We start from the raw sequence: 57671 nt of genomic DNA on the forward strand, positions 1-57671 counted from the left end.
GGGTAATGGGTAATGGGTAATGGGTAATGGGTAATGGGTAATACTTCGACTTCGCTCAGTAACAGGGTAATGGGAAAAATATAAGTTTGATCTGTCAACTCTTTAACTGATGACTGATGACTGATGACTGAATTAACCGATTATTTTAAATCTAATAATCCACTGGTTTTTAATTTGGGATTAAAGCGAATTTCTTCTTGTAATCCTCTGGCTTTGAGTTCGGATAAAATCTGTTCTTCTACACGACGGGCGACTTGTTTTAATAGTTTTTCTTGACCGATATCATCGTTTTTTTTATACTGATTTTGTTCTTCTGGAGTCATTAAGGGTTTAACTTGAATTGGATGATTCCAAAGGGGTTCATCTTCCCCATTGCCGGGAGGAATTGAACCATTTTCAGTAATCCAAGCCTGTTGAATCCCTTCTAAAATAGTTCGACTGGGACGTTCAATGGTTTGTAATTTTAACCAGTAGCAGCCTTGATTTTTACGAATAAAATGCTGTTTTAAACTCAAATATATATCTCGGGAATAGCCTACATATTGTAAAATTTTATCTTGATTAAAAATAGCATAAACCCCGATTTGACCTTGGAGGGATTCAGGGATTTTGCCATGTTCATCGAGATAGGGGATATAGTCTAAGGAATTAAGCAGAGGAATTTCAGTGGGAGTAGTCATTGATCTAAAAAATACTTTTCCCCTGATTGTAAAGGGATAGGTGTCAATTTCCGACTCCGGTAGGCTAAATTTTTGTGAAGCCCAGCTCTATTTTTGGGTAAGGTTTGCCGTAGGAATTTTTGAACCAGTTTAATGATTATTCTGGAATTTGAGTTAGCATAACTCTAGGATTGTATTTATTCAGCCACAACCATGCAGAATAGCGAAGATTCATTAAAACCGTCACCCAACTCGGTTAATGGGTGGAAGTTGGCCGAGTATGCTTCTATTGCGGGGACAGCAGTGGGAACCCTCGTTGCTGCATGGTATCAGCCGATTATATTTGCGGGAACTCCCCTAACCTTAGCCTTGATCTTAAACGTGGTGAATCGCCAACGGTTTGAACAGGATATGCGTCAAACTATGGATGCGGCGATTACGGATGTTCGGACGGTGGTGGAATCGCTACATCAACAAATTCAACTGCTACCCTCCGAGTCCAATGAACTTGATCCGATTACGGATGTGTTGACGGAGTTACAACGGGTGACTCAAGGGTTAGAAAAAAATGCCCTGCGACAAGATGATTGGGAAGTCATGAATGTGCGCTTTAAGTTAATGCAAGAAACCATTGATGAATTAAAGACATCCCGGGAGACTGAACCCTTGCATTTGGAAGGGAATGATCAGGAATCTTTAACAAAAGTTTTAGAGGGATTTGTTAGTCAGTCGGTGACAGATTCACAAGGGATACAAACACAAATTGATCAGCTTTCTGAACAGGTTAACGCCCTAAAAACAGAACAACAAACGATAATTAAACCTTATCTGAAACGCTTAGTTAATGCGGTGAAGGAGTTACAAAATCGTTAATTTTTAAGATTATCCCCCCTTTTTTTAGGGAGTTATGGGGATCGATTTATCGATATTCGTCACCACAATCGCCGATTATTTGCATCAGATCTTGGGATTGGGAAAGCACGGCATTAATGCTTTGATAATCTTCGGGGTCGAGGCTAAATTCAAAGACTTTAGCGTTATTTGAGCTATGGTCAGAAATCCCTAATCTTGTCCCCACCATGGTTCCAGCAACGGTAGGTTGTTCTAGGATATAACGAATCGCAATATTAGGAATGGTTACTTGATGTTTTTGGGCGATCGCATTTAAAGTTTTTAAGAGAGTTTGAAATAAATTCCATCCCCCCCAAGCATCAATCATATTTTTATATTTTTTCAAGCTGACGGTTTCTAAACTAAAGGTTTTGGGTTCAGGTTTTCCTAGATATTTTTCCGATAAAAAACCGCCACAAACCACACCATAGGGAAGTAATTTAATATTATGATCTTGACAAAATCCGGTCATTTTAGCTAAAGGACGGCGATCAACTAAAGAAAACTGGACTTGATTAGATACAATTTTAATTCCATTTTCCACAATGATTTTTAAGTGTTCCGTATCAAAATTAGTTAATGCTAAATGTTTAATTTTACCCTCGGTTTGCAGTTGCGCTAGATAATTTAAAGCCTCTAAATAATTTTGATCCCGATAATCCCACCAATGAAATTGCAGTAAATCCAGACAATCGACTCCCATGCGTTGACGGGAAATATCAATATTTTTTTCCACCAGAGTTTTTGTCATTTTACCCGGGCGCGGAACCCATTTTGTAAAGGCTTGAACCCCGGATAAAGCCTCCTGTCCACAAGTAGCGAGCAATTGTTTCCTAAATTCCCCAATAAAATCCTCGGCCGGGCCATAATGATCTGCTAGATCCCAAGTGGTATATCCAGCGTCTAGGTATTTAAACATACTTTCGATGGCAAGGGTGGGGTTAATCCGACCATGGGCACCGGAGACTTGCCACATTCCGTTTAAAATTCGGCAAATATTCAAGTCTTCTGTAAATTGAAAACGACTAGAATCGGGGAGTTTCATGGTTTATTTCTTGTAGACTAAATGCTAATTAATATAACATAAATAACAGAACATGAATCCCTAAAGATCTATAATATAGTATGACAATTTGATAAATTTAAGCCACAATAGAAGTTTTAAGAGTGTCTTTAGTCACAATCCCTAAAAAAGTAGTTACAGAAGATTAAATTAATGATTATGGTTTGGATGAAAAAACTGTTTCAGACAAGTATGAAATCTCGTTTATTATCGGAAGCAGAACTGCGGTCTGTTTTTGCAGCTATGTCGGATTTAGTATTAACTTTAGATGATCAAGGACGTTATCTAAATGTGATTACAAATCAACCTCAACTTTTGTATAAACCCATAGATCAAGTTTTAGGTAAAACCCTGGATGAAGTTTTTCCTGAAGCCCTGGCTGATTATATCTTGCAAATGATTCAAACTGCCCTGAAAACCCAAACAACAATTCCCCTAGAATATTCTTTAGAAATTGAAGGGAAAAATATTTGGTTTTCTGCTAATATTTCGCCTTTGTCGGAAAATTCTGTGGTGGTGGTAATTCGAGATATTAGCGATCGCAAACAAGTAGAAAGCTCCTTACAAGAAACAAATTTAGCCCTGGCAGAAGCTCAAAAATTAGCTCATTTAGGGAGTTGGTCTTATGATTTGATTAATCAACAAATTCACTGGTCAGAGGAAGCCTTTGCCATTCATGGATTAAGTTCCGATCAACAGATTCCCAGTTATGAGGAATTACTGCAAGTTTTTACCCATCCTGATGACAGAGAAATAATTCGTCATCGGATGGAAAAAGCCATGGATAATGGCGAACAATTTAATCAGGAAGTTCGGATTTTTCACCCCGATTGCTCCCTACATTATATTTTAATAAAATGCCAAGGAGTTAGTAATCAACAAGGCAAAATTATTAAACTATTTGGAACTATTTTAGATATTACTGAACGAAAACAAATTGAAGAAACCCTGCGCCAACTCCTGAAACGGGAACGAGTAATTACGGAAATTACCCAACGGATTCGTCAGTCATTAAACTTAGAAGAAATATTAAATACGACGGTCATAGAAATTCGTAAGTTATTACAAACTGATCGGGTTTTAATTTATCGATTGGAACCCAATCAAAGTGCTAAAGTCATTGTACAATCTGTGGGTGTAGAATATATATCGCCGTTGGGCGAGCAAATTCCTACTACCTATTTAACTCAAGGACAATGTATTATTCCCTTTAGTCAAGGATGTCTTCATAATATTTCTGATATTTATGCTGCTAAGTTTAAATCAGAACATTTAGAGTGGTTTGAACGGTATCAAGTTAGAGCTTTATTGGGAGTTCCAATTATTAAAGGCGAAATGCTTTGGGGATTTTTAATGGTTCATCATTGTGCTTCTCCTCGATCTTGGGCCTATTGGGAATTAGACTTACTTGAACAAATTGCAGCCCAAGTTTCTATTGCTATCCATCAAAGCCAATTGTATGAACAAACTCAAGCTCAAGCCCGATGGGAAAGAGGATTAAGACGAGTTATTCAAGCCATTAGTCAGTCCCTAGAGCTAACCACTATTTTCTCCACTGCAACCTTTGAAATTTGTCAATTATTAGGAGTAGATCGGGTTTCTATTGCCCAATATTTACCGGACGAAAACGATTGGTTGGTTGTAGCAAGTACGCCGGAAAGTCCCGATATTCCTGATACAATTTCCAGGGAAATTTTTGATAAAAATAATTTGATTTTGACCCAACTTAAACAGCAAAAAGTGATTCGGATTTCCGATTTTCAACAGGAGCTAAGTCGTCCTGTAAATCAAGATTTAGCTGATAATAATCCTGGTTCTTTATTGATTGTACCGTTATGGATAGGTTCCTCAATTTGGGGAAGTTTAAGTTTATATCGTCATCACCAAACTTGGATTTGGCAAGATACAGAAGTCGAATTAGCTTGTACCTTAGTTGAACAATTGCAAGTGGCAATTAAACAGTCACAACTCTATGAACAATTACAAATTGCTAATCAACATTTACAAAGGTTAGTGATGATAGATGGACTGACTCAGGTGGCAAATCGACGTCGATTTGATGAATATTTTTTGCAAGAATGGAAGCGTGCTGCCCAAGAACAGCAACCTTTAGGATTAATTCTTTGTGATGTTGATTACTTTAAGAACTATAACGATACCTATGGTCATTTAGCCGGGGATGAATCCTTAATTAAAGTGGCTCAAGTCCTCTGTGAAACCGTGTGTCGTCCTGGGGATTTAGTCGCTCGCTATGGGGGAGAAGAATTTGCCATTATTTTACCTCAAACCTCGGTTAAGCAAGCCATTCAAGTCGCTGATATGATTATTCAAAACCTAGAATCTCTGGAAATTCCCCATCAAACCTCCTTAATTAGTTCAAACCTGACTGTTAGCATAGGAATTGCGAGTTTGATTCCTTCGGTGGACTCTCCTTTTCAAGTTTTGATTGAGGCGACCGACCAAGCTCTCTATCAAGCTAAAGCCGAGGGCAGAAATCGTTATATTGTATATAATGGGGAATAGAATATTAGTAATACCATGGCTTGATAAAAAGCCTTAGTTCTGTATAATTAAAGTTATATTAAGTTATGTTTTAGTGTTGGTTTTTAGTTCATTTGGGTTCGTTAGTTATTCCCATAATTCTCCATTTTCGCGAGTTTAAATCAATGTTTTAAATAGTTCAAAGCTCCTCCCAGATGGGAGGACAACTTCAAAATCAACTAACTCGCAACCGGATTAGACACCGAGGGACGACGGTTAATCACTTGATCAATTAAACCGTACTGCATGGATTCTTCCGCCGACATAAAGAAATCCCGTTCTGTGTCGTCTTCAATGCGGGATAGGGGTTGACCCGTGTGGTCGGCTAAATGTTGATTCAGGCGTTTTTTCAGATACAAAATTTCCCTGGCCTGAATCTCAATATCCGTCGCCTGTCCTTGGGCTCCCCCTAACGGTTGGTGGATCATAATCCGAGAATGGGGAAGACTCATCCGTTTACCCTTGGCCCCCGCACTCAACAGAAACGCCCCCATACTAGCCGCCAACCCCAGACAAATGGTGGAAACGTCGGGGCGGATGTGGTTCATGGTGTCAAAAATCCCTAAACCCGCCGACACCGAACCTCCTGGGGAGTTGATGTAGAGGTAAATATCTTTTTCTGGGTCTTCAGCATCAAGGAACAGCATCTGGGCCACAATTAAGTTGGCTAAATCGGCTGTTACCTGTTGTCCGAGAAAGATAATGCGATCGCGTAATAGCCGAGAATAGATATCAAAGGCTCTTTCGCCACGACCCGATTGTTCAATAACGGTTGGGATCATAACACTCTGCTGCTAATGGTCATTCTCTGCCATTGTAGCGATTTCGGGTTTCAAACTTTCACAAACCATTCTTGGCGATACATCAAATAGGATACCAGCCACCAAAATAGCAGGGTAGCGATCGCAAATACTAGAGATCCATTCATCGCCCCAAACACCGACTGGAATAGGGTTTCATACAACCAAGTTTTAGCACTGGGGGCTTGGGGGGAATCGCCGATTTTAATTAAATTCAGAATTCTCGCCACAAAACCAGAAGCCACAAATATTGTTAGGGCGTTTAATCCCATAACTTTAAAGGGAAATCCCCATTTTGTCCATCCTCGGACTTCGATGGTTTCATAACAAAATGCCAGAAGTAGTAATGACCAACCCGCCGTTACAATCACAAAGGAACTTGTCCACAGGGATTTATTCAGGGGAAATAATTCTCCCCATAAATAACCAATCACAAAACAACTAATTCCAAATACGACTAAACTCGCACTGGTATCGCTTCTAATCGGTTGTTTTCTGATCCAATTTCCGGTTAAATATCCACCTAAAACCGTAACAACGGCGGGGAAGGTACTAAAAAGTCCTTCGGGATCATAAAATCCCCCTTTCCACAAATGGGATTGACCTAAAATTAGGCGATCAATATAGGCGGCAAAATTTCCTTCCGGGCTGAGGTCTCCGATTCCATAACCCGGAACCCAAACGAATTGCATGAGGAGATAATATCCTAATAAAATCCCCCCACCAAGTAGCCATAATCCTTTTCTGGAGAGGTTAAAAATGGCGATCGCTGCTAAAAAATAAGCTATTCCAATCCGTTGTAAAACCCCCATAATTCTAATTTCGGCGAGGTTATAACTGGGGAAGCCATTCAGGAGTAATCCTAATAAAAATAATATCCCAGACCGCCGAGCAATTTGTAGATAAATCGATTTAGGAAGAATGGTTTCCGGTGCTCGATATTCTTCGGTATATTTATACAAAGAAAAAGCCATGGCTACCCCGACAATAAATAGGAAAAACGGAAATACCAAATCCGTCGGAGTACAACCATTCCATTGGGCATGAGCCAGCCAAGGATAGACATAATTCCAGCTACCCGGATTATTGACTAATATCATACTGGCGATCGCAATTCCCCGAAATACATCCAAAGCCTGTAGCCGCATAAGTGCATCCTAAACCTTGGAATTTATTATTTCATGAAACCAATAAAAATTCGGGTCAATAATCTCCTTACCCTAAATATCAACTTTTACAAAGTATCAACTAGGGTGAAAAAGGGATTAACCCGATAGGCTATGATTAAAAATAGTAGTAGTCTATTGAGGAAAATAAAAGATGCACCTGATGGCAAGATTCCCTAACTGATCAACTCCCCTGATGGCTTTCGTGTGAACCCCTGATGGGTTAGTTGGACAAACATGGACACTACGGACAAGTCACGTTTGAGTTATTGATCAATCGAGATATGCGAGTCTATGTTGATTATGGCAGGCAGATTTCAAAGATTTCAAGAGGTCTTTTGCAATCACCCACTTTTCTGTGAAAACGACTTAGATTTATAACAAATTCAAGAACAGTTTCAGATTTTGGGTTAAGCTGCTGTGTAGATTGATCGTTCGGCGTGTTAACTAAAATTCTCTCTCGAATCAAAAGGGTGTGGGCTGCGATAGATTCCTATTTGACTTGACACCCTCACCCCATTGAGTTTGAATGTCATCAAGTCCATACCGTTTGTCTACAACCCCATCCGTGAGTCTGGGGATGCTTGTAGCCCGTGATTTACGGAAAATGGGGCTTCTTACACATCAAAAGTCATCTAACTACCTGAGTTGAGTTGAAATTTTATCCCTTGTAATGGGCTGGTAGACAAATGGAAACGGAAACCAAAAGGCAACGGGCAGCAACCAATACGATCGTTCGGCGACAGGCAACACCCAAAGAACGAGAATTAATTCATCTGTTAGCGAATTTAGGCTGTTCTCAAGCGAAATATGGGTTGAGACACGCCACGAGCAAACAGTTAATTAGTGCTGAAGAACGCTTAAGATTAGCGGAATGGCATTACCTTCGTTTACAACAAATTCGTCGAGTTGAACGCAGTTTAGACCCGGTTGCAACCCTCAAGCGAGTCTATTTCAAAAGTAAGTTAAGTCCCCGCAATTTAGAATCTTTAAAACTATTGTGGGTTGAAGATGAAAAAACCCGGGTTAAACGGGTCGATCCCGAACTCGATGATCTGCTCTGTGATGCTTTGGATAAAGGAGACACCCTGAAGCAAATTTTTCGGATTATTGAGGTGAAGGAAAGACAATTTGCGCGCACTCCTGAACCGGGAAAAATTCCCCTCTGGGTACAAGAATGGGAAAATTCTAATTATGAAATCAACTACTTTCCCCCATCTTTCCCTGACTGGGCGCAAATCGTTGATGATTAATTAAAAATGCAGCTTGTCCTAGGGCTAGTCCTCCATCATTAGGAGGATTTTTTTGTGACCAATAAACCTGAAATTCTTCTTGACAAAGCCGGGATATTGTGCGTTCAATTAAATATTTATTCTGAAAACATCCCCCACTTAAAGTTATGGTTTTTTCGCCTAATTTCTTCCCAATTTGTACCACTGCTTCCACTAAACTATTATGAAATTTAGCTGAAATTAAATTAATCGGTTTTTGGTTAATTATATCCTCTAATATCCCTTTAATTATTAGTTCCCAATTCAAAGTATACCTACAATTATAAATCATATTATCCATATTCTCCCCCCTTTTTAATGCTATGTCCTGAGCTTGCCGAAGGGGGGAATCAAACCATTCAAACTGATAATATTCATCGGTTTCTAAATCATCAATGGCAAATTCTAACGCCATAGCCGCTTCCCCTTCAAAACTCACTGTTTGACATATTCCTAATAAACTCGCCACTCCATCAAATAACCGTCCCACACTGGAAGTTAAAGGAGTATTTAACTGGCGGTTTAACATCGTTTGCATAATTTTTAATTCTTGAGGTTTGAAAGATTCCATAAACTCTAAATTTATCCCAGAATTAAATAGATCATTTCCCAATAATTCATATAATAATCCTAAAGCAATTCGTCGAGGTTCAAATACTGCTTTATCTCCCCCAGGAAGGGGAAAAGGGCGAAAAGAAGCAATCCGTTGAATTTGGGTTTCTGTAACTTGAAAAAACTCTCCACCCCAGATCGTACCATCGAGTCCATATCCAGTTCCATCCCAAGCAATTCCTAGTAGGGGAGGTTGTAAATTATGTTCAGCAATGACAGCAAAAACATGGGCGAGATGATGTTGAACTCGGACTATTGGATATTGATTTTGTTGAGATAAATTTTCTGCAAATTGGGTGGAATAATAGTCGGGGTGAGCGTCACAAACAATAATATTCGGTTGAAAATCATAGATATTACTTAGACTATTAATCACTTCTTGAAATGCGGCTAAAGCTAGGGGGTTTTCTAATTCCCCAATATGTTGACTTAAGAAGGCTTTTTGATTAAATGCGATTGCAATTGTACTCTTTAAATGCCCTCCCACGGCTAAAATTTTTAGGGGGGTTTCTATTGACAAATCCGAAGATTGTGCTAAACTAAAGTTAGTTTGATATAATGCGGATCTGTTTGCGCCTATAGGGTTAGGGAGAGAAATCGGTAACGGAGCGTAACCCCTCGCCCGACGCAACACCATTTCTTGATTAGCAATAATTCTCACAATTGAATCATCAATCGGTCGAACAATTGGGCGGTTATGAACTAAGAAGAAATCCGCGATAGTATTTAGACGAGTCACGACTTCCGCTTCATCAATACAAATGGGTTCACTAGCAAAATTTCCACTGGTGGCAACGATAGGAAAGTTCAATTCTGCCAATAATAAATGATGGATGGGTGTATAGGGTAACATCACCCCTAAATAGGGATTGTTTGGCGCAACAGACTTTAATTGATCATAAATCCGACGTAACAAAACAATCGGAGCAGCAGCAGAAGATAATAATTTTTCTTCCAATTCCGAAACCCAACAATCCTGTTTTACCTGTTCTAAATTAGGATACATTACCGCCAAAGGTTTAGCGGGGCGGCGTTTGCGTTGACGTAAATTTTGCACGGCGGTTTCATTCCTTGCATCAACAATTAAATGAAATCCACCTAATCCTTTTAACGCTAAAATTTGCCCCGAACTAATAATATCCGCAGCTTGTTTGAGAGCTTGATTTAAACTAGCAATAACCTTACCGTTTTTATCCCATAATTCTAATTGTGGCCCACAAACAGGACAAGCATTAGGTTGGGCGTGAAATCGACGATTTAAAGGATAATTATATTCATTTTGACAATCGAAACACATTGTAAATATTGCCATTGTGGTATGATTTCGATCATAGGGTAAATCCCGAATAATCGAATAACGCGGCCCACAGTTGGTACAATTAGTAAAAGGGTATTGATAACGGCGATTTTCAGGATCTAAAATGTCTTGTAAACAGTCCGAACAGGTGGATAAATCGGGTAAAACAATAGCAGATTTTTTTTTGTGATTTGTAGGTTCAGAAGCATGGATTTCAAATTGAGAATAACCTACCGTTGGTAACCAAACAGCGTCTAAGGTTTCAATTTCAGATTGAGGCGGTTTTTCCTTTAAAATGCGGTATTGAAATTGTTCTAAAACGTCTCGAAAACCTTCGACTTCAATCAAAACACCCTGAACCGAATTATTGACCCATCCGGTTAAGTTTAACTCCGTTGCGAGGCGATAAATAAACGGACGAAACCCAACGCCTTGAATAGTTCCTTGAAGGGTCAGATGTAGGCGATATTGTAAAGAATTGAGATCAGAAGAATCGTGTGACATAGATCAGACTCAGAACAATTTTATTATAGCTATATTGGCAACCGATGACACAAATTCTATTCATTTAGGGTGAAATTATGGTTCTCATTTCCGACCCATCAGGACAACAACGTTTAGTCGCAACGAATCAACCTGACTCTATTTTACTATCCTCTGGACAGTTAACGAATTATCCATTAGGAGTGGCGTTATTAGAGGGGAATGATACTCTACAAGGGTCGAATGATTCTGAAGAAGTTAATGGCAATTCTGGGGGTGATATATTAATTGGATTTGGGGGGAATGATTTATTACTTGGTGGACAGGGAGACGATTATTTAGTGGGAAATGATGGCAATGATACGTTAGTCGGAAATAAAGGAAAAGATTTGATTTCAGGAGGGACGGGAAATGATATTTTACTCGGTGGTAATGGAGGAACAATTGATATAATTCGTGATCAGATTACTACCGTACAATATTTAACCGGAGGAGATGGAAATGATACATTAATTGCCGGAATTGGTGTGAGTGGATTAATTGGAGGAGCAGGAGAGGATTTATTTATTTTACAACCCGATTTTGTTTTAGGAATTGACCGAGAAACTACCGCATTTCTTCTGGGTATTAATCGTTTTGAACCTAAGATTGATAAAATTGGTTTAACCGGAGGATATACCGAAGATGATATTCTTTTAGAAGAAAGTATCTATATTCCCGATAAAGAATTCCCCAATCCCCGTTTAGTTATTCCTGAAAATCTTAAACCCTTTTTCCCTGAACAACAAGCTTCTGATTTAATTGCTGTTACTAATCCTCAAGCAGAGGGAATCTCGACTACTATTTATCTCAAAACCAATGAAGGAAATATTTTAATTGGGAGTGTTAGTGATGTAACTCCGGCTCAAATTCGAGATAGTTTTATCACAGTAACAGAAGGTTTTGTCTTTTAAAAATAACCTGTAGGGGTAATATTAAATTATCCTTACAGAAACGATGTTTTTTAGGAGATTGGTTGAGCTAAAAATCTGAAAGATATAAAAATTTATCCGGGTTTGTAGATTGACCCCCTCCTCATCGGTAAAAAATTATGGTATGAAAGTTAAGACATGATTGTCATCTCTCAAACCCGAAAGGGTAGAATCATTAGAAAAAATGCTAGAACCAAACTCCAAAGAACGCTTTGACCAGCAAAAAGCCTTACCAGGGTTAAAATCACCGGATTTAGCAACAGAATCAAAATCTTCCTCTAAACCGGGGAAAACTGTTATTAATATCGTTTTGGCAGTTGTAGCGGTTTTGAGTACATTAATCACCATTTGGATTTGGGTCGAAAATAGTCGCCTCAGTCAACGCTTGAAGACAGAAACTTCTAATTTAACAACATCATCGGCAAAAAAACAACCCCCAAACCCTCAAGAAACTCTGTTAAAAATAAAGAAATGCCCTGAATGTAATTTGAGTAAAGCTAATTTGAAAAAAGCCAATTTAAGAGAAGCCTATTTGTGGAAAGCTAACTTAGACAATGCCGATTTGAATGATGCAAATTTAGAGTTAGCTGATTTACGCGGTGCGACTTTAGCCGGGGCTGATTTACGAAATAGTCAACTAGCAAGCGCTAATTTAGGATATGCTAATTTAACAGGAGCAAACCTGAGTAATGCTGATTTACAGCAGGCTAATTTATGGCAAGCTAACTTAAAAAATGCCCAACTGAATAATGCTATCCTTAGACAAACTGATTTACGTCAATCTAATTTAGAATCGGCTAATTTAAAATCAGCTAATTTATTAACTGCTAATTTATCAACTGCTAATCTTAAACAAGCTCAATTAGAGAGTGCTAATTTGAATGGGGCTAATTTAGAAAACACTAATTTAGAAAAAGCTAATTTACAAAATGCCATTTTAATTGAAGCCAATTTAACCAAAGCTAATTTAGGAAATGCGATTCTAAATGGGGCTGATTTAACCAATGCTAATTTATCTGAAGCCGTGTTATGGTTAGCCAAATTAGAATCGGCCAATTTAGAAAAAGCTAATTTAGAAAAAGCTAAGTTAGGTTATGCTAAACTGAATAAAGCTAACTTGAATCAAGTTCAATTAATTGATGCGGTATTAGAAGGAGCCAGTTTAGAAGATACGGATTTACAAAAAGCCAATTTAAAAGGAGCTAAATTAGAACGGGCTAATTTATTAGGAGCTTATTTAGAACGGGCTAATTTACAGGAAGCCAATTTAGCCGCGGCAGATTTACGCGGAGCAAATTTAAGTAAAGCTAACCTCAAAAATGCCTATTTACAAGGGGCAAATTTACGCGGTGCTAACTTAAAAGGTGCGGATTTAGAGGGAGCAAATCTGCGGGATGTACAGTTAAAAGGGGCAACAATGCCGAATGGAAAGATGTATATTGATAAGGAAGAATAATATTAGTTAAATCAGGAGGAAGTCGCTTTTAAACCGATTAAGGAAACTACTAATAAAGCCACGAAAAATAACCGCCCAAAACTAACAGGATCTTTGAAAAAGATAATTCCCACCATTATCGTTCCTAATGCTCCAATTCCTGTCCAAACAGCGTAAGCAGTACCGATGGGAATGGTTTCCATAGCCTTGCTTAAGAACCCAAAACTTAACGCCCCAAAACCAATAAATGCCAAAATTGCCGGGAGTTTTGTCAGTCCTTCTGAGAGTTTCAGAAAACTAGAAAATCCTAATTCAAATAACCCCGCTAAAATCAAATAAATCCAATCCATTTTAGATAAAATTTTCCAAGAGTCGTTGTTGCGCTTTAGCGCTCCTTATTAGGGCTAGATTAAAGAAAACAAATCATTTTTTCTATTTTACTATAAGTGTGCAATCGCTTCCTGAAATCTGTTGTTCTAAAAATTGATACCATTCCTTCATTCCCACCCCAGTTTTAGCAGAAACCTCAAAAATTCGAGCTTGGGGAACAATTTTTTTAATGTTATTTAAGGCTAATTCTCGGTCAAAACCCACGACTTCCGCAATATCAATTTTATTAATAATTACCACATCAGCCGTTTTAAATAATGTTGGATATTTTAAGGGTTTGTCTTCTCCTTCGGTGACAGAAAGTAACGCCACCCGTTGATTTTCTCCTAAATCATAAGCCGCCGGACAGACTAAATTTCCGACATTTTCAATAATTAATAATTTTACCTGATCTAAGTTGATTTCAAAAATAGCTTTAGCGACCATATCCGCTTCCAAATGGCAAACATTTCCGGTGGTAATTTGAACCACTTGCGCCCCCGACCGTCTGAGTCTTTGAGCATCATTATCCGTGGCTAAATCTCCCACAATTACCGCCCCAGGAAGATAGGAATTAACATCAGTTAAGGTGCGTTCAATAAAGGCAGTTTTTCCCGAACCGGGAGAGGATAAAACATTTAAAACAAAGAGTCCTTTCCCCCAAAAAAAGCCCCGATTTCGTTCGGCTAATCGTTCATTTTTAGATAGAATTGCTTCATGAATAGTTAAGGTTTGATGGGTATGAGCATGATGGTCATGGTCATGGTCATGGTCATGGGTGTGAGGATGGTCATGATCATCATGACTATGGATTTCAATTGTTCCAGGGGTAACAGCACAACCGCAATTTGTACACATAATTAAGAAACCTCTAAAGATGTTAATTCTAACTCTTTTCCCTGAAGAATATCAAGGCTATATTCATGACAGTGGGGACATTCATAAACATAATCATCCGGTTGAAATTCCACCTGACAATGATGACAATAACAGCGAACGGGAATCGAATCTATTTCAAAAATAGCGGTTTCTGCTATTGTTCCTTTCGCCACCACATCAAAGGCAAATTCTAACGCCTCTGGGATAACTCCTGATAATTCCCCTACTTTCATTTTAATCCAATGAATTTGAGTTGCCCCTTGTTGTTTAGCATGGTTTAAGGCAATCTCTAGGGTCTGTTCCATAATACTAACTTCGTGCATAATTTGTAGTAACTCCTTTAGGGGTTTGATTGAGTCCTAAAGGACTAACTACCGTAGTAACCCCTAAAGGGGTTTCTTTTTAGTCCTAAAGGACTCATTACGATTAATTATAATTGATTTGGGGTTTTATTAACAATATTTTTAATAATTTTTAAAGCCTCTTGAATGCCATTTAGTGCTTTTTGAGATAGGGTTTCACAGAGTTCAAAATTTTCTCCTGGGATCGCAATTAACCAGGCTTGGGGTTGTTTCTGGTAGAGAAATTGGGTTAAAGATAAAAGCGATCGCGGATTTAAAGAATGTCCCCAATTAAATAAATTTGAGGGTAAAGCTTCCAAGGAAATAATATTAACCGTATCTCCTTCTAAAGCCGCATCCACAAAAATAACCGTATCAACTTCAGCCATTTCTGCGGCAACTTCGGGGGTGAGTTGATGGAGAGAAAGTGATCGCACATTTGTGAAATTCCACTGTTCAACTTCTGTTATTACCGCTTGACCAACACCATCATCTCCTCGAATTGGATTGCCATATCCGACAATTAAAATCATATCATTTTATATATTTATAATTAACAATATTCTATCAGAACTTCCTTTTGTTGACTACGAAGTAACTGAACTAAATCTTCTATTAAATTGCGACGAATTGAAATATTTTTAGGTAATAAAGGGTTTTGATAAAACTCATTAATTTGTTGACCCACTAAAAAATAAATAGAATCACCTTCGATAATTTCCCGCGCCAATAAAACCGCGCCATTATTATCAGAAGCTAACCGGGCAATATCCCCCTTACATTTTCTCAAGATTTCCGTAGCTTTAGAAATCGTTAAAATTCCTTCTGTGACTAAATCCACTTCTTTTAATTTACCAATGGGCGGTAAATCTTTTCGCATGGTTGCAATATCCATGTCAATAGTTTCTCCCATATAATTAGCCACTAAATTTCCTGTTGTTCCGCCACAAATTACTTTTCTACCGGGGAAATTTAATAATCTATCGGCATACAATTCATCCTGAGTAATATCTAAAGGCGGGCCAGTAAAAATCATGACTGGGTTAGGTTTTCTAACATAAACCCCCACAAAAGTTGCATCATCTCCAATTTTTTCCCGATATAAAGAACGGGTTTCAGACATTACTTGCTCAATAATTGTTCGAGAATTAGTCGCTTGACTAATAAAAATTCTCTCCATGTATTTCGCAATATTATCCCAACCCCAGCCAAAATTCATCGTATCCCCTAACCCAGCATAAAGGATACCATCACTAATCGCCCCGAGAAAATCCCCCCGTTCTAATGTTCCTTCTGAATATTGAATTTTTTTTCCTAAAATCTGATCAATTTTGGTTTCTAATTTAACAATGCGACCTTTTTTAAAATAAAGAATGGGAGGATTATCAAAATTAATCACTTTAAATTCATTGGTTAAATGATTAATAGAAATAATCGTAAAGGTTGCATACGCAATTTTTCTCACCTGACAGATGGGTAAGGTTCCAATCACGGTTTTAATCACTTCCTCTAAAGGAACATCCGCATTTAACATGGTGATTAAAATTTCCGTGGTCAAGGTGGCTAAAATACTCGCTTTTACCCCACTTCCTAAACCATCGGATAAAACAATGGTGCTTTTAGTTCCGGTTTTGGTAAATTTAACTTGGTCACCACAAAGTTCTTCGCCTTTTTTATTTAGACTCAGGTGACAAATATCAAAAAAGTTATCTTGATTCATATTAATTTTATTAAAATATAGGGAATAGATAGAAACCCGATTTCTAATGGTCTACTGATTCACCATTTCAATAATTTTGAGTAAACTAATTTTAGTTTCGGCGGTGGTTTCTCCTAATAACCCGGCAATTTCTTGAGCGACTTTCATTTGATTATCAACCACTTCATTCACTTTTTTAACGGTTTCTGCCTTGATTATATCCGTTTCTTTTTTGCGTTCCATTTCGGCGGTAATATCGCTCATAATACAGCCAATAATATTTTCTTCTTTAATGGGAAAGATAAACTCTCGAATATACAAATGATATTTAGGATATTCCGTTTCCCGTCCCCGAATTACCTGATTAGTTTCCCAAACAGTTTTAAAATGATCTACTGTTCCTAAAATTTCGGTTACGGGTTGACCAATAATTTGACTCGCTTCAACATTGAACAGTTTACAAAAAGCCGGATTAACAACTTTAATCATCAAGTCTGAATCTACGGCAATTAAACCGTTAGGATCATATTCCCATAAAAGTTGCCAGAGATGATTCTGAGTTGTTTCTAACATAGTTTTTATCTCAATTCTGATCTTTAATGGCGGGAAGAATTTCTTGCAAAAATCTATCTTCAATATTTTGAGGACTAATATTAATAAAATGTAAGTCCTTAAATTTCATTACAATTCCTGAACTACAAGTTTCTAAACAAAATGAGCCTTTTAGCTCAACTTTGTGATCAATATTATATTCACTCATCAAGGCTTGCAATTTCGGTAACACTTCATACACTCCAAGCTGATGACAAGCGGAACCCATACATAAATATAAGTTTTCCTTTGGCATTATTTTGCCTCCTAATATCATAAATCCGTTGTTGGGCTTTAGCCCTTAAGATTGCGCTGAAGCGCAACAACGGGATTGAAAAATGTTGTTGGGCTTGAGATCTTAAGATTGCGCTGAAGCGCAACAACGGCGCAACAACGGTGGGATTAATGGCGGTATTTTTCTTGAATAATTGTTCCGTCCTTTTGAATTAATTGGATGTGTAAAGGCATTTGACCGACGGCGTGGGTGGAACAACTTAAACAAGGATCATAAGCCCGAATTCCGGCTTCCACTCGGTTTAACATTCCCTCGGGAATATCATTTCCATGAATATAATGTTGGGCAATTTGAGTCACGGTTTTATTCATGGCTAAATTGTTTTGTCCGGTGGCAATAATTAAGTTAACTTTCTTAATTAATCCGTTATCATCGACTTGATAATGATGGAATAAAGTGCCGCGAGGAGCTTCACTAACGCCCACCCCTTCTAAACAGTTAATACCTGCTTCTGAACGCACCCGTTTTGAGATGATATCCGGGTCATCAACTAACTGTTCAATGGCTTCAATACAAGCCAGAATTTCTACTAAACGAGCATAATGATAGAAGAAGGAAGAAGTGGCGACTCGTCCCCCCGCCCGATGACGAAATTCAATTAATTCTCGGTCGGCATCTTCCGTACCAATACAGTCACAAACATTCAATCTTGCTAAGGGCCCCACCCGATAAATTCCATCGGGATATCCCAGGGGTTTGTAATAGGGAAACTTGAGATAAGACCAATTTTCAACGGCTTCTCCGAGGAAGTCTTGATAGTTATCTTCGCTTAAACCATCAGCGACAATTTCTCCATTACTATCAATAAATCTTAGGTGTCCGCCGTAGTGTTCCCAAGTACCATCGGGGGCAACTAATCCCATAAATAATGAGGGGAATTTGCCAAAAACATCGATTTCGGTTTTTAATTCCGTATCTAATAAACGTTTAAAGATACTAATAGCTAATTCCGTGGTTTGTCGAGCTTCAGGTAAGCGGTCAATAATCCATTCTCGCCCTTCATCGGAAAGGGGAGAACGCACGCCACCGGGCACCGCCCAAGCCGCATGAATTTTTTTCGCGCCTAATATTTCAATGATCGTTTGTCCGAACTGACGCAAGCGAATTCCTGCCCGGGCTAAATCGGGATCAGCGGCCATCAAACCAAAGACATTTCGTTTAGCTGGATCACTATCCCAACCTAATAGAAAATCAGGACTACTGAGGTGGAAAAAACTTAACGCATGGGATTGAGTTAATTGGGCTAAATTCATCATCCGGCGCAGTTTTTCCCCGGCTGGAGGGACTTGTACTGCGAGGATTTTATCGCCAGTTTTGGCTGAAGCTAGGAGGTGACTCACGGGGCAAATTCCGCAAATTCGGGCGGTAATTCCAGCCATTTCAAACATCGGTCGTCCTTCGCAGAATTTTTCAAAACCGCGAAATTCTACGACGTGAAACCGGGCATTTTCGACTTCTCCCGCATCATCTAAATAGACAGATATTTTAGCATGACCTTCGATCCGAGTCACGGGATCAATAATAACGGTTTTAGACATATTTTTAACCTCTGTAGTTTGTTATTTAGCTTGAACTTTTCTATCCCGTTGTTGCGCTTCAGCGCATCTTTTTAGATTTGAGGATGGAAATTAAGGGTTGGAATTTGAATCCTCGGGTGCGCTTAAGCGCAACAACGGTTAACCAAATTTGATCATTTCCCGTCCTTCCATCACGGGTTTTTTCCCTTCTAATAAAGGAGCGATCGCGGCTTTAATTCTATCGGAAGATGGAGGACATCCGGGTAAAAAGATGTCAATATCAACTAATTCATGAATCGGACGCACTCGCTCTAAGAGTTCAGGCACAATACCCGGTTCATTCGGTAATTGAGCCCCGATATCACTGAGTTCCAAATAACAGCGTTTTAAGACAGGTTCCGTACTACCTAACATATTTCTCATGGCAGGAACGTTAGCTGTTACCGCACAATCTCCAAAGGAAATTAAGAGTTTAGTCCGTTTTCTAACTTGATACAATAACTCTAAATTTTCTTCGTTAGCCACGGCTCCTTCCACTAAACAAACATCCACATTTTCAGGATATTCTTTGATGTCACAACCCACCGGACTAAAGACAACATCGACTTTTTCCGCGAGATCAAATAGCCATTCATCTAAGTCTAAAAACGACATATGGCAACCGGAACATCCCGCCAACCAAACCGTAGCAAATTTTATCTTGTCCATTGATGTTTCCCTCTTGCATCTGCTAAGAATTCTAGTTTTTCACTATCCCGTTGCATTTCTGCCGTAGTGGTGCCTTTTTTAAAGATTGAACCCGTGGGACAAGCATCCACACACTTACCACAGGAGGTACAAGCATCTACATCCCCCCAGGGTTGATTTAAACCACTAATAATTTTAGCTGCGGCTCCCCGATATCCGACATCCCAGACGTGGGCTCCTTCAATTTCAGCACAAACTCTGACACACCGAGTGCACATAATACAACGGTTATGATCGATGCCGAATTTACTATGAGAAATGTCTACTTCTCGCTCAGGAAAGCGATAGGGAAAACGGCTATGATCCATGCCCACTTCAATCGCAACGTCCTGTAATTCACAGTTACCATTGGCAACACAAACGGCGCAAACATGATTTCCTTCTGCGAATAATAACTCAACGGTCATGCGTCGATATTCTTGCAGTTGGGGGGTTTGGGTACAGACTTCCATACCTTCTGCAACTTCGGTAACACAAGCCGGTAATAAACGATTAATTCCTTTAATTTCTACTAGGCATAACCGACAAGCTCCCACATCGGAAACCCCGTCTAAATGACAGAGTTTAGGAATTTTTACCCCGGCTTCTTCGGCGGCTTTGAGTACGGATGTTCCTTCTTCAACGGCAACATCAATTCCATCAATAACTAGGGTTTTTACGGACATAATTCTTTATCTCCTCTCAGGTTTAAATATCAAATTTAATCCTTTAACTTTAAGATGTATCTGGTTTCATTGTAGCAGTTTTTTCTAATATTTTCTACGGATTTTTTTGGGGTAAAGGTGGGCAAACGCCCACCCAATATTTAAGCTAAACAAGCGGCTAAATCTTCATCGGGGGTTGAAATTGCTTTCAGATGATAGGTGTCCGATAGTAATTGGAACACATTCGGAGAAATAAAAGCAGGTAAAGTGGGGCCTAAGCGAATGTCTTGAATCCCTAAATATAACAGGGTTAATAACACCGCCACGGCTTTTTGTTCATACCATGACAAAATCATGGACAGGGGTAATTCATTCACACCAATATCAAAAGCTTTGGCTAATCCTAAAGCAATTTGGATGGCAGAATAAGCATCATTACATTGTCCCACATCCATCAATCGAGGAATGTTACCAATCTCACCTAATTCTTTATCAAAAAAGCGGAATTTTCCACAAGCTAAGGTGAGGACAACACAATCTTGGGGAACTTTTTCCACAAATTCTGTATAGTAACTCCGTCCAGGTTTGGCCCCATCACAACCGCCAACTAAAAAGAAGTGACGAATTTTGCCAGCTTTAACCGCTTCAACGACGTGATCAGCTACACTTAAAACCGCATTATGGGCAAATCCGGTTTTCACTTCCCGGGGGGTTTCATCATCCAAAAAGCCGGGGAGTTCTAGCGCTTCTTGAATCACTGGAGTAAAATCAGGAATCCCATCAGCATCGGAGGGTAAATAGCCTAACCCTGGATAGCCCACTGGCCCAAGAGTAAACAATTTTTTATCATAGGTTTCATGGGGCGGCATTAAACAATTTGTTGTCACCACAATTGCCCCGGGAAACTTAGCAAAATCTTTGGTTTGATTCTGCCATGCTGTGCCAAAATGTCCGAACAAATGGGGATATTTTTGTTTTAAAATCGGATATCCATGGGCGGGTAATAATTCCCCATGAGTATAAACCGTAATCCCCGTATCTAAGGTTTGTTGTAACAGGGCTTCTAACTGTTTAATATCATGTCCCGAGACTAAAATCGCCTTACCTTGACGATGATTTAAGGGAACCGTTGTCGGGGTTGGATGTCCATAATGTCCGGTATGTCCGGCGTCTAATAATTCCATCGCCCGGAGGTTCATTTCTCCCACTTTTAAGGCTAAACCGACCCAGGCATTTAAGTCCAAATCCTGCCGATCTAAAGCAATTAAGGCTTCATAGATGAACTGATAAATTTTTTCATCCTCTTGACCCAGTTCATAGGCGTGGAAGGCGTAGGAGGCTAATCCTTTGATGCCATAAATGGTGGTTAATTGCAGGGAATAGATATCAATATTCCCACTGGCTTTTTGAATTAAATCTAAGGCAAACTGTTGTCCCTGTTCCGATAAATTCTCCTCAAAATCCGGCTGATAATTACAAATTTCCGGCCAGGAAATTGGGGTAGGACTTTTACTTTCCACCGCTTGTTTTAAGGTTTCCCGAAATTGTAAAGCCTGTTGAGCCGAGTCAGCAAATCGCTTGGTACTAAAGTTAACATTAGTCATCGTAGAAAACATCGATTCACAGGTGAAACGATCAATTTCTCGATTTGGAATCCCTAGCTCATAGGCTTTTAAAGCAATGGGGGCAATACTGCGTAAGCAATAGACTAATAAATCTTGGATTGAATTAACTTCTGGACTTTTACCACAGGCCCCCCATTGATGACAGCCATTTCCACTGGCGGTTTGTTCACATTGTTCGCAAAACATTTTTTATGATCCTTACTTGAAAGTATGGGATACAAGGGGTGAATTTTATCTGTGTTGACCACAATATCGTCACCCATTGCAGATATAGCAATCCTATTCGAGTTGTGTTCAAAATTCCTGAGCAAAAGGGAATACTTCGACTTCGCTCAGTAACAAGGGAATAGGGAATAGGGATCACACTTCTGACTGTTTCATATCAGTATTGAAATGTTACAACCTCGGCACGGATTGCTATAGAAACCGCCTCATGTTCACCGAAGGTTAAGACCCCGAAACCCGTCCGCTTTCTTCGGGTTGCAACAATGCCTCATATTCCTCTGGGAAATAACGTAACGTACTCAAGACCGGATTGGGGGCCGTTTGTCCGAGTCCGCATAAACTGGTGGCTTTGACCATTTCCGATAACAGTTTCATTTTCTCAATATCTGCGGTGGTGGCTTGTTTATTGAGAATTTTGGTTAACATTTGATACAGTTGAACCGTTCCAGTGCGGCAGGGAACACATTTTCCACAGGTTTCCCCCCGACAGAATTCCATATAGAATTGGGCAACTTGCACCATACTGGTGTTTTCGTCGAGCACCACCATGCCCCCTGAACCCATCATAGATCCTAATTGGGCCAAGGATTCATAATCTACTGGGGTATCTAAATGTTCGGCGGGAATACAACCGCCCGATGGCCCTCCAGTTTGCACGGCTTTCACCTTCACCCCGCCGGGAATACCGCCGCCCATGTCCTCGATAATTTTGCGTAAACTAATCCCCATGGGGACTTCAATTAAACCAGTATTGCGAATTTTGCCCGTGAGGGAGAAAATTTTAGTCCCCTTGCTTTTTTCTGTCCCAATGCCGGAAAACCAGTCGCTGCCTTTTTTAATAATCGGGGCAATATTGGCCAGGGTTTCGACGTTATTAATTAGGGTGGGCTCCCCCCATAAACCGGAAACGGCGGGATAGGGTGGGCGAGGGCGAGGAGTGCCGCGTCCCCCATCAATGGAAGCAATCAGGGCGGTTTCTTCCCCACAGACAAAGGCACCCGCCCCTACCCGGATATCGATGCGAAAATCTATTCCCGACCCAAAGACTTGACTACCTAAAATTCCCTGACGTTTGGCCTGTTGGATGGCTTTTTGTAGACGGGAGATGGCCAGGGGATATTCAGCCCGGACATAAATATAGCCTTGGGTCGCACCGACGGCATACCCGGCGATCGCCATGCCTTCTAAAATCCGATGGGGGTCACTTTCCAACACACTCCGATCCATGAAAGCACCGGGATCTCCTTCATCGGCGTTGCAGATCACATATTTCTGTCCCGGGGGCATTTTGGCAACGGTGGCCCATTTTAATCCGGTGGGATATCCGGCCCCGCCCCGGCCCCGTAGCCCGGATTTGGTAATTTCCGCCACCACCTCGGCCGGACTCATTTCATAAACGGCATGATGCAGGGCTTGGTATCCACCCACGGCGATATATTCGCCAATTTTTTCCGGGTCAATTTTACCGCTATTTTCTCGAACAATTAGCAGTTGACCACTAAAAAAGGGATGGTTGCGATCGCCGAGGACGGGTTTGGCTTCTCCCCCATTCAGGGCTTCAATAATAGATGGGGCTTCTTCGGGGGTGACTTTCTCGTATTGCAGTCCGGCGGGTTCGACTTCAACGATTGGCCCCCGGCCACAAAATCCCATACAACCCACCCCGACCACTTGCACCCTCTCCTCCAGTCCAGCGGCTTTCACTGCCGCATCCATTTGGTCTTTGACACCCAAGGAATTTGAGGCCACACATCCGGTTGAGGTACAACAATGAACCCGGATCGGTTTTTGGGATTTTTGTTCCTTCTCAGCCAATTCTAATAATTCGCTATATTCCATAATTTCTGTTTTCCTCTATATCGTAGGTTTTGGGTAATGGGTTATGGGTTATGGGTAATAGGTAATGGGTAATGGGTAATGGGTAATAGGTAATGGGTAATGGGTTATGGGTTATGGGTTATGGGTTATGGGTTTAGGATGCGAAGGTAATGGGTTATGGGTTATGGGGTTTCCCCATGCTCCCCCTGCTCCCCATGCTCCCCCTGCTCCCCATGCTCCCCCTGCTCCCCCTGCTCCCCCTGCCTCCCCTTCCCCTACTCCCCTACTTCCTCTGATTCCCATGCCGCCATCCGCTCACAAGCCATTTCCGGTGTCTGTTGGGCGGCGACTTTGCCATCAAAAACCACGGCTGGAGCAATACCACAGGCTCCAATACAACGGGCGGTCATAATCGAAATTTGACCATCGGCGGTGGTTTCCCCAGCTTTAATTCCGGTTCGAGCTTCTAAGGCGGTTAAGACATCCCCGCCCCCCTTAACGTAACAAGCTGTTCCTAAACAAACTACACAGGTATGGGCGCCATTGGGTTTGAGGGAGAATAAATGATAGAAGGTGGCGACTCCATAGACATAACTGAGGGGAAGTTTCAGATTTCTGGCCACATAAATTAGAACATCTTCTTCTAAAAAGCCAAAGGATTCTTGGGCTTTATGTAGCACTTCAATTAAAGCGTCCTGACGATATTGGTTGCGCTTCATGGTCATATCGAGGACTTTAAACCGTTTATCGCCTCCTTTTGTGGCTTCAGCTTTGGCTTTATCAGTTTTTGCAGTATTTACCGTAGAAGATTGCATAGTTCTGTTCTCTACTAATGATGTGGGTGTCACTCATTTTGTAATCAAAGATACCTTCAGAAAAGTTGGGTTCAGTTCACCAAAAAAGGGTCGCAAATTTAATCATGAACCTTGGGGGACTCAAGGATTATAGACTAGGTTGAGAGTTCTATAAACAACGATTGTGTTGTTTATCTCGATGATTCTTGGTTGGGTTCCAACTTCTCACCTAAATTGTAAGTCTACTGCTAATTTAGGGAAAAAAGTATTAAGATAAAGCAAAGAATTAATCAACCTGGGTTAATAATGGATGTAGCATGGATCGGACTGAAATAGTGGGACAATCCCCGCTCGAATAAATTCCCTGGATGTTCCATCAGTTTTCTGTCCTTGCTTCAATAAATGTAACATTTTTAGGTGTACTGATGTGTTTAGCGATTCCAGGTCAATTATTGAGTATTTCCGGGGATGACCCCTTGGAAAAAGTCGGCAAAGTTAGCTTTGGTGGAATGGTCAAAGAGATCAACTTGGCCTATGTTCCAGAGGTTCAAGTCGGTGACTATGTGATTGTTCATGTGGGTTTTGCTTTGAGTATTGTGGATGAACAAGCCGCGCAACAAACCTTAACAGACTTAGAACAAATGGCGGTAATAAGTTAAAAAACGTTAAGCTGTGATCCACTTTCTGCCATTTTTATTAGATGATCTAAAGCAATAACTCAAGGAACGTAGACCTCAAAAATTCTTAATCAAAACTTAAGGAGGTTTTAATCTCGATTAGGATTTAACCTGAGAAATTCTCAATTCAACAACGACGGAGATCATTAGAGAAAGCTGAATTAATTGTTAAGGAAAATTCTGTCCGTTTAACTACAGAACTACAATTATTGTAAATTCAAACTCAACATCAGCAAGGATGAATTCCGGCGCGTAAATTACCACAATAATTCTGTAGAAAAGCGGGCGATCGCATCAAATTTTTATTAAAGAGAGGAATTTCAAGAATGAATACAAAAAATTATGCCACCCTCGATGGGAACGAAGCCGTTGCCCGTGTTGCCTATTGTTTGAGTGAGGTGATCGCCATTTATCCGATCACCCCCTCCTCACCCATGGGAGAATGGGCCGATGCCTGGGCTTCCGTGGGGGATAAAAACCTCTGGGGAACCGTCCCGGCCGTGGTGGAAATGCAAAGTGAAGGGGGAGCAGCCGGGGCCGTACACGGAGCCCTACAAGCGGGTTCCTTGACCACCACTTTTACAGCATCCCAAGGGTTGATGTTAATGCTCCCCAACCTCTACAAAATTGCCGGAGAGTTAACCTGTGCGGTGATCCAAGTGGCCGCCCGTTCCTTAGCCGCCCAAGGGTTATCGATTTTTGGCGACCATAGTGATGTCATGGCCGCTAGGGCCACGGGGTTCGCCCTTCTGTGTTCCGCTTCGGTGCAGGAGGCTCAGGATATGGCCTTAATTGCCCAAGCAGCCACCCTAGAATCTCGGATTCCGTTTATTCACTTTTTTGACGGATTTCGTACCTCCCATGAAGTGCAAAAAATTGAACTTTTAGAGGATAGTGATATCCGAGAACTAATCGATGATAAATACGTTTATGAACACCGGAACCGCGCCTTAACTCCCGACCGTCCCGTCCTGCGAGGAACGGCCCAAAACCCCGATGTTTATTTCCAAGGCCGAGAAACCGTTAACGTTTTTTATGATAAAACCCCCGAAATTGTGCAACGGGCGATGGATAAATTGGGGCAGTTGACGGGACGTAATTATAAACTATTTGAATATCACGGTGCCCCCGATGCAGAACGGGTGATTATTCTCATGGGTTCAGGTTGTGAAACCGTCCATGAAACCGTGGATTATTTGAATGCCCAAGGAGAAAAATTAGGGGTATTAAAAGTTCGATTATATCGACCTTGGGATGGGGAACAATTAATTGCTGCCCTGCCCGAAACAGTAAAAGCGATCACGGTTTTAGATCGCACAAAAGAACCCGGTTCTAGTGGGGAACCCCTCTATTTAGATGTGGTTACGGCCGTTCAAGAGGTGATGTTAGGAGATAACGATACCCTTAAAGCTAAGATTAAAAATCTTAAAGCCTTAGTAGGTGGACGTTATGGGTTATCTTCTAAAGAATTTAACCCCGCCATGGTTAAGAGTATTTTTGAGAATTTAGCCCAAACTAAACCCAAAAATCACTTTACCATTGGCATTAATGATGATGTTAGCCACACCTCCTTAGAATACGATCCGAATTTCTCCACCGAAGCCGATAGCGTGGTGCGGGCAATGTTCTATGGGTTGGGGGCCGATGGTACTGTAGGGGCTAATAAAAACTCGATCAAAATTATTGGGGAAGAAACCGATAATTATGCCCAAGGTTATTTCGTTTATGACTCCAAAAAATCCGGGGCGGTGACCGTCTCCCACCTGCGTTTTGGCCCCGAACCGATCCGGTCGATTTATTTAATTAGTAAAGCTAATTTTATCGGCTGCCATCAATGGACATTTATCGAAAGATTAGACGTTCTCCAATGTGCCACCGAAGGTTCAACCTTCCTCTTAAATAGTCCCTACGGCCCCGATGAAATTTGGAACTATCTGCCCTTAGAAATTCAAGAAGAAATTGTCAGAAAAAATATCAAGTTTTATGTAATTAATGCCAACCAAGTCGCCCGGGATAGTGGGATGGGGAACCGCATTAATACCATTATGCAGGTGTGTTTCTTTGCTTTAGCCAAAGTATTACCTCGGGAAGAAGCGATCGCCAAAATTAAAAAAGCGATCGAAAAAACCTATGGCAAGAAAGGAGCAGAAATTGTTCGCTTAAACTTAAAGGCCGTTGACGATACCCTCGAACACCTATATGAAGTCAACGTTGCCCAGGCCAACAGTGCCCTACGGCGGGCCGAACCCGTAGCCGTCGGAGCCCCAACCTTTGTTAAAGAAGTTGAAGGCATGATGATCGCCGGACGGGGGGATGATTTACCCGTCAGTAAACTACCCTGTGATGGTACTTATCCCACCGGAACCTCCAAATGGGAAAAACGCAACGTCGCCCAGGATATCCCCGTCTGGGATGCGGATGTCTGTATCCAGTGCGGTAAATGCGTCATGGTTTGTCCCCATGCCACCATTCGGGGTAAAGCCTACGATGAGGCAGTCTTAGAAAGCGCCCCCACCAGTTTCAAATTTACCGACGTCAAGGATAAAACCTTTACCGGGGAAAAATTCACAATTCAAGTCGCCCCGGAAGACTGTACCGGATGTGGCATCTGTGTGGATGTTTGCCCCGCCAAAAATAAATCCATGCCGTCGAGAAAAGCGATCAACATGGAACCCCAGTTACCCCTGCGGGAACAAGAAGCGACGAATTGGGACTTTTTCCTCGGCATTCCCAACCCCGATCGCCTAAAATTACGGCCAGACATGATCCGGCAACAACAATGGCAAGAGCCGTTATTTGAGTTCTCCGGCGCCTGTGGTGGCTGTGGCGAAACCCCCTATATCAAGTTAGCCAGTCAGTTATTTGGCGATCGGATGATCGTCGCCAACGCCACCGGATGTTCCTCTATTTATGGCGGCAACCTACCCACCACGCCCTGGACAACCAACGCCGAAGGTCGTGGCCCCGCCTGGTCTAACAGCTTATTTGAAGATAACGCCGAATTCGGTTTAGGGTTCCGAATGTCCATTGACAAACACGCCGGGTTTGCCCTGGAATTGTTACACAAACTGGGCGGTGAGGTTGGGGATAATTTAGTTACCCAAATTACCGATAACGCCCAAAAATCCGAGGCCGATATTTGGGAACAACGGCAACGGGTTGTTCAACTCAAAGAAAAACTTCAAGGACTTAATTCCCCCGACGCCCAACAGTTACTCAGTTTGGCCGACTATTTAGTGAAAAAATCCGTTTGGATTATTGGGGGAGATGGTTGGGCCTATGATATTGGTTACGGAGGCCTAGATCATGTGATTGCCACGGGCCGTAACGTCAATATTCTAGTTCTGGATACGGAGGTTTATTCCAATACTGGCGGTCAGTCCTCTAAAGCTACCCCCCGGGGGGCCGTTGCTAAGTTTGCGGCTGGTGGTAAACCCTCGGCTAAGAAAGACCTGGGCCTGATTGCCATGACCTACGGGAACGTTTATGTGGCAAGTGTGGCGATGGGGGCCAAGGATGAACATACCCTGAAAGCGTTCTTGGAAGCGGAAGCCTATGACGGCCCATCATTGATTATTGCCTATTCCCACTGTATTGCCCACGGAATTAACATGGAAACGGCCATGAGTCATCAAAAACAACTGGTGGAAAGCGGTCGTTGGTTACTGTATCGCTATAACCCAGATTTGAAGGAAGCAGGCAAAAACCCGTTAATTTTGGATTCTAAATCACCCAAGAAACCCGTTGAGGCGTCGATGTATGCGGAGAACCGTTTCAAAATGTTGACCAAGAGCAAACCCGCCGACGCCAAACGGTTATTACAAGAAGCGCAACAGGACGTGAGCACGCGGTGGAAAATGTATGAATACATGGCCGCGCGTCCGTTAGAAACTAAGGGTGGTAATGGGCATTCTGAGACGAAACCTGCCCCAACTTCGGAAGGGACACCACCGGAAACCACCTCTGTATAAACAAGAGCAAAAACTAGAAACCTGGTTTCTAACTACTAAACCAGAAACACCAGAAACCGGGTTTCTAACTAACTGTTAGTTATGATCATAATCTAGGAAAAGAAACCCGGTTTCTAGCCCCCCAATACCATTTGCAAACCTAGGACTAAAAACAATGGATTTAACCACAACTTATCTAGGATTAAATTTACGCACCCCGATTGTTCCTTCGGCTGCTGCACCGCTATCGGAGGATATTGATAATATTAAACGTTTGGAAGATGCCGGGGCGGCGGCGGTGGTTTTGCATTCCTTATTTGAGGAACAATTACTGCGGGATAAATTTGAATTGCATCATCATTTAGAATACGGAACTAATAGCTTTGCAGAAGCGTTAAGTTATTTTCCCGAACCCGATGAATACCACGTCGGGCCAGAACTTTATTTAGAACATATTCGTCAGGCCAGAGAATCAACCAATATCCCGATTATTGCTAGTTTAAATGGTTTTTCTCCGGGGGGTTGGGTGGAATATGCTCGACTGATGGAACAGGCGGGAGCAAATGCCATTGAATTAAATATTTATTATGTGCCGACGGACTTTAATTTAACTGGAGAACAAATCGAACAAAACTATCTAAATACCATTAGAGATGTTAAGGCAGAAGTTACCATTCCTCTGGCTTTAAAACTGAGTCCCTATTTCAGCAATATGGCGAATATGGCTAAACAATGTTGTGATGCGGGGGCCGATGGTTTGGTTTTATTTAATCGTTTTCTGCAACCAGATATTAACCCCGAGGAATTAATTGTTGAACCGGGAACGATTTTAAGTAGTCCCCATGACCTGCGTTTACCGATGCGTTGGATTGCAATTTTATATGGTCGAATTAATGCGGATTTAGCCTGTACCAGTGGCGTTCAAAGGGGTCATGATGCGATTAAAGTATTGATGGCGGGGGCAAAAATTACCCAGGTTTGTTCTACCTTATTACGCCATGGTTTTAATTATATTAAAGTCATGGAGGAGGATATGAAAAACTGGATGGAAGAACACGAATATGATTCTATTAAACAAATGCAGGGTTCTATGTCGCAACTCCATTGTGAGGATGAATCAGCTTATGAACGCGCCCAATATATGAAGACAATTACATCCTATCAACCCGATCATAGTTTAGTTTAGACCCCACCCCAGTCCTCCCTTTCGTCAGGGGAGGATTTTTTATGGCGATTTGGCTAAATTTTGGTACAATGACAGTTTGGCTAAAAATTTTTCAGTGTTTTACTCTAAGCAAAAGAAACCTCATGGAAATTATAATTGAAGGTCAAAAACGACCAGAAGGCTCTAAACCCAATGCTTTGCGTCGTCAAGGATTAATTCCGGCGGTGCTGTATGGCCATCAAGGGGCAGAATCCATTAGTATTACGATTCCGGCGAAAACCGTAGAAAACCTACTCAAAAAGAACGTTGTTAACCAGGCTCTAATTCAACTGAATATTCCTGATATCTCTTGGAGTGGCAAAACCCTACTGCGGGAAGTGCAAAAACATTCTTGGAAAGGATTTCCCTATCACCTGAGCTTCTTTTCTGTGGCTCAACAAGAGAGTTTAACCGTTTCTGTTCGTCTGCATTTCGTGGGCGAATCTGTTGGGGTTAAATTTGAAGGCGGTCTGTTAGATGTCGTCCTCTCTGAATTGGAAATTGAGTGCGAACCGGGTAATATTCCGGCCCGTATTGATGTCGATGTGACAGAATTACATCAAGGTCAAGCCCTACACATTAGAGAAATTAACTTACCTGATGGAGTTAAAGCCACGGGTGATGGCGAACAAGTTGTTGTTAGCATCATTCATCCTGAGCGGGGTGAGGAAGGCGACGCCGAGGCTTAATTTTAGGGAGGCAGGGGGAGCAGGGGGAGCAGGGGAGGCAGGGGGAGCAGGGGAGGCAGGGGAGGCAGGGGAGGCAGGGGAATAAATGTCCTCGCTTGTGAATAACCCCGAACTCTGAACTTTGAACTCTGAACTCTGGACTCTGAACCCTGAACTCTCACCCCAGAGCCTAATTAATAATTTCCTTTAATTTCTCCTGTTGAGATTCGGGTAGGCGGGGGCCATGAATTTGCACGATTTGGGAACCGAGATAATTTCCCCAACGGGCGGCTTGGGTGGTGGTTAAACCGTTGGTGAGCCCATATAATACCCCACCTGCAAAGGCATCTCCCGCCCCAACAGTATCCACGGGTTTCACCGGGAACCCCGGGACGTGAATTAGGGTTTGGTTTTCCACCACTAAACAGCCTTTATCACTATTCGTAATAAAAACAAAATTAACCTTTTCTCCTAACTGACGGGCGCAAACCTCTAAATCTTCGCTACCGCAGAAGTGGCGCACCTCATCCGCATTACAAAACAACACATCACAATATTCAGTTAAAACACTGCGAAAATCATCCCCAAACCGTCCCACTAAAAACATATCGGAAAAGGTAAACGCCACTTTTACCCCTAGGCGTTTGGACTGTTCCATGGTTTCAATACTAGCCTTGCGAGGTTCGGGTGCATCCCACAAATAGCCTTCAATATAACTGTATTGACACTGACTCAAATGATCAATATTAATATCCGTCACGGATAAAGTTGTAGAAACCCCCAAATTAGTACACATGGTGCGTTCTGCGTCGGGGGTAGTTAATACCAAACAGGTTCCCGTTGGCCCGTGGCTACTGTCGGTGGGTTCAATTTCAAACCCAATTCCGGCGGCGACCATATCCTGTTGATAAAATTCGCCATTGGTGTCCGTACTCACTTTACCCGAATAAATGCCCGTACCGCCACTTTGGGCGATCGCAATCATGGTATTTGCAGCCGAACCCCCACAGCGTAATTCTAGGGAATGGTTTTCTAATTGTTGTAATAATTTCCCCTGTTTGACGGTATCCATCAGGGTCATGGCGCCTCGGTTGAGGTCATGGCTTTGAATAAAATTATCCTCAACTAATGCCAAAATATCGAGGAGGGCATTTCCCACACCAAAGACATTAAAGGATTTGGGTTCTGTCATTGACTATTTCTGTAAAACGGTTTGAACAATTCAATGATTGATCATAGCAAATTTTCTGTAACTTTTATTTTCAAATCCTGAGAATTTGGTTTTTTCCAGAGATAATAAAAATAAGACTCAACTAATTAGCCTTTCTCCCGCAAAATTCAATTCATTTTTATCTTTTTTAAATATGACTGACTCTGAACTTCCTCGCCTGATTCAACAAATGTTAGAACCGGATTTTTATTCTCATCCGGTACAGGAACCGATTGAACTTTTACAAACTCATATTTCATTTATTCTGTTAACGGGAGAATATGCTTATAAAATCAAAAAAACCGTTGATTTTGGATTTTTAGATTATTCGACCTTAGAGAAACGACGCTATTTTTGCGAACAAGAATTGCAACTGAATCAACAACAGGCACCCGAATTATATTTAGAAGTTTTACCGATCATAGAAATAGGCGATCGCTTTCAATTTGATAATAATCAAAATCATGCCGTTGAATATGCTTTAAAAATGCGCCAATTTCCTCAAGACAACTTATTCATTAATTTATTTACTCAGGATAAATTAACAAAACAAGAAATGGAGGATTTAGGAAACGTCGTGGCTGATTTTCATTTCAATTGTCCAACCAATGATCATATTTTAAAATTTGGAGAAATTGCTCAAGTTCGTCATTCCATTGATGGAAACTATCTAAAAACAGAAAAATATATTGGCTGTTGTCAAACCCAAGACCAATATGAACAAACTAAAGAATATACAGATAGATTTTTTGAAACCCATCAACTTGTGTTTGAAAGTCGGATTCAAAATCGATGGATTCGAGAATGTCATGGGGATTTACATTTAAAAAATATCTGTATTTATCAAGAGAAAATATTACTATTTGATCGAATAGAATTTAATCAAGAATTTCGCTTTGTTGATGTAATTTATGATGTGGCTTTTGTGGTTATGGACTTAGAAGCACGGGGACGGGCTGATTTAGGAAATCGCTTTTTAAATACTTATATCGAACAAACTGGAGACTGGGAAGGATTACAATTATTACCCTTTTATTTAACCCGTCAAGCCTATGTCAGAGCTAAAGTTAATTCCTTAATATTAGATGATTCAGCCATTAGTGAAGAACAAAAAGAAATAGCCAAGCAAGAAGCAATTCAATATTATAAATTAGCTTGGCAATATACTCGCAGATCTTCAGGGGGAATGGTGATGATGTCGGGGTTATCGGGGTCAGGAAAAAGCACAACCGCGCGGCAATTATCAAAAAGATTAAATGCGATTCATATTCGTTCTGATGCAGTTAGAAAGCATTTAGCCCATGTTCCTCTCCATGAGTCAGGAGGAGAAGAAATTTATACTCCAGAGATGACCGACAAGACCTATAAACGGTTATTAGAATTAGGATTATTATTAGCAAAACAAGGATTTTGGGTCATTTTAGATGCCAAATATGAGCAACAAGAACGACGAGAAGAAGTCATAGAAACCTGTCATACCCATCAATTACCGCTACAAATCATTGAATGTACCGCACCCATGGATATTTTACAAGAACGTTTACAACAACGTCAGGGAGATATTTCTGACGCCACAGTTGATCTATTAACCTCTCAACGGGCTACCTCTCAACCTTTTACAGATTCCGAAAAAAACTATCTTACTACCATTGATACAACCCAAAATATTGATCAGCAATGGAAGAAATTATATTAAAATAATCTAGTGTTTGAAGTTGCGAGTATAATCCCTTTCTTTGTGTCTTAGTGCCTTTGTGTTTCCTTCCTTAATCATAATGAAATTAAGAAAAAAAACTAGCTTAATTATCTATGGAATTTCCAGTGTAATTGTATCATTAATTTTAGCGATCGCCCTTTTAATTCCGCCCACATCCCCCCAACCGATTGTGATTATACCAAATGAAATTAGAGGGGTTTGGTTAACAAATGTTAGTAGTGGAGTCTTATTTTTCCCTTGGGGAATTAATCGCGCCTTAGACCAATTATCCCAACTCAAATTTAATACCATTTATCCGGTTGTTTGGAACCGAGGAAACACCTTTTATAAAAGTGCAGTGGGGAAAAGAGTCATGGGTCGTTCTCAAGATTCCCTATTAAATATAACGCAATTGGGGGGAGATATTTTATCAAAAATTGTTATAGAAGGACACAGAAAAGGATTAAAAGTAATTCCTTGGTTTGAATATGGGTTTATGGCGCCTAAAAACTCTGCTATTGTACAACGACATCCCGACTGGATTGCCCAAACTCAGAAAGGCGAAAAAGAGTTAGAACCCTTAAGAAATTCCGAGGATGTTTCCTATCAAACTAAAATTAAAAACTGGATTGTGAATCAAATTTTAGAAGCGATGACGATTCAAAATGTCTGGTTAAATCCCTTTCATCCCCAAGTCCAGCAGTTTATTGAAGATTTGATTTTAGAAGTTGTGATTAAATATAAGATTGATGGGATTCAACTGGATGATCATTTCGGTCTTCCTGTGGAATTTGGTTATGATGAATATACCATTAAACTCTATAAAAAAGAACATAATGGTCAATCTCCCCCCAATAATTATTATGATCAAGAATGGCGCAGTTGGAGGGCTAATAAAATCACGGCATTAGTTGAACGCATTGTTAAAAAAGTTAAAACTGTTAAACCCAATTGTATTGTTTCCCTATCCCCTAATCCCTATGAATATACCTATGAAATGTATTTACAAGATTGGTTAACTTGGGTCAATAAAGGATTAGTGGATGAAATTATTTTACAGGTTTATCGAGATAGTTTGGTAAAATTCACTTCAGAATTAGACCACGAATCTGTTCAAATTGCTAGACGTAAAGTTCCGGTAGTTATTGGGTTATTAAGTGGAACATTAAGACATCCTGTACCCATGGAACAAATTGAAAAACAAATGAAAGTTGTGCGCGATCGCGGCTTTGATGGAATCTCATTTTTTTATTGGGAAACCCTCTGGAGTTATTTCACTCCCGACTCTCCCCGATATCGTCGCCAAAGCTTTAAAACCTTATTTTCAGATTAATGAATTTGACTAAAATGGGATAAACTAAAAGAATAGAATTGAGGGAGAAATACTCTCTATGGCAAGAATTAGAGTTCCTAAACCTCTCATTTTGCTATTACAAGAGGTTGAACCCGAAAAATTTCTACCGTTACTTGGGAAATATGGAGCAACAGATTCCCAAGGAAGGTATTTGCATTGGAATGATTTTAAATGGAGAGTCAAGTCTGGTGATAACGAATTAGCTGCATGGAGTGAGTTAGCTAGAGATTATCTAAAAATCACTTCATCAAGTATAATAGATATATCTTAGATATTGGTAAAAAACTATGAGCAAAGTTTTAGGAATATGTTGTGCAAGATTAAAATATAATCAAGAGGAAAAATATGAGTCTGCTGGTTATGAAATTATTAAACTTTATGAAGAAGGGAAAAAATACTATGATGATGTTTTAGTTTTTCATCCATCTGAAGTGAATTATAAATTGATTAGAAGCCAAAAGGAACCGATAGTCAGTCTGAAAGGAAAAGATATTACTAACTTATCAACTTTAATAATTAGAAGAGTCAAACTTTATGAAAAAGCTACTTCAATTTTAGCGAGAGTTTTAGATAGTTGCGGTTGTGATGTATTCGATCCTGTAGATCGATTTCAAGGAAATTCACCTTCTAAGCTTTTAACAACAGTTAACCGTCATGAAAAAGGGGTTGGTGTAAGCTCTTATATTGCTGCTAGTTTTGAGGGTGCAACTCAATTAATCTCTGAATTTGATAATCAACAATTTCCTCTAATTGTCAAACCTATTGATGGAAGAGGTGGTGAAGGTGTAGAACTTTTAAATAACTTGAATGAGGCAATAGAATATGCTAAAAAGTTTTTTGAAGATAATCAAGAACGAAATCAGCCCATACTTTTTCAAGAGTTTGTCAGAATCAAATCAGAATATCGTGTTATGATTGTTGATGGTCAGTCTTTAGGATTAGTTAAAAAAATAGCTCAACTTGGAGCCATAGCTGCTAATGCTGCACAGGGTGGAAATTTTATAGCAACCGATGCAGATGATGTGATTAATTTGGCTGTTAATAATGTGAGTCAAAGGGGCATTTTAGGCGTTGATGTAGTTCGAGATTTTGAGGAAAAACTTTACATTTTAGAAGCCAATCGCTCTCCTCAATGGAAAGCTTTTGAAGAAGCGACGGGAATTAATGTAGCTCAAGAAATTATTGTTCGTGCTATTAATCGATTAAACAGAGTAAAGGACAGTGAATCATGAAACTATGGTTAAATCCAGGACGCTTTGAGATTGTGTTTGAGTCAAGGCAATCACCTCTAATCTCCTTGAAATCTATCTGCTCTTGTAGGTGAATTTGGGAAAACTAAATATTCAGGCAAATAATAAGGCTGGACTAACAAGCTATTTTCACGCAGTTTTTTAAGCTCTGGCAACATACTAAGGGCTGCTTTACCAGACATTAACAGAAAATAATCATCGGGATAGCATTCAAGATGGGCTGATACTTGATGAAATCCCTCAAAGTAAACTTTATCCTTGACGTGACATCCTGGAAGACTGGTATCAGTAAAACCCCGTTTTGCACGGGTGACAATATCAAAAGCTTCATCTAAACTTGTATGCTGAACAAGTTCATGGAAAACTTCGTAAAAGCTATGATTGAGGCTCATGTGAGCCGCAATTACCCGTAACGCATAGCGATGCTGATCAACAGGCGACTGTACACCATAGCAAGCTTCATGGTAATTTGCTAACCCTTCTTCTGTATGGAGATAGTTATATAGACCAAAACGCAACAGTTTCAGAGGTTGTAAATCTCCATTGGCAGTCCTAAAAACATGAGTGCCGATTTCATGTACCAGCAACCGCTTCAATTCATTTTCGGTAAAGAATTTTTTTGCATTGACTCGTACCTGCTTATCCACAGAACGAACACTAATGCGAGCGTTCATAGTATTACTGATGATTACACACCAATCAGTCAAACCGACTTTGGCAAGAACTTTACTCATCCGATCTACCATATCTTCTGATGGAATTGTACGTGGTTCTGACTCCAGAGGTAATTGAACCAAGGCTTTATAAGCCAACTGAACTAAATCAGTGGAGAGTTTGCCATAGACTTTGACTGTTGCTTCAGTAGTCAATACTGGATCGCGGGTTGCTGCTGCCCGCATTAGATCTAGTGTCAAGACAACATCTTTATAAATCCAATCTTCCCAAATGTTCTGATCAGGTTGTAACTCAGAAAGAAACTCAGACAAAGGTTGCTCCCAACCCGAAGGAGGTAAATGATAGCTAAATTGCGGATTATAGATTTTCCCTGCTACATGAGATGTGAAAAGCTGTTGCCTTTCAGTATCTCGATTGATCGGTGCAGTGTAATGAGCTATATCAACAGATGCGTACAAAACCTGTAACTGCTCACTTAGAGTGTTTAATCGTTCGAGAGTCTGTTGTTCCATGCAATTTGCCTTTTGTTAATTAGTTCTTGTTCAATGGGCTGTAGTACATCATCTGGATCAGCTTTCTGCATCTCTCGCAAAATTATCAAAGCATAATCCAGGATACCTAGCCAGCCACAGGTATTAACAGCATCTTGAAAGTATTCTGTTGCTTGGACTAATTGGTCAGGACGCAACAGAGGTAGTGCCAGGAGTGCTATCCCTGCCTGGGCAAAAGCACGATGATACCGATAAATCCAGCGCTGGCTATGAAGTTTTTCAAGTGCAGTATCTTTGGCACGTTGAAACAAGCGATTTGCCTCATCCAACTGTTTCCTCCGCAGATAAGTAATTGCCTCAAAAAGTAGTATTTCACTACAAAGTGGAGTGTTTGCCGTGAACTTTTTAAGCAATGGCTTGGTTTCTTCAACAACTTGCAATGCCTCATCAAGTTGGTTTGTAATTAAATAAGCAATTAATAGTCTGTTTCGGCTATTCACCTGTGTTGTAATACGATCATATTGATCTGCTATTTCAATACTTTTCAGCCATTGTTCAACAGCTAGGTGAATGTTATCTGGATCTGTATGAAGCAATAAAATTCCCAAGCCAGAATAAGCCTCTGATGTAAATTGAGTATCAGAAATTTTGTTGCTCGCTTCTAACTGTTGATCAATATAAATTTTGGATTGTTCATAGTTACCTAGTTTACGATAACTGATAGCAATATTGTGTAAATACATGACTTGCCCAGTAAAGTTGCGATGCTGTTTTCCTAACTCCAGAGCCTTTTTATAATACTCAATTGCTTTAGGATAATTTCCAAAACATTCACCATACACAGCACCAATATTATTTAAACACGACATTTTTTGAGCGACATTACCAATTTCATCTGCAATTCCCAATGCCTGTTGATAAAGAGAAAGACGTTCATTATTTCTATTCATCTGGCCGTAGATGATACCCAAAACACGCAGAGCCGATCCTTCCTGGCTTCGGTTGCGAGTATTTCTAGCAATCCTTAGCGCCTCTTCAGCAAAACTCATCGCTGTTTCAGAAGAACGCTGTCTTCGTAAACTCTGTGCTAGACTAATTAATCCCTGAATAAGAGTCTTCTCGTCCTCTAACTGCCGAGCTCTATCAATACTTGTACGATAATAAGTCTCAGCATCACTGTATAATCCTGTGTGGTAATAGGTTTCGCCAATCCACCATGCTAACTGGGCCTGATTGAGAGCATTATGCGTTGCGTCCTCGCCTATGGCTGCTAAAGCTTGATTAAAAAATGTACGAGATTGATTAAACTCACCTAACTTGAATGCCTGTTCACCTGCTAGTTGAAGATAGGTTGAAGCTTTTTGAGTTTGACTGGCTTCGGTATAATGATATGCCAGTTGAACGGCAATCATTTCAGTTTGTCCATTAAATAGAGCTTCTAGGGTTTGTGCTACTTCCGCATGAAGCATTCGACGCTCTGCTTTGGGCAAGATGCTATATAAATAGACTTGAAAAAGGGCATGGCTAAACATATAGCGTGATATCATGGCTCTGCCTAACTGGACTTCGCCAGTCTCTTGTACCAAGTGATGGCACTGTTCCAGTTCACGCGACAGTTTGTTGACCAAATCTCGTTCCTTAATTTCTTGAATTTTTGCAATCACCTGCACGGTAAAGTCTTGCCCTTCAACACAGGCAACGTTGAGTATCTCACGTAACTCATTTGACAACCGCGTAATTCGTTTTTCAATAATGCCTTCAACCCTTGCGGGTAGTTCGTCCCAATTTAATTGGGGAGATTCTTGCCAGCGCCCATCTGCATCCTGAATCAGATCGCCTCGTTCTTGCATAGAACGCAGCAATTCTGTGGTGAATAGAGCATGACCCCCAGTGCGGTTAAACAGAGCATCCCGAAATGCGTGGCTCAGATTATTGGGTTGGCTATTAATCAAAGCATCTACAAAAGCTTGACCATTCTGCTCAGTGGTTTCATCCAAATCAATCCACACATCACCATAGATTCTTTTAATTTCGTTGAGAGTTGACCCTAGCGGATGACGCTCATTGTTACGCTGTGCTGCCACATCGCTAGGACGATATAGTCCAACAAATAAAATTGGACAGGTTCTTAACTCCCTAACAAGATGGAAGAGGAGCCCATTGGATGCAGCATCTACCCATTGAAGATCATCGAGGATAATGACTAACGGATGTTCTTGGGACAGTCGCCGTAAAAGAGCAGTGTATTGCAAGAAAATTTGGGATTGCTCAATGTTGTTCTGGTCTCTCTGTGTGGCACTCACCCGCTCATCCAAGCCTTTCAGCAATCCGCGTTCCTTAGCTCCCATACGGGCTAGGGCTGCTAAAACATTCATCCCTGGAATTAATGTTCCGATTAGGTCAGGAGCAATTTCTACTAGAGCCCGACCTGAAACTCTAAGCGCCTGGCTAAGACGTTGGGTACTGTTGCTAGTAATCGCATTATCATTATTAGCATTATCTCCTATAAGCATCCCTAAAATCATTCGGAAGGGTATATAGGGATCGCTAATTCCGGTCAGGGCATTGCATTTACTCTGAGTAAAGAGCAACTTTTCATTTAGTTCTTCTGACTGCACTACAAATTCTTCAATTAGCCTTGATTTACCTGTTCCTGCCTCACCACTGATAAAACAAACCTGGGCCTTACCATTCAAAGCCTTCCTCAAAAACCTGCTCAATCGCTCTAATTCTGGTTCTCGGCTGACAAATCGCTGACTCATACTCTTGCAGCATCCTTAGCAGTGTAACATTTTTATTATATATATAACAATCCTAAATAGGTTGTAATAATTTAAAATCTCTCTGAATTTTTAGATTAATTAATTAATCCGACATTCCTAAAAATGATTTGAGAGCGATTTTATATCTATTTCTTAACCGCCTAGAAGCCAAACCACCTTGCTGAATTCTGGCAAGAATATTAGCAGAAAAATATCCCTTTGGAATAGGACTACCAGGAGTGATTAAACCAGCTAAATCAATAGCATTGATTTCACGAGCATACTGATAAGCCACAACGGATTCGCTTGTGATAAAACTTGGCACATCTAAACCAGGAATAAGGATACAAGAAGTTTCAGAATTACTTCTCCTGGTAGTTACATTTACAAATAGATAATGAGTTTCAGAAGTTTGTGCAATTGCAATATAGAGATGCTGACCGTTAGGAGGTGTATTAATCAAAAAAGCATCTCCCAAATTAATGGGGATGCTAGTCATTAAGCACCTTGTCTAAATAAGCTTCTCGAATTGCTTCCTGCTGAATTTCTTGTATTTCTTCGTTACTTTTGCCAAGATTTTTTAGAATATCTTCTACTGAAATTGGAATAGCCAAACCGTGAGGATTTTGCCACTCTGGAAACCCATGATTCCACTCAGTAACATCAAAAGGATCGAGATGTCCAAAAGTTTTATAAACCTCCTGGATAATTTCCTCCTCATCTTCACAGAGGTCTTGATTTCCTGGATCAGCTATTAAAGAAACAACAAAGTTTGTGTTAGGAGAAGAAATAAACTTAGACCATAAAGGTAAAGCATCATCAACCGCTTTTCCTTTAATTAGATCATAAACACGGCTAAGAACAGGGCCATAATCCATTGAAACATAAGAATCACCAGTAATTGGTTGCTCTATACGTTCTAACGCAACACGATCCGCTATATAAAGCATCTTCAGCAAGCCTAAGTATTTCATAGGTTGACCATCATGCAACTTCAAAAAAAATGCTGTGGCTTCAACAGCTTTTTCAGGATGAAAGGGAAACTGGATTGACATAGCAACTCTAAGAAATAACTCTTATATACTTGATTATACAGCTTATTCGCTATTATGCAATTAACAGAATTATGAGGAAGAATTTAATGTTTTTTCAGCGTTCCCCACTAAACATTAGATTCTAATTTAGCAACTAACTTTAATCCATAGTTAATTTCAAAGGATTCTTTTTTCAAATTCAAACTCCACAATTCCAAAGCACAATCATCATTGCGATGGGTAGGTTTTAACTTCAAATGAAATTCCCGGGTCATGGGTTTATATTCACAAACAACTTGAGAAATTGCCCCGATCATTCGTCGATCTAAAGCGACTGATAACCTTAATAAAGGATGCAATTGATCAATAACTTGTCGAAACCTGCGGGGGAGATTTTGATAGGCTTCATGTTTCTTTTTAGCACTACTCTTGCGATGATATCGGGCTAAATTTGCGATCGCATCAATTTCGGTTTCGGTAAATCCTAATAACTCCCCATAACGAATTAAATAATAGGAATGTTTATGGTGAGCGGAATGACTAATATATAATCCACAATTATGCAAAATACTTGCCGCCCATAATAACTCCCGTTCTGCCAATCCCCAATTATGTAATAATCCTTTAGTCTGATCAAATAAACTTAAAGCAAAAGTAGCAACCCGTTGACTATGTTCTAAATCAACTTGATATTTTTGAGCAATAGTTAAAACACTTCTTTCTCGAACAGAACTGCCATAATGTAGACGATCATCAATTAACCCATGGGTTAACATCCAATCTACCACTACCCCTTCCCTCAGACTCCGTTCACAGACCTTTAAAGACGGAATATTTAACAAGGTCATGGCTTCTTGTAAAATCAAAGCCCCGGCGACAATAATCTCCGCCCGACGGTCAGCCATACCCGGAATTTGTAATCGTTCTTGATAGGATAATTTGCGAATTCTATTGACAAATTCCTGCAATTCTTCTAAGGTTAATTCATAACCCCCTAAACGAGTTGGGTCTATTCCTGATTTTTCTCTAGCTTTAATTCCAACTAAAGTTTCAATCGTTCCAGAAGTTCCTACTAAACGCGGAATTTCCCCGGGTTGTAAATGGGATGATAATTCATCCACAACCCGTTCTAAGGTTCCTCGAATATAGGCTTGTAAATATAAAAATTCCGTGCGAGTAATGGGATCACTATGGACAAAATCCTTAGTTAATCGGACAGCACCAACTTTCGTACTACTTAAAAATCGAGGTTCCCAACCATCCCCTAAAATTAACTCCGTAGACCCGCCACCAATATCAATAATAATATGGGGTTGATTATTTAATTCCATCGCCGACAGCACCCCTAAATAGATGCGTCGGGCTTCTTCTTGACCGGAAATTAAACTAACTTCTAAATTCAGTTCATCGGCGACTCGGCTAATAAATTCCCGACCATTGGGCGCTTCTCTGACGGCACTGGTCGCTACGGCCACAATTTGTTCGGCGTTAAAGGTTTTAGCCACATCTTGAAACCGTTTTAAACAAGCAATAGCTCGTTCAACTACCTCCGGTTTGAGATTGCCTTTTTCCTCAGAATCTCCTAGGCGAATGGTCTCTTTTTCCCGGGCAATAATCGTAAAGGTAGGCAGTTGGGGTTGCACTTTCACCACAACCATGTGTAGAGAATTCGTGCCTAAATCAATGGCAGCTAGGATTCGATCTCGGTCGTCTGTGAGTTCAGATCCGCTCACCAAAGGCATTGATGTGACCATAATTAGTCTCTAAAAAGCTACTGCTTTTAATTTTAAACCGAGGGCGGATCTATGTTACAAAATATTGTGAAGATTCAATTCAATTCTTTTGATTCAACCTGCCATGCTCACCCCATCTAATTCCCCTGAACCCACTTGGCAAACGATTATTCGGCTATTGCGATGGGATAAACCCGCCGGACGTCTGATTTTGATGATTCCGGCATTATGGGCAATTTTCTTGGCAACCCATGGCACACCACCGGTGAGCCTAATTTTAATTATTGTCTTTGGGACTTTGGCGACCAGTGCGGGGGGCTGTGTGGTCAATGATTTATGGGATAGGGATATTGACCCCCAAGTAGAACGCACCCGCACCCGTCCCCTGGCTTCCCGGGCGTTGACCGTAAAAACGGCAATTGCGATCGCTTTGATTTCCTTTGCCTGTGCGGCGGGACTGGCGGTTTATTTAAACCCCTTGAGTTTTGGCCTATCGGTAGCAGCAGTTCCGGTAATTATTGGTTATCCTTTGGCAAAACGAGTATTTCCGGTGCCGCAATTAATATTATCAATTGCTTGGGGTTTTGCCGTTTTAATTAGTTGGACGGCGGCGGTGGGAACTTTACAGACATCTACTTGGTTTTTATGGGGAGCAACGGTATTATGGACATTAGGATTTGATACGGTTTATGCCATGAGCGATCGGGAAGATGATCAACGGTTGGGTGTCAATTCCAGTGCTATTTTTTTCGGAGATAAATCGGCGAATGCCGTAGGGATTTTATTTTTAGGGACGGGAATATTATTGGGAATTTTAGGCTGGAATCTTCAGTTAAAGTGGGAATATTGGTTAACTCTAGTCCTTTCTATTATACTATGGTCTAGGCAATATTTTCAACTTCTAAATCCCGATCTTCCCAAACCTATTTATGCTAAAATTTTTCAGAATAATGTGGGAATTGGTTTTATTTTATTAGGGGGAATGATTAGTGGGTTTTTACTGTAGAAACTGATCTATAATAATCTGTAGGGGCAGGTTCATTAAAAATCCATGCTTCCCACCAATAAACTTTCTAAACTTGCCCAACTTACTGGGATCTTGAGCAGGGGCAAGGCTAATTTAACCACAAAGATACAAAGACACAAAGAATATCAATAAGCTGTTAAGCAGCTAAATAAGTGGGATGAAGCGAATGTTGGGTTTAAATGCGCGCAGCTTATAGACCCAAAAAATTCCTAATTTTACTCAATATTCCCCTAGTAGACTTTGAAGGTTGACTGTGTAAATTAATTTCATAATTAATATTATTCTTTTTCTCAGTTTGTTTTAAATCCAATTCTGCTAAACATTTCAAGATTGCTTGAGTATTTTGAGGGCGATTTGCCACAAAAGGAGCCATTAAATAATCAATGAAGGCAGCCAATTGATCAGAAACATTGGGCGCGCCTTTTCGCCATAACAACTTTCCAGTTCGAGGATTTTCTGGATAAGCAGTGGGAGGTTTTCCGGTTAGTAAATAAACAAAGGTTCGTCCCAGGGCAAAAAAATCAGATTGAGGGACGGGTTTCCCCATCCATTTTAGAGTTAGAGGACATCCAGGGGAAATAGCCCCTGTTACGCTTTCCATCTTAATAAAGGTGTCTCTCTCTGAAAGTTCTTCCTCTATAGCTCCAAAATCAATTAATACTAACTGTCCATTGGGTTTCCTGATAATATTTTGAGGCTTAATATCCCGATGGAAGTATTGCAAATTATGGACTTGCTCCAATATCTCAGTCAGTTGTTTTAGCCATTCCAAAGCGAGTTCTTGACTGATGGGTTCTTTTTTTCGCTCCTTCATCCAGTCTTGTAAATTTTGCCCTTCAATTTTCTCCATCACCAAACAGTGGAGATTTTCGCAGCTTCCCCTGGGAAAATAGGTAAAATATCCATCAGGATCAACTTTAGGAAGTCCAGGATAGTTGATTTGACTCAAAACTTCTGCTTGTTGTTTCAACAAAGCGACTCCTTTAGGATTGTTTTTTAATAAAACTTTTAGAACCTTACATTTTCCTTGATCATCAATTTCAAATGTTTTGATAAAATCTCCTCCTCCAAGTTGTTTGATCACACGATACCGCCCTTCCAGCAAAAGATTAGAGCCACATTGACAACAAGTAGATTGATTCTCGTTTGCTGAATCTGTTGGGTTAGGACATTTAGGATTAAGGCAATAACTCATAATGAGAAAACCTCAAGCGAGATGACTAAATTAATTATACTCTGGCAAATTTATTATTAATGTTCTGGAGATTGTTCTATTTAAGTTATTTTCTTCAAACTGTATAAGATGATTATATCACTCCCCACTTAAAAGGTTTTTGTGGTTTTATTTATTCCCAATATAATCTCTGGCTCTATGTTAACTTTGTCTTATCATTTTCTCAATATCGTTTTGTTTTTTAAAAGATTGTCAGGAAATCTTGATATTTTATTGAAAATTACTCTCAAATAGTTGACGAGATGATCGGGGTTCTGGTACTATGTTGAAAACATCGCTCAAGGGCTTATTGTGTCTATTCGGCAAAATTAAGGCCAAAACCCTGATTATTTCGTCAAATATCTTGATTTCCTGACGAAATTGCCGCCTGCTGATGCACGAGTTTTTGAGGAAAAAGGCTCAACCCCAAAGGGCTATCTTGACAAAATTGCTAATTTGTGATTTAGGGTAAAATAGCGATCGCGATCACAATATGGTTTTTCTATAATAAGTAAAAGTAGTAATAATTTTTCAGTAAGAATAAAACCCTGTTATTCTAGTAGGGTATAACATTTTAAACCCATGTCATTTTCTGAACCTTCCATAGAAACCAGTATCACGCCCAAATCCTCTGGAAAAGATGCAGGTTTAGCTCCATTAGTGTTGACCTTGGTGGAACTAATTCGACAGTTAATGGAAGCGCAAGTCATCCGGAGGATGGAAGGAAATACTCTCACTGAGGAGGAATTAGATCGGGCGGCGGAGAGTTTACGCCAATTAGAAATTCAGGTATTAAAACTCTGTGAAATCTTTGAAATAGATCCGGCGGACTTGAATATTGAATTATCGGAATTTGGAACATTATTACCCAAATCAGGAACTTATTATCCTGGGGAAACTACCCAAAACCCTTCAATTTTGGAATTATTAGATCGGTTAATGAATACGGGAATTGTGGTTGAGGGAAGTGTAGATTTAGGGTTAGCGCAACTGAACTTAATTCATGCCAAACTGAGATTAGTCTTAACCTCCAAACCCATCTAACTATTGTATCGTTTCCCCCAGTTTTGCTTCTATATTGGAGACTTTGACTTTAAGGTTTATAATAGATATTGGTGCGATCGCTTATACACCCGACGGGTTTAATTAATAGGGTTTAATTATGGGAAATGGTTTATATTTATACGGAATTTTACCGACCAACCGAGTCCGACCTTTAGCCTTACATGGGTTAGACAAACAACCCATACAAACCCATCCCGTTGATGAGTTTAGCTTTTTATATTCCGAGACTCAACAAGAACGTTATTTAGCCAGTCGGCGAAACCTATTAGGCCATGAAGATGTATTAGAAAAGGTGATGCAACATGGCTATAGAACAGTTTTACCGTTGCAATTTGGATTAATTGTTAAAGATTGGGAAAATGTCAAAGCACAACTAATTATTCCCTATCAAGATCGGTTAAAAGAATTATTTCATAAATTAGAAGGAAAACGGGAAGTAGGGGTAAAAATCTTTTGGGAAGAAACCGAAGAATTAAACCTATTAATGACCGAAAATCAGGAATTAAGGGAAAAACGGGATAGCCTAGAAGGTAAACGTCTGAGTATGGATGAAGTCATTCGTATTGGTCAGGAAATTGAACGAGCAATGCAACATCGTCAACAGGAAATTATCGATAAATTTCAAGAAATATTAAACCCCCTAGCCGCAGAAATTGTTGAAAACGATAATTTAACCATTGCTATGATCTATAACGCTGCCTATTTAATTCCTTGGGATACGGAACCCCAATTTGGTGATAAAATAGAAGAACTAGATCACCATTTTAATAACCGCCTGCGAATTCGCTATAATAACTTTACAGCCGCGTTTAATTTTGCCCAACTCAACCCTTAATTTAGAGGCGTTATGGTATTACGATTATTACTCTCTCCGATCACAGCCCCCTTTGAAGGTGTAATCTGGATTGGGGAACAACTCCTAGAACGGGCGGAAGCCGAACTTGATGACAAAGAAAACTTAGGAAAGCGGTTATTAGCGCTCCAGTTAGCCTTTGATATGGGGGATATTGCCGAAGAAGACTTTGAAGTTCAAGAAGAAGAATTATTGCTACAAATTCAAGATTTAGAAGATGAAGCCAACCGAGAAGAAAATGAAATAGATTAAGCGCATCAAATCAAAACTCTCCTCTCCTCCTTCGTGTCTTAGTGTCTTCTTAAATGATTAAATTCCATCCCACTAATAGTCTAAAGTAAAAGTTGAAACTGAACCGGGTTTAGGTTTAGTAGGAGTGGGAGTCGGAGGTTGGGTCGTTTTGGTTTCTGGGGGTTTGGGTTGAGCAATTTGTTTAACGTCGGTTTCTAACCCTTGAATTTGAGTTTCAATCTGTTCTAAACGTTGAGTAACGGTTTCAAAGCGTTGTCCTAAACTTTCTAACTCCTCTTGTAAGCGTTTTTTCTCCACCGCTAATTGATATAAACTCCGGTAGAGCGTCGCTTCGGTTTTTCTGCGAGGCATGGTGCTAATTTTGGGTAAAATAGCAGGTTGAGAACGGAAAGGACGCATAATAATTTGGGTATAACTACGACATTATTGTAACAATGGAATTTGTAGGATTCCTAAACTTTATTTTTCTTCATTAACTCACTAATTTTACTAATTTTTTTGTTAGACTTTTGGGGAGAAAACCGTTTAGTTTCCGCCGAATAACTCCAACAGATGGCATCCGGGTCACGTTGATAACTCCAGGCAGGAAATTCTGCTTTGGTCTTCCACTTGCTGAGGGTAGTCGGATGCACCCCTAACCGTTGGGCGAGTTCCGACTGATTCAGGGTTTCGGGTAAAACAGAACCAGAAGCCGCGTTGACGGGGAATAAAACCACGGAATTAGGGTTTTCTTTTTCCGGTTTAGGAATAGCCGGGAGAGGGTCTGCAACGGTCTGAGACGGTTGGGCGGTGGGAAAATAGTAAATCATCCCCCCCACGTCGGTAATTTCATATTGGGCGGCAAATTCCGTAGCCCGTTGGTCGAGATATTCCTGTACTTTCGTCCCCGACTGTTGGGTGTGCATGGCTAAATCTAAGGCCGTAATTCGTCCTTGATTTTCCCGAATTAACCGATAAAATACCTCATCCAAGGTGGCTAACTGATTTTGTTGACGCTGTTGATAATATTTCCATATCCGCCAAGACCCCCATCCCCCAACCGTTAGAATGGCTAAGGGGAATGCTTTCTGGAGGATAAACAAAACCACCGCCACGGGAAGGAGAAGCGTCAGATATCCCCGTTCAGGCGGGTTGATTTTTGGGTTTGAGTCTGACATGGATAGGAGGTGAGCAAAAGTGATATCTTCAATATTGACTAAAAAGTCTATTTTTGCAAGGTGGGCGTCGATAACCGTAACCCCTACCATTAGTTATCTATTATTAGCAAAGACTATACTGTTAAGTAACCCTCTTCAAAAATAATTTAACCTTTAGTATAACTTAACCTGTAGTATGATAAGGTTTTAAAATGACTCATAACACTCGTCGCCATTTCCTCAAATTTGCCAGTTCAGCACTAGCAACTCTGGGAATTAATCAATTCCTATTCCAACAAAAAGCTGAACAAGCTGGCAAAGTCCTCGCCCAAAGTACCCCCCGCAAATTAGCTTTATTAGTAGGGATAAATCAATATCCTTTCAACCCCCTAGAAGGATGCGTCAACGACCTGGATTTACAACGCTATTTGTTAATTCATCGTTTCGGGTTTAATCCTAAAGATATTTATATTTTACCCGAAACAGAAGCCACCCGGACAGGAATTTTAACCGCCTTTGAAGAACATTTAATTAAACAAGCCAAACCCGGAGATATTGTGGTTTATCACTATTCTGGGCATGGTTCTCGGATTTTTGATCCTGACCCAATTATAACCCGATTAGGAGATATACAAGGATTAAATGGAACCTTTGTTCCTATTAATAGTGACTTCTCCACCGGATATGCTGAAGTTGGGGGAGTTGTCCAAGATATTATGGGACATACCTTATTTTTATTAATGTCAGCCCTGAAAACCGAAAATGTGACGGTGGTTTTAGATAGTTGTTTTTCCGGTGGAGCAACCCGAGGAGTCCGGGTGCGTTCCAGGGATGGAGGTGAAAATATTTTAGTTTCTTCTGATGAAAAAAACTATCAGCAACAGTGGTTATCTCGATTAAATTTATCTCCCGAACAATTTGTTAAAGGCTATCAAACCGGGGTAGCTAAAGGGGTCGTATTAGCAGCAAGTTCCCCAAACCAACTGGCACGGGAAGCAAATATAAATGGCTTTAAATGCGGTCTATTTAGTTATTTACTAACTTATTATCTCTGGCAGGAAGACAACAATATTGAACGAGTATTTCAAAACATTCTCCCAGAAATTCCTGAAAAATTTAACCAAGTTCCCCGTTATGAAGTTAAAGTGGGGAGTGGGTATCAACAACAACTGCCCTATTTTATTAATTCTCCCAAATCTCCCGCCCAAGCAGTTGTAACGGCAGTCAGTGGGGAAACCGCTCAATTATGGTTAGGAGGAGTTGATTTAAGAAAAGTGACAACGGGAACAATATTTACTGCTATTAATGGTACAGGAAAAGTGAAAATCATTTCCCGTGATGGGTTAGTAGGACAGGCAAAGATTGAGCAACCCGTAACCGTAGGAACCCCCTTGCATTTGATCAGTTAAGAGGAATATTAATATGTTAGAAAAAACCGGATCAAGTGAGACAGCAGCGAATATTCTTAAGGTTTCCCATGCTCATTTATTGCAACTATTAGAAGCAGGAGTTATTTCTTATGTAGCGATTAATTCAGAAATAAAAATTCCCTTACAGGATTTAATGGATTACAAAATAAAACGAGATGAAGCCAGGGAAAAACTGTTAGACGAAATTATGGAAATCAGTCAAGAAGCAGGTTTTTATGAGTAAAGCAGATATTTTAGCAATTGACCTAAAAGTTTCTTCAAGTTTGTTATAATTGTTGTGATTGACAACGTAAATCAGCAGTGACTCGATAATTTATAATTTAAAATATAATAGGCAATAACCATGACTCAAGAAATGCGTCAAGAAATTGTTACCTTAGCCAGAGAATTACCTGATGAACTGTTAGCAGAAGCCCTGGTCTTTTTGCATTCTCTCGCCGAAAAAGCACAAAATAATCACTCCGATAATTCCTCAACTATTGGTAAACCCGAATTTGACAAAGCAATAGCAGCTTATCAAGTGATTAGCGAAAAGTATAAAAATGCGTTAAGGGAATTAGCCCAGTGAATGAACCCTTATGGATTTTTGAAGAAATTGTTCGAGTTATTCATCAGGATCAAATTCAGCAGCATGGTGGTAGTTTAGGTATCAGGGACGAAAATCTCCTTTCTGCAAGTTTAGCTAGACCCAGACATTTATTTGCTTACGGTCAACCTGATTTATTTGACCTGGCTGCCGCTTATGGTTATGGTTTGGCTAAAAACCATCCGTTTATTGATGGTAATAAACGCACAGCTTTTGCAGTAATGGCAACTTTTTTGTTGGTGAATAGCTATTTATTAGAAGTTCCAGAAATCGAGGTGGTGCAAATCATGGAAGGGTTAGCAACTGACCAAGAAAATCAAGAATCTTTAGCCCAATGGTTAAGGAAAAATTCTGTATTAGAATTGATGTAAATTCAAATTAGGGGAATGGGTAAAAAAATGGAAATAAAAACAAGTCAGAACAAATTAGTTTTTGCGTTCCTCAAAGGCGTTTCCGTATCAGGAATTATCGGTGTCGCCTTGCTATCGGAGTCAGGGATGGCGACACCCAAACCCTTAGAAACAGGGTTTCTTCTAACTATATCTAATCACCAAGCCACTGAACTCAATAAACCCGGTTTCTTACCCCAAACCCTCATCGCCCAAAATAGCAGCAACCCCGAAGCGGATAGACTTTCTCAAGAGGGACTACAACTATTTCAGCAAGGAACAGCAGAATCATTACGGGCTGCTTTAGAAAAGTGGGAAGCCGCTCGCCAACTCTATCACGCCGCTGGGGATAAAGCAGGGGGTTTTCATTTTCCCAAATGCGATCGCTATCTTCAAAAAAAATTATCAATTTTTCCGATCAAATTCTCTCTAATTTTCATCAGATAAGTGGGAAATATTAAGAATGAACAATTTTCATATTTATTAACAGCAAAAGATAGCCATTGTCTTGATTAATAAGACTTTATGACTATTTATTATTAAATATTTTGAATGTTTTTTTAGAAAAATAGTTTTAAAAACTTAATTAATTCAGGCGATCGCTAAAATCTTTTCCCAATTATTTCCCAACCATGACTGTCCCTCTTTTATTGAGCTAAAACCCAAACTTCTGTATATATTCAAAATTAATGTTACTAATAACGAGAATTTTCCGGCTACGTCTATGCCTTTTATTCTTGATTTATCTTCATTAAAATTCACATCTTTGACCCAATGTACTTGATTTTCAATTAACCAATGTGCTTTAATTTTTTCTGCAAATGTTTTCGCACTTAATTTCTGACTACTAATATAATATAAAGTCTCATTATATTCTTGATCACCCCGAAAACCCGTTCTTTCTACCTGAATAAAACTTTGAAGATGAGGATAATTTTTATGGTTGACATTTTGGCTATCAAATACTGATACTTTTCTGCTAATATTTCGCCCATGACTGACATCTTTTTCTTCATATACCGTTAAAGGTTTTTCGATTTCTGCTAAAATCTTGATCCGATTGTGCAATTTAATTTGATTCCCTTTTACCGTAATTAAATAATTATTTTTGCTCTCAATTATTGCCTGAGTTGTTTCCTTACTACAATGGAGAGCATCGAGGGTAAATACTTTATTTAATAACCCGCATTTTTCTATCATAGACAGAACTTTAGCGTTTTCAGAACTTTGTTTACTTTCAAAACTTTCCGATTTAATTACTAACTTTGTTTCTTGACTAAACCAAGATACCATAATTAACATATTTTGTTTCTGATTTTCATAGTTAGTCAGGGTGTTTTTTAAAGATTTTCCATCGATCGCAATCCAATCAACGCCTTCTTGTTGCCAATAATATTCCTGGACTATTGACTGAAAAACCAACTGAATTTCTATTGAATTTATTCCGAGCATTACTCGTCTTATGGTACTATAAGACGGCAATTTTTTAGTGTTAGTTTCTAATAATTTAATTAGCTTATTTTCTTCATTTTTTCTAAAATTATCTATTTGCTTATAAGTAACATTGCCAGTTAGCAGTGCTAAAACAATGATAGTCAACACTACCCATAATTCATGTCTTTTACCACGATTTTTCCGAAAATCCTTGACTAACTTCAGTTGTTCGATTATACTGTTTAACATAGTTTTTTAAAATCAAATAAAAGTGATCTTTCTTTGATTTTACCAAAAAAAGATCACTTTTATTTTCTTTTTTACCCCCGACAATGAAAACACCCTGGGGGATAAAGGGGGGGAAGCCATTACTCTCAACGATATTGGCTATGTGTACTCCTCCCTGGGAGAAAAGCAGCAAGCCCTAGACTACTACAACCAAGCCTTACCCCTATTACGGGCTGTGGGGAATAGAGGCGGGGAAGCCAATACTCTCAACAATATTGGCTATGTGTACGACTCCCTGGGAGAAAAGCAGCAAGCCCTAGACTACTACAACCAAGCCTTACCCCTATCACGGGGAGTGGGGGAAGCCACTACTCTCAACCCCCTATTACGGGTAGTGGGGAATAGAGGGGTGGAAGCCACTACTCTCAACAATATTGGCCTTGTGTACGACTCCCTGGGAGAAAAGCAGAAAGCCCTAGAATACTTGAACCAAGCTTTACCCCTATTTCGGGCAGTGGGGGATAGAGGGGGGGAAGCCACTACTCTCAACAATATTGGCCTTGTGTACGACTCCCTGGGAGAAAAGCAGCAAGCCCTAGACTACTACAACCAAGCCTTACCCCTATTACGGGCAGTGGGGGATAGAGCAGGGTGTTTTCATTGTCGGGGGTAAAAAAGAAAATAAAAGTGATCTTTTTTTGGTAAAATCAAAGAAAGATCACTTTTATTTGATTTTAAAAAACTATGTTAAACAGTATAATCGAACAACTGAAGTTAGTCAAGGATTTTCGGAAAAATCGTGGTAAAAGACATGAATTATGGGTAGTGTTGACTATCATTGTTTTAGCACTGCTAACTGGCAATGTTACTTATAAGCAAATAGATAATTTTAGAAAAAATGAAGAAAATAAGCTAATTAAATTATTAGAAACTAACACTAAAAAATTGCCGTCTTATAGTACCATAAGACGAGTAATGCTCGGAATAAATTCAATAGAAATTCAGTTGGTTTTTCAGTCAATAGTCCAGGAATATTATTGGCAACAAGAAGGCGTTGATTGGATTGCGATCGATGGAAAATCTTTAAAAAACACCCTGACTAACTATGAAAATCAGAAACAAAATATGTTAATTATGGTATCTTGGTTTAGTCAAGAAACAAAGTTAGTAATTAAATCGGAAAGTTTTGAAAGTAAACAAAGTTCTGAAAACGCTAAAGTTCTGTCTATGATAGAAAAATGCGGGTTATTAAATAAAGTATTTACCCTCGATGCTCTCCATTGTAGTAAGGAAACAACTCAGGCAATAATTGAGAGCAAAAATAATTATTTAATTACGGTAAAAGGGAATCAAATTAAATTGCACAATCGGATCAAGATTTTAGCAGAAATCGAAAAACCTTTAACGGTATATGAAGAAAAAGATGTCAGTCATGGGCGAAATATTAGCAGAAAAGTATCAGTATTTGATAGCCAAAATGTCAACCATAAAAATTATCCTCATCTTCAAAGTTTTATTCAGGTAGAAAGAACGGGTTTTCGGGGTGATCAAGAATATAATGAGACTTTATATTATATTAGTAGTCAGAAATTAAGTGCGAAAACATTTGCAGAAAAAATTAAAGCACATTGGTTAATTGAAAATCAAGTACATTGGGTCAAAGATGTGAATTTTAATGAAGATAAATCAAGAATAAAAGGCATAGACGTAGCCGGAAAATTCTCGTTATTAGTAACATTAATTTTGAATATATACAGAAGTTTGGGTTTTAGCTCAATAAAAGAGGGACAGTCATGGTTGGGAAATAATTGGGAAAAGATTTTAGCGATCGCCTGAATTAATTAAGTTTTTAAAACTATTTTTCTAAAAAAACATTCAAAATATTTAATAATAAATAGTCATAAAGTCTTATTAATCAAGACAATGGCTATCTTTTGCTGTTAATAAATATGAAAATTGTTCATTCTTAATATTTCCCACTTATCTGATGAAAATTAGAGAGAATTTGATCGGAAAAATTGATAATTTTTTTTGAAGATAGCGATCGCATTTGGGAAAATGAAAACCCCCTGGGGGGATAGAGGGGGGGAAGCTGGTACTCTCCACAATATTGGCAAGGTGTACGACGACCTGGGGGAAAAGCAGCAAGCCCTAGACTACTACAACCAAGCTTTACCCCCAACACGAGCGGTGGGGGATAGAGGGGGGGAAGCCACTACTCTCAACAATATTGGCGCTGTGTACAACTCCCTGGGGGAAAAGCAGCAAGCCCTAGACTACTACAACCAAGCCTTACCCCTATCACGGGCAGTGGGGGATAGAGGGGGGGAAGCCACTACTCTCAACAATATTGGCCTGGTGTACAACTCCCTGGGGGAAAAACAGAAAGCCTTGGAATTCTACAACCAAGCTTTACCCCCAACACGAGCGGTGGGGGATAGAGGAGGGGAAGCCACCACTCTCAACAATATTGGCAGTGTGTACGACTCCCTGGGAGAAAAGCAGCAAGCCCTAGACTACTACAACCAAGCCTTACCCCTATATCGGGCAGTGGGGGATAGAGGGGGGGAAGCCACTTCTCTCTTTAATTTTGCCTACCTCAAACGCAGTCAAAACAACCTCACCGCAGCCCTGACTGACATAGAAGCCGCCATTACCATTATTGAAGACCTCCGCACCAAAATTGGTTCTCAACAACTGCGTCAATCCTATTTTGCCACTGTTCAGAGTTATTACCAATTCTACATCGACCTATTAATGCAACTGCATCAACAAAACCCCTCCCAAGGATATGATGCCAAAGCCCTCCACACCAGCGAACGCAGTCGCGCTCGAAGTCTTGTAGAACTCCTCACCGAAGCGGGTGCTAATATCCGCCAAGGTGCTGACCCCAAACTATTAGAACAAGAACAGAATTTACAACAGCAACTCAACACCGTAGAACGTCGCAAACAGGAACTCTTAAGCGCTGAATATACCCAACAACAACTCGATGAAATTAAACAACAATCTCAATCTTTACTCAATCAACTCGACGAATTAGAAGCTAAAATTCGCCTTACCAGTCCCCGTTATGCTAACCTCAAATATCCCCAGCCTCTCACCCTACAACAAATCCAAGAAAAAGTCCTTGATGATGATACCCTACTATTACAATATTCCTTGGGAGAAGACCGCAGTTATCTCTGGGCTGTGACTAAAAATAGCATCACCAGCTATGTTTTACCGAAACAAAGTGAAATAGAAGAAATTGCCAAACCTTGGCGAGAGATTAATGAATCTACTTCCGTAGAAAGTGGACTTCCCCTCAGTGAAATATTACTAAAACCCGTAGCTTCTCAACTAGGAAATAAACGTTTATTAATTGTTGGGGATGGGGTATTACAATATATTCCCTTTGCCGCCTTACCCATCCCTTCTCAACCGAATACACCCCTTTTAGTAGAGCATGAAATTGTTACCGCTCCCTCAACTTCAACCATTGCTATTCAACGGGAACAACTACAAAATCGCCCAACGGTAGCCAAAACTGTCGCAGTATTAGCCGACCCCGTTTTCAGCCTTAATGACTCTCGCGTTACTAGAAATGCACCCCAACAAAACCCGCAAACCCTCAACCAGTCAGCCCTGACTCGTGCGGCGCGTGATTTAGGTATTGGGGAAGGGCCCCAAGTTTATAGCCGTCTGGAGTATACCCGCACCGAAGCCGAGAAAATTCTAGCCTTAGTTCCCGAAAATCAAAGGTTACAAGCCCTAGACTTTCAAGCCTCCCTAGAAGAAGCCAAAAATCCCAATTTATCCGAATATCAAATAGTTCATTTTGCTACTCATGGTTTACTGGATTCTGTTAATCCTGAACTATCGGGAGTGGTGTTTTCCTTATTTAATCAACAAGGACAAGCTGAGGATGGGTTTTTGCGTCTCCACGATATTTTTAACTTAAATTTACCTGCGGAATTAGTGGTATTAAGTGCTTGTCAAACGGGCTTAGGGAAAGAGACGAAAGGCGAAGGTTTAGTGGGGATGACTAGGGGATTTATGTATGCAGGGGCGCGGCGGGTTGTTGTTAGTTTATGGAGTGTTAATGATGCGTCAACTTCTGAGTTAATGACTCGATTTTATCAGCCGATATTGAAGGGGGGTAAAAATCCCATTATCGCCTTAAGAGAGGCTCAGTTAGAGATGTGGAAATCTGAACAATGGCAGTCTCCTTATTATTGGGCGGCGTTTACCGTTCAAGGAGATTGGCGGTAGAGTGTTAACCTGCACTCAGTTCCTAGAAACCGGGTTTCTGCATTAGATTGATTGTAGGAAATCAAGATATCTTGAGAAACCCGGTTTCTGTAATTTACAGAATACCGTCTTTTTTCGCCATTGACGTCATTAAATCAACAACGCGACAGGAATAACCCCATTCATTGTCATACCAAGCCACAATCTTAAAGAAATTAGCATTAAGTTCCATTCCGGCTTTAGCATCAAAGGTACTAGAACTCGGGTCAGTGATGAAGTCTGAAGAAACCACTTCATCTTCGGTGTAGGCTAAAACACCTTTCATCGGGCCTTCGGCCGCCGCTTTCATCGCCGCGCAGATTTCCTTATAGCTGGTGGCTTTTTCGGT

52 protein-coding genes and 2 pseudogenes (1 of these 54 running past the window's edge) are annotated in these 57671 nt (G+C 40.1%); 25 read left to right on the top strand and 29 right to left on the bottom strand.

The genetic code is table 11. The features are described from left to right. Positions 1 to 140 precede the first annotated feature (140 nt). Complete coding sequence (locus PL9631_RS20650; protein WP_083623290.1) at positions 141 to 680, bottom strand: GIY-YIG nuclease family protein; 540 nt, start codon at positions 678 to 680, stop codon at positions 141 to 143. A gap of 192 nt (positions 681 to 872) precedes the next feature. Between PL9631_RS20650 and PL9631_RS20655 the strand changes: the two genes are divergently transcribed. Continuing rightward, positions 873 to 1532 (top strand): hypothetical protein, encoded by a 660-nt coding sequence (locus tag PL9631_RS20655; protein WP_083623292.1) that lies wholly within the window; start codon positions 873 to 875, stop codon positions 1530 to 1532. Between the two features lie 46 nt (positions 1533 to 1578). Here the strand turns inward: PL9631_RS20655 and PL9631_RS20660 are convergent, their stop codons facing one another. Then, positions 1579 to 2595, bottom strand: coding sequence for an aldo/keto reductase (locus tag PL9631_RS20660; protein WP_083623293.1), 1017 nt, complete (start codon positions 2593 to 2595; stop codon positions 1579 to 1581). A 210-nt stretch (positions 2596 to 2805) separates the two neighbouring features. Here PL9631_RS20660 and PL9631_RS20665 point away from each other — a divergent pair, with 210 nt between their 5' ends. Continuing rightward, positions 2806 to 5136, top strand: coding sequence for a diguanylate cyclase domain-containing protein (locus tag PL9631_RS20665; protein WP_197046458.1), 2331 nt, complete (start codon positions 2806 to 2808; stop codon positions 5134 to 5136). Positions 5137 to 5333: 197 nt separating this feature from the next. Here the strand turns inward: PL9631_RS20665 and clpP are convergent, their stop codons facing one another. Together clpP and PL9631_RS20675 are read right to left on the bottom strand one after the other, a co-directional pair. Beyond that, positions 5334 to 5936, bottom strand: a complete 603-nt coding sequence (clpP, locus tag PL9631_RS20670) for an ATP-dependent Clp endopeptidase proteolytic subunit ClpP (protein ID WP_083623297.1) — start codon at positions 5934 to 5936, stop codon at positions 5334 to 5336. Between the two features lie 50 nt (positions 5937 to 5986). Next, positions 5987 to 7102, bottom strand: a complete 1116-nt coding sequence (locus PL9631_RS20675) for an acyltransferase family protein (RefSeq protein ID WP_083623298.1) — start codon at positions 7100 to 7102, stop codon at positions 5987 to 5989. Positions 7103 to 7809: 707 nt separating this feature from the next. On the opposite strand from PL9631_RS20675, the gene PL9631_RS20680 reads away from it, so the two are divergent. Next, positions 7810 to 8373 carry a hypothetical protein gene (locus PL9631_RS20680; protein ID WP_083623300.1) on the top strand — a complete coding sequence of 188 codons (564 nt, stop codon included), beginning with the start codon at positions 7810 to 7812 and terminating at the stop codon, positions 8371 to 8373. On the opposite strand, the gene hypF is transcribed toward PL9631_RS20680, so the two are convergent. Further along, positions 8321 to 10804, bottom strand: coding sequence for a carbamoyltransferase HypF (hypF, locus tag PL9631_RS20685; RefSeq protein ID WP_083623302.1), 2484 nt, complete (start codon positions 10802 to 10804; stop codon positions 8321 to 8323). The genes PL9631_RS20680 and hypF overlap by 53 nt on opposite strands. A gap of 77 nt (positions 10805 to 10881) precedes the next feature. Between hypF and PL9631_RS20690 the strand changes: the two genes are divergently transcribed. Beyond that, positions 10882 to 11736, top strand: a complete 855-nt coding sequence (locus PL9631_RS20690) for a calcium-binding protein (protein WP_083623303.1) — start codon at positions 10882 to 10884, stop codon at positions 11734 to 11736. 202 nt (positions 11737 to 11938) lie between these two features. Beyond that, positions 11939 to 13210, top strand: coding sequence for a pentapeptide repeat-containing protein (locus PL9631_RS20695; RefSeq protein ID WP_083623305.1), 1272 nt, complete (start codon positions 11939 to 11941; stop codon positions 13208 to 13210). Positions 13211 to 13221: 11 nt separating this feature from the next. Here PL9631_RS20695 and PL9631_RS20700 read toward each other — a convergent pair whose 3' ends face one another. The 13 genes from PL9631_RS20700 to hoxE all read right to left on the bottom strand — a co-directional run bounded on the left by PL9631_RS20700 (position 13222) and on the right by hoxE (position 24754). After that, positions 13222 to 13539 carry a DMT family transporter gene (locus PL9631_RS20700; RefSeq protein ID WP_083623306.1) on the bottom strand — a complete coding sequence of 106 codons (318 nt, stop codon included), beginning with the start codon at positions 13537 to 13539 and terminating at the stop codon, positions 13222 to 13224. An 82-nt stretch (positions 13540 to 13621) separates the two neighbouring features. Further along, positions 13622 to 14416: a hydrogenase nickel incorporation protein HypB gene (hypB, locus tag PL9631_RS20705; RefSeq protein ID WP_083623308.1), complete on the bottom strand. Its 795-nt coding sequence runs from the start codon at positions 14414 to 14416 to the stop codon at positions 13622 to 13624. A 2-nt stretch (positions 14417 to 14418) separates the two neighbouring features. Beyond that, complete coding sequence (hypA, locus tag PL9631_RS20710; protein ID WP_083623309.1) at positions 14419 to 14760, bottom strand: hydrogenase maturation nickel metallochaperone HypA; 342 nt, start codon at positions 14758 to 14760, stop codon at positions 14419 to 14421. A gap of 107 nt (positions 14761 to 14867) precedes the next feature. Beyond that, positions 14868 to 15311: a hydrogenase maturation protease gene (locus PL9631_RS20715; protein WP_083623310.1), complete on the bottom strand. Its 444-nt coding sequence runs from the start codon at positions 15309 to 15311 to the stop codon at positions 14868 to 14870. Between the two features lie 20 nt (positions 15312 to 15331). Beyond that, a complete protein-coding gene (locus PL9631_RS20720) occupies positions 15332 to 16498 on the bottom strand; it encodes a SpoIIE family protein phosphatase (RefSeq protein ID WP_083623311.1) in 1167 nt (388 codons plus the stop codon). Positions 16499 to 16549: 51 nt separating this feature from the next. Beyond that, a complete protein-coding gene (locus tag PL9631_RS20725) occupies positions 16550 to 17050 on the bottom strand; it encodes a PAS domain-containing protein (RefSeq protein ID WP_083623312.1) in 501 nt (166 codons plus the stop codon). Positions 17051 to 17060: 10 nt separating this feature from the next. Continuing rightward, positions 17061 to 17324, bottom strand: a complete 264-nt coding sequence (locus PL9631_RS20730; protein WP_079678621.1) for a (2Fe-2S) ferredoxin domain-containing protein — start codon at positions 17322 to 17324, stop codon at positions 17061 to 17063. A 146-nt stretch (positions 17325 to 17470) separates the two neighbouring features. After that, positions 17471 to 18901 carry a Ni/Fe hydrogenase subunit alpha gene (locus PL9631_RS20735; protein ID WP_083623314.1) on the bottom strand — a complete coding sequence of 477 codons (1431 nt, stop codon included), beginning with the start codon at positions 18899 to 18901 and terminating at the stop codon, positions 17471 to 17473. 138 nt (positions 18902 to 19039) lie between these two features. Continuing rightward, positions 19040 to 19588 (bottom strand): NADH-quinone oxidoreductase subunit B family protein, encoded by a 549-nt coding sequence (locus PL9631_RS20740; protein ID WP_083623316.1) that lies wholly within the window; start codon positions 19586 to 19588, stop codon positions 19040 to 19042. Continuing rightward, positions 19576 to 20292 carry a bidirectional hydrogenase complex protein HoxU gene (gene hoxU, locus PL9631_RS20745; RefSeq protein ID WP_083623317.1) on the bottom strand — a complete coding sequence of 239 codons (717 nt, stop codon included), beginning with the start codon at positions 20290 to 20292 and terminating at the stop codon, positions 19576 to 19578. The genes PL9631_RS20740 and hoxU overlap by 13 nt, the downstream gene beginning before the upstream one ends. 140 nt (positions 20293 to 20432) lie before the next feature. Further along, positions 20433 to 22082, bottom strand: coding sequence for a hydroxylamine reductase (hcp, locus tag PL9631_RS20750; protein ID WP_083623319.1), 1650 nt, complete (start codon positions 22080 to 22082; stop codon positions 20433 to 20435). 261 nt (positions 22083 to 22343) lie between these two features. Next, positions 22344 to 23960: a NuoF family protein gene (locus PL9631_RS20755; RefSeq protein WP_083623321.1), complete on the bottom strand. Its 1617-nt coding sequence runs from the start codon at positions 23958 to 23960 to the stop codon at positions 22344 to 22346. A gap of 254 nt (positions 23961 to 24214) precedes the next feature. Further along, positions 24215 to 24754 carry a bidirectional hydrogenase complex protein HoxE gene (hoxE, locus tag PL9631_RS20760; RefSeq protein WP_083623322.1) on the bottom strand — a complete coding sequence of 180 codons (540 nt, stop codon included), beginning with the start codon at positions 24752 to 24754 and terminating at the stop codon, positions 24215 to 24217. A gap of 404 nt (positions 24755 to 25158) precedes the next feature. Between hoxE and PL9631_RS20765 the strand changes: the two genes are divergently transcribed. The 4 genes from PL9631_RS20765 to PL9631_RS20780 all read left to right on the top strand — a co-directional run bounded on the left by PL9631_RS20765 (position 25159) and on the right by PL9631_RS20780 (position 31253). Continuing rightward, positions 25159 to 25392 carry a HypC/HybG/HupF family hydrogenase formation chaperone gene (locus PL9631_RS20765; protein WP_083623324.1) on the top strand — a complete coding sequence of 78 codons (234 nt, stop codon included), beginning with the start codon at positions 25159 to 25161 and terminating at the stop codon, positions 25390 to 25392. A 344-nt stretch (positions 25393 to 25736) separates the two neighbouring features. Next, on the top strand, positions 25737 to 29381 hold the full coding sequence (nifJ, locus tag PL9631_RS20770; protein ID WP_083623326.1) for a pyruvate:ferredoxin (flavodoxin) oxidoreductase: 3645 nt from the start codon (positions 25737 to 25739) through the stop codon (positions 29379 to 29381). 154 nt (positions 29382 to 29535) lie between these two features. After that, a complete protein-coding gene (locus PL9631_RS20775) occupies positions 29536 to 30546 on the top strand; it encodes a dihydroorotate dehydrogenase-like protein (RefSeq protein ID WP_083623327.1) in 1011 nt (336 codons plus the stop codon). A 122-nt stretch (positions 30547 to 30668) separates the two neighbouring features. Further along, a complete protein-coding gene (locus PL9631_RS20780; RefSeq protein WP_083624272.1) occupies positions 30669 to 31253 on the top strand; it encodes a 50S ribosomal protein L25/general stress protein Ctc in 585 nt (194 codons plus the stop codon). A gap of 169 nt (positions 31254 to 31422) precedes the next feature. On the opposite strand, the gene PL9631_RS20785 is transcribed toward PL9631_RS20780, so the two are convergent. Next, entirely contained in the window at positions 31423 to 32424 is a 1002-nt protein-coding gene (locus PL9631_RS20785) for an adenosine kinase (RefSeq protein WP_083623329.1), read from the bottom strand. 172 nt (positions 32425 to 32596) lie between these two features. On the opposite strand from PL9631_RS20785, the gene PL9631_RS20790 reads away from it, so the two are divergent. The 4 genes from PL9631_RS20790 to PL9631_RS20805 all read left to right on the top strand — a co-directional run bounded on the left by PL9631_RS20790 (position 32597) and on the right by PL9631_RS20805 (position 36724). After that, positions 32597 to 34138 (top strand): bifunctional aminoglycoside phosphotransferase/ATP-binding protein, encoded by a 1542-nt coding sequence (locus PL9631_RS20790; protein WP_083624273.1) that lies wholly within the window; start codon positions 32597 to 32599, stop codon positions 34136 to 34138. 79 nt (positions 34139 to 34217) lie between these two features. Further along, positions 34218 to 35471: a glycoside hydrolase family 10 protein gene (locus tag PL9631_RS20795; protein WP_083623330.1), complete on the top strand. Its 1254-nt coding sequence runs from the start codon at positions 34218 to 34220 to the stop codon at positions 35469 to 35471. Between the two features lie 58 nt (positions 35472 to 35529). Beyond that, a complete protein-coding gene (locus PL9631_RS20800) occupies positions 35530 to 35763 on the top strand; it encodes a hypothetical protein (RefSeq protein ID WP_083623332.1) in 234 nt (77 codons plus the stop codon). A 16-nt stretch (positions 35764 to 35779) separates the two neighbouring features. Beyond that, positions 35780 to 36724 carry an ATP-grasp domain-containing protein gene (locus PL9631_RS20805; protein ID WP_083623333.1) on the top strand — a complete coding sequence of 315 codons (945 nt, stop codon included), beginning with the start codon at positions 35780 to 35782 and terminating at the stop codon, positions 36722 to 36724. Positions 36725 to 36780: 56 nt separating this feature from the next. Here the strand turns inward: PL9631_RS20805 and PL9631_RS20810 are convergent, their stop codons facing one another. The 5 genes from PL9631_RS20810 to PL9631_RS20830 all read right to left on the bottom strand — a co-directional run bounded on the left by PL9631_RS20810 (position 36781) and on the right by PL9631_RS20830 (position 43458). Then, the gene (locus tag PL9631_RS20810; protein ID WP_083623335.1) at positions 36781 to 37929 is read right to left on the bottom strand and encodes a tyrosine/phenylalanine carboxypeptidase domain-containing protein; all 1149 of its coding nucleotides are present in this window, start codon (positions 37927 to 37929) and stop codon (positions 36781 to 36783) included. Continuing rightward, entirely contained in the window at positions 37902 to 40670 is a 2769-nt protein-coding gene (locus PL9631_RS20815; RefSeq protein WP_083623337.1) for a tetratricopeptide repeat protein, read from the bottom strand. Before PL9631_RS20815 ends, PL9631_RS20810 begins: the two co-directional genes overlap by 28 nt. A 103-nt stretch (positions 40671 to 40773) precedes the next feature. Further along, positions 40774 to 41133, bottom strand: a complete 360-nt coding sequence (locus tag PL9631_RS20820) for a hypothetical protein (protein ID WP_231516804.1) — start codon at positions 41131 to 41133, stop codon at positions 40774 to 40776. A 28-nt stretch (positions 41134 to 41161) separates the two neighbouring features. After that, a complete protein-coding gene (locus PL9631_RS20825) occupies positions 41162 to 41725 on the bottom strand; it encodes a Panacea domain-containing protein (RefSeq protein ID WP_083623340.1) in 564 nt (187 codons plus the stop codon). 107 nt (positions 41726 to 41832) lie between these two features. Next, a complete protein-coding gene (locus PL9631_RS20830; protein WP_083623341.1) occupies positions 41833 to 43458 on the bottom strand; it encodes a Ppx/GppA phosphatase family protein in 1626 nt (541 codons plus the stop codon). A gap of 103 nt (positions 43459 to 43561) precedes the next feature. Between PL9631_RS20830 and PL9631_RS20835 the strand changes: the two genes are divergently transcribed. Beyond that, positions 43562 to 44443 (top strand): 4-hydroxybenzoate solanesyltransferase, encoded by an 882-nt coding sequence (locus PL9631_RS20835; RefSeq protein WP_083623343.1) that lies wholly within the window; start codon positions 43562 to 43564, stop codon positions 44441 to 44443. A gap of 211 nt (positions 44444 to 44654) precedes the next feature. Here the strand turns inward: PL9631_RS20835 and PL9631_RS20840 are convergent, their stop codons facing one another. After that, the gene (locus PL9631_RS20840; RefSeq protein ID WP_083623344.1) at positions 44655 to 45659 is read right to left on the bottom strand and encodes a serine/threonine protein kinase; all 1005 of its coding nucleotides are present in this window, start codon (positions 45657 to 45659) and stop codon (positions 44655 to 44657) included. Between the two features lie 600 nt (positions 45660 to 46259). On the opposite strand from PL9631_RS20840, the gene PL9631_RS20845 reads away from it, so the two are divergent. The 3 genes from PL9631_RS20845 (at position 46260) to PL9631_RS20855 (ending at position 47847) form a co-directional block, all read left to right on the top strand. Then, a complete protein-coding gene (locus tag PL9631_RS20845; protein WP_083623346.1) occupies positions 46260 to 46721 on the top strand; it encodes a gas vesicle protein K in 462 nt (153 codons plus the stop codon). 118 nt (positions 46722 to 46839) lie between these two features. Further along, positions 46840 to 47577: a gas vesicle protein GvpF gene (gene gvpF, locus PL9631_RS20850; protein ID WP_083623347.1), complete on the top strand. Its 738-nt coding sequence runs from the start codon at positions 46840 to 46842 to the stop codon at positions 47575 to 47577. 12 nt (positions 47578 to 47589) lie between these two features. Next, complete coding sequence (locus PL9631_RS20855; RefSeq protein WP_083623348.1) at positions 47590 to 47847, top strand: gas vesicle protein GvpG; 258 nt, start codon at positions 47590 to 47592, stop codon at positions 47845 to 47847. 72 nt (positions 47848 to 47919) lie between these two features. Here PL9631_RS20855 and PL9631_RS20860 read toward each other — a convergent pair whose 3' ends face one another. Then, a complete protein-coding gene (locus PL9631_RS20860; RefSeq protein WP_083623350.1) occupies positions 47920 to 48246 on the bottom strand; it encodes a hypothetical protein in 327 nt (108 codons plus the stop codon). 53 nt (positions 48247 to 48299) lie between these two features. Then, positions 48300 to 49094, bottom strand: coding sequence for a hypothetical protein (locus tag PL9631_RS20865; RefSeq protein WP_231516805.1), 795 nt, complete (start codon positions 49092 to 49094; stop codon positions 48300 to 48302). A gap of 101 nt (positions 49095 to 49195) precedes the next feature. Here PL9631_RS20865 and PL9631_RS20870 point away from each other — a divergent pair, with 101 nt between their 5' ends. The 5 genes and pseudogenes from PL9631_RS20870 to PL9631_RS27425 form a co-directional block, all read left to right on the top strand. Next, on the top strand, positions 49196 to 50392 hold the full coding sequence (locus tag PL9631_RS20870; RefSeq protein ID WP_083623351.1) for a caspase family protein: 1197 nt from the start codon (positions 49196 to 49198) through the stop codon (positions 50390 to 50392). Positions 50393 to 50405: 13 nt separating this feature from the next. Further along, on the top strand, positions 50406 to 50636 hold the full coding sequence (locus PL9631_RS20875; protein WP_083623353.1) for a hypothetical protein: 231 nt from the start codon (positions 50406 to 50408) through the stop codon (positions 50634 to 50636). Between the two features lie 120 nt (positions 50637 to 50756). Then, positions 50757 to 50981 carry a hypothetical protein gene (locus PL9631_RS20880; RefSeq protein WP_083623355.1) on the top strand — a complete coding sequence of 75 codons (225 nt, stop codon included), beginning with the start codon at positions 50757 to 50759 and terminating at the stop codon, positions 50979 to 50981. Further along, positions 50978 to 51370, top strand: coding sequence for a type II toxin-antitoxin system death-on-curing family toxin (locus tag PL9631_RS20885; protein WP_083623356.1), 393 nt, complete (start codon positions 50978 to 50980; stop codon positions 51368 to 51370). The genes PL9631_RS20880 and PL9631_RS20885 overlap by 4 nt, the downstream gene beginning before the upstream one ends. Before the next feature lie 126 nt (positions 51371 to 51496). Continuing rightward, positions 51497 to 51742 (top strand): annotated as a pseudogene (locus PL9631_RS27425) (hypothetical protein); the annotation flags it as partial. A 237-nt stretch (positions 51743 to 51979) separates the two neighbouring features. Here the strand turns inward: PL9631_RS27425 and PL9631_RS20895 are convergent. Then, complete coding sequence (locus PL9631_RS20895) at positions 51980 to 53071, bottom strand: ISAs1 family transposase (RefSeq protein ID WP_083616174.1); 1092 nt, start codon at positions 53069 to 53071, stop codon at positions 51980 to 51982. A gap of 94 nt (positions 53072 to 53165) precedes the next feature. Between PL9631_RS20895 and PL9631_RS20900 the strand changes: the two are divergent. From PL9631_RS20900 to PL9631_RS20910, 3 genes and pseudogenes are all read left to right on the top strand, one after another. After that, positions 53166 to 53702 (top strand): annotated as a pseudogene (locus tag PL9631_RS20900) (tetratricopeptide repeat protein); the annotation flags it as partial. Between the two features lie 92 nt (positions 53703 to 53794). After that, positions 53795 to 54886, top strand: a complete 1092-nt coding sequence (locus PL9631_RS20905) for an ISAs1 family transposase (protein ID WP_083616174.1) — start codon at positions 53795 to 53797, stop codon at positions 54884 to 54886. 222 nt (positions 54887 to 55108) lie between these two features. Next, positions 55109 to 57304: a CHAT domain-containing protein gene (locus tag PL9631_RS20910; protein WP_083623360.1), complete on the top strand. Its 2196-nt coding sequence runs from the start codon at positions 55109 to 55111 to the stop codon at positions 57302 to 57304. Between the two features lie 94 nt (positions 57305 to 57398). Here the strand turns inward: PL9631_RS20910 and gap are convergent, their stop codons facing one another. Beyond that, on the bottom strand, positions 57399 to 57671 hold the 3' portion of the coding sequence (gene gap, locus PL9631_RS20915) for a type I glyceraldehyde-3-phosphate dehydrogenase (RefSeq protein ID WP_083623361.1). 750 nt of this gene lie beyond the right edge of the window; 273 of the gene's 1023 nt are visible here — the last part of the coding sequence; the start codon falls outside the window, past its right edge — the gene reads right to left on this strand; it ends in the stop codon at positions 57399 to 57401.

The sequence above is a fragment of the Planktothrix paucivesiculata PCC 9631 genome, from assembly GCF_900009265.2.
GTDB classification, from domain to species: Bacteria; Cyanobacteriota; Cyanobacteriia; order Cyanobacteriales; family Microcoleaceae; genus Planktothrix; species Planktothrix paucivesiculata.

Excerpts from the sequence above, each read along its gene's own strand:
- PL9631_RS20650 (WP_083623290.1), bottom strand. The coding sequence starts at position 680 with ATGACTACTCCCACTGAAATTCCTCTGCTTAATTCCTTAGACTATATC.
- PL9631_RS20655 (WP_083623292.1), top strand. The coding sequence starts at position 873 with ATGCAGAATAGCGAAGATTCATTAAAACCGTCACCCAACTCGGTTAAT.
- PL9631_RS20660 (WP_083623293.1), bottom strand. The coding sequence starts at position 2,595 with ATGAAACTCCCCGATTCTAGTCGTTTTCAATTTACAGAAGACTTGAAT.
- PL9631_RS20665 (WP_197046458.1), top strand. The coding sequence starts at position 2,806 with ATGAAATCTCGTTTATTATCGGAAGCAGAACTGCGGTCTGTTTTTGCA.
- clpP (WP_083623297.1), bottom strand. The coding sequence starts at position 5,936 with ATGATCCCAACCGTTATTGAACAATCGGGTCGTGGCGAAAGAGCCTTT.
- PL9631_RS20675 (WP_083623298.1), bottom strand. The coding sequence starts at position 7,102 with ATGCGGCTACAGGCTTTGGATGTATTTCGGGGAATTGCGATCGCCAGT.
- PL9631_RS20680 (WP_083623300.1), top strand. The coding sequence starts at position 7,810 with ATGGAAACGGAAACCAAAAGGCAACGGGCAGCAACCAATACGATCGTT.
- hypF (WP_083623302.1), bottom strand. The coding sequence starts at position 10,804 with ATGTCACACGATTCTTCTGATCTCAATTCTTTACAATATCGCCTACAT.
- PL9631_RS20690 (WP_083623303.1), top strand. The coding sequence starts at position 10,882 with ATGGTTCTCATTTCCGACCCATCAGGACAACAACGTTTAGTCGCAACG.
- PL9631_RS20695 (WP_083623305.1), top strand. The coding sequence starts at position 11,939 with ATGCTAGAACCAAACTCCAAAGAACGCTTTGACCAGCAAAAAGCCTTA.
- PL9631_RS20700 (WP_083623306.1), bottom strand. The coding sequence starts at position 13,539 with ATGGATTGGATTTATTTGATTTTAGCGGGGTTATTTGAATTAGGATTT.
- hypB (WP_083623308.1), bottom strand. The coding sequence starts at position 14,416 with ATGTGTACAAATTGCGGTTGTGCTGTTACCCCTGGAACAATTGAAATC.
- hypA (WP_083623309.1), bottom strand. The coding sequence starts at position 14,760 with ATGCACGAAGTTAGTATTATGGAACAGACCCTAGAGATTGCCTTAAAC.
- PL9631_RS20715 (WP_083623310.1), bottom strand. The coding sequence starts at position 15,311 with ATGATTTTAATTGTCGGATATGGCAATCCAATTCGAGGAGATGATGGT.
- PL9631_RS20720 (WP_083623311.1), bottom strand. The coding sequence starts at position 16,498 with ATGAATCAAGATAACTTTTTTGATATTTGTCACCTGAGTCTAAATAAA.
- PL9631_RS20725 (WP_083623312.1), bottom strand. The coding sequence starts at position 17,050 with ATGTTAGAAACAACTCAGAATCATCTCTGGCAACTTTTATGGGAATAT.
- PL9631_RS20730 (WP_079678621.1), bottom strand. The coding sequence starts at position 17,324 with ATGCCAAAGGAAAACTTATATTTATGTATGGGTTCCGCTTGTCATCAG.
- PL9631_RS20735 (WP_083623314.1), bottom strand. The coding sequence starts at position 18,901 with ATGTCTAAAACCGTTATTATTGATCCCGTGACTCGGATCGAAGGTCAT.
- PL9631_RS20740 (WP_083623316.1), bottom strand. The coding sequence starts at position 19,588 with ATGGACAAGATAAAATTTGCTACGGTTTGGTTGGCGGGATGTTCCGGT.
- hoxU (WP_083623317.1), bottom strand. The coding sequence starts at position 20,292 with ATGTCCGTAAAAACCCTAGTTATTGATGGAATTGATGTTGCCGTTGAA.
- hcp (WP_083623319.1), bottom strand. The coding sequence starts at position 22,082 with ATGTTTTGCGAACAATGTGAACAAACCGCCAGTGGAAATGGCTGTCAT.
- PL9631_RS20755 (WP_083623321.1), bottom strand. The coding sequence starts at position 23,960 with ATGGAATATAGCGAATTATTAGAATTGGCTGAGAAGGAACAAAAATCC.
- hoxE (WP_083623322.1), bottom strand. The coding sequence starts at position 24,754 with ATGCAATCTTCTACGGTAAATACTGCAAAAACTGATAAAGCCAAAGCT.
- PL9631_RS20765 (WP_083623324.1), top strand. The coding sequence starts at position 25,159 with ATGTGTTTAGCGATTCCAGGTCAATTATTGAGTATTTCCGGGGATGAC.
- nifJ (WP_083623326.1), top strand. The coding sequence starts at position 25,737 with ATGAATACAAAAAATTATGCCACCCTCGATGGGAACGAAGCCGTTGCC.
- PL9631_RS20775 (WP_083623327.1), top strand. The coding sequence starts at position 29,536 with ATGGATTTAACCACAACTTATCTAGGATTAAATTTACGCACCCCGATT.
- PL9631_RS20780 (WP_083624272.1), top strand. The coding sequence starts at position 30,669 with ATGGAAATTATAATTGAAGGTCAAAAACGACCAGAAGGCTCTAAACCC.
- PL9631_RS20785 (WP_083623329.1), bottom strand. The coding sequence starts at position 32,424 with ATGACAGAACCCAAATCCTTTAATGTCTTTGGTGTGGGAAATGCCCTC.
- PL9631_RS20790 (WP_083624273.1), top strand. The coding sequence starts at position 32,597 with ATGACTGACTCTGAACTTCCTCGCCTGATTCAACAAATGTTAGAACCG.
- PL9631_RS20795 (WP_083623330.1), top strand. The coding sequence starts at position 34,218 with ATGAAATTAAGAAAAAAAACTAGCTTAATTATCTATGGAATTTCCAGT.
- PL9631_RS20800 (WP_083623332.1), top strand. The coding sequence starts at position 35,530 with ATGGCAAGAATTAGAGTTCCTAAACCTCTCATTTTGCTATTACAAGAG.
- PL9631_RS20805 (WP_083623333.1), top strand. The coding sequence starts at position 35,780 with ATGAGCAAAGTTTTAGGAATATGTTGTGCAAGATTAAAATATAATCAA.
- PL9631_RS20810 (WP_083623335.1), bottom strand. The coding sequence starts at position 37,929 with ATGGAACAACAGACTCTCGAACGATTAAACACTCTAAGTGAGCAGTTA.
- PL9631_RS20815 (WP_083623337.1), bottom strand. The coding sequence starts at position 40,670 with ATGAGTCAGCGATTTGTCAGCCGAGAACCAGAATTAGAGCGATTGAGC.
- PL9631_RS20825 (WP_083623340.1), bottom strand. The coding sequence starts at position 41,725 with ATGTCAATCCAGTTTCCCTTTCATCCTGAAAAAGCTGTTGAAGCCACA.
- PL9631_RS20830 (WP_083623341.1), bottom strand. The coding sequence starts at position 43,458 with ATGGTCACATCAATGCCTTTGGTGAGCGGATCTGAACTCACAGACGAC.
- PL9631_RS20835 (WP_083623343.1), top strand. The coding sequence starts at position 43,562 with ATGCTCACCCCATCTAATTCCCCTGAACCCACTTGGCAAACGATTATT.
- PL9631_RS20840 (WP_083623344.1), bottom strand. The coding sequence starts at position 45,659 with ATGAGTTATTGCCTTAATCCTAAATGTCCTAACCCAACAGATTCAGCA.
- PL9631_RS20845 (WP_083623346.1), top strand. The coding sequence starts at position 46,260 with ATGTCATTTTCTGAACCTTCCATAGAAACCAGTATCACGCCCAAATCC.
- gvpF (WP_083623347.1), top strand. The coding sequence starts at position 46,840 with ATGGGAAATGGTTTATATTTATACGGAATTTTACCGACCAACCGAGTC.
- PL9631_RS20855 (WP_083623348.1), top strand. The coding sequence starts at position 47,590 with ATGGTATTACGATTATTACTCTCTCCGATCACAGCCCCCTTTGAAGGT.
- PL9631_RS20860 (WP_083623350.1), bottom strand. The coding sequence starts at position 48,246 with ATGCGTCCTTTCCGTTCTCAACCTGCTATTTTACCCAAAATTAGCACC.
- PL9631_RS20865 (WP_231516805.1), bottom strand. The coding sequence starts at position 49,094 with ATGGTAGGGGTTACGGTTATCGACGCCCACCTTGCAAAAATAGACTTT.
- PL9631_RS20870 (WP_083623351.1), top strand. The coding sequence starts at position 49,196 with ATGACTCATAACACTCGTCGCCATTTCCTCAAATTTGCCAGTTCAGCA.
- PL9631_RS20875 (WP_083623353.1), top strand. The coding sequence starts at position 50,406 with ATGTTAGAAAAAACCGGATCAAGTGAGACAGCAGCGAATATTCTTAAG.
- PL9631_RS20880 (WP_083623355.1), top strand. The coding sequence starts at position 50,757 with ATGACTCAAGAAATGCGTCAAGAAATTGTTACCTTAGCCAGAGAATTA.
- PL9631_RS20895 (WP_083616174.1), bottom strand. The coding sequence starts at position 53,071 with ATGTTAAACAGTATAATCGAACAACTGAAGTTAGTCAAGGATTTTCGG.
- PL9631_RS20905 (WP_083616174.1), top strand. The coding sequence starts at position 53,795 with ATGTTAAACAGTATAATCGAACAACTGAAGTTAGTCAAGGATTTTCGG.
- PL9631_RS20910 (WP_083623360.1), top strand. The coding sequence starts at position 55,109 with ATGAAAACCCCCTGGGGGGATAGAGGGGGGGAAGCTGGTACTCTCCAC.